Raw genomic sequence first — 45,112 nt, 5'->3', positions numbered from 1 at the left:
GGCTGTCCCAGGTCACGAGTGACCTGACCGTCCAGAGGCAGCGCCGCAGTGCGGCCCGCGATCATCAGAGCGTGGCAAGCCTCAACGAGGTGATCGCGCTTCTGGTGCGCCAGAGCCGCACCCTCGAAGGCGAGATTGCCTCGATGATCGATGACGATCCGCTCTGGGCCTGCCTCAACCAGGCCTTTCGCTCGATCAAGGGCGTGGCCAACCGTACCGTTGCCCGGCTGATGGCCGAATTGCCTGAGATCGGCCGGATCTCCAACAAGGCGATCGCCAAGCTGGCCGGCCTTGCGCCGATTGCCAACGACAGCGGCAAACGCAGCGGACATCGGCCGGTGCGCGGCGGGCGCTCCGGACCACGCGCCATTCTGTTCCTGGTTGGCGCCATCGCAGCCCGACACAATCCGCATCTGGCGGCATTCCAGCAAAGGTTGCAAAGCCAGGGCAAACCGAAAATGGTCATCCGCATCGCGCTCGCCCGAAAACTCCTGGTCATTCTCAATGCCATCATCAGGGACGGACGACCATGGCAAAACGCTTGACAAATAAGACAGTCGCTCTCCCCGCTGGGGAGAAGAGGGAGATGACCAAGTCTCGATCCGACCTCAACCCTCTCCTAAACAGCAAGAAACGGACACCCATCTGATTTGATCACCCGCGTCGGTTTGAAGCGGCTCGGCAGGCCGCAGCGTCGATTGTTTCTATATCCTAGCCGCTGGCGAAGGCGTATGGCTGAACAATCCACACCAGCATCCCGGTTGCCCGTGCCCCGCTTCACCCCGATGATCCTTGCGGTCGCCCTGTTCATGGAACAGATGGATTCGACCGTCATAGCCACCAGCCTGCCGGCGATCGCGGCCGATATCGGCACCTCGCCGATTGCGCTGAAGCTCGCCGTCACCAGCTATCTCGTGGCGCTGGCGATCTTCATCCCGATCAGCGGCTGGATGTCGGATCGGTTCGGCGCGCGTAACATCTTCCGTTTGGCGATCTTCGTTTTCATGATCGGCTCGGTCGCCTGCGCCTTTTCAAACTCGATCGCGGCCTTCGTCGTCGCGCGGCTGATCCAGGGCGCCGGCGGCTCGATGATGACGCCGGTCAGCCGCCTGCTGCTGGTCAGGGGAACGCCGCGCCACGAACTCGTCGATGCCATGGCCTGGCTGACCATTCCCGCGCTGATCGGCCCGATGATGGGCCCGCCGATCGGCGGTTTCCTCACCACCTATCTCAGCTGGCACTGGATCTTCTGGATCAACGTGCCGATCGGCGTGCTCGGCATCATCCTCGTCACGCGTTTCCTGCCGGCGGTCGGGCGGCGCAGCCCGCGGCCGATGGATTTTCCGGGCTTCTTCCTCTGCGGCATCGGCTTTTCCGGCTTCGTCTTCGGCCTGTCGGTGATCAGCCTGCCGGCCGTGCCCGTGATCTACGGGTATGTCACGGTGGCTATTGGCATCCTTGCCGGCCTCCTCTATCTCCTCCATGCCCGCCGCGCGCCCTATCCGCTTCTCGATCCGAAGATGTTCCGCTACCCGATGTTCCGAGCAGCGATCCTCGGCGCCTCGAATTTCCGCATGGGGCTCGGCGCTCTGCCTTTCCTGATGCCGCTGATGCTGCAGCTCGGCTTCGGCCTGACGCCGCTGCAATCAGGCTCGGTCACTTTCGTCAGCGCGCTCGGCTCCATGGGCTCGAAATTCGCCGCTTCGCGCACCTTCAATGCCTTCGGCTTCCGCACCGTGATATCGATCACCACCTTGCTGGCGGCGATCTTCCTCGGCATCAACGGCCTCTTTACCGTCGAAACGCCGCTGTATTTGATCATGGCCTGTCTGCTGATCGGCGGCCTGTTCCGCTCGATGGCCTTCTCGGGCGTCAACGCCATGGCCTTCGGCGATGTCGATGACGCCGACAGCAGCCAGGCAACCGCAATCAACGCCGTTGCCCAGCGGATCTCCATGGCCATGGGTGTGGCGATTGCCGGAGGCATCCTCGAAATTTCGAGCAGCTTCCACGGCGGCAGGCTGCTGGTATCGGATTTCCACATCGCCTTTTTCAGCGTCTCGGCGATTTCGGCGCTGGCCTGCATCACCTTCCTGCGCCTGCCGCGCGATGCCGGCGCCGAACTGACGACGCGCCGCCGCAAACGCCGCCAGCCCGAGCCCGAGCCCGAAGAGGCAATCGCGGAAAACAGCTGAGCAAGCCAAATCCCCGGCGGGCGCAATGGCGGATACGTGTGCTCCGGCATCCCTTTCCACTTTATGATTTATTCACACATCAAAGACACACTGCGTTTGCGCGTTTTGGGTTGCTATCAGACATGGGCATGAGTGCTCGTGATGTGACCGTCAGCGGCGATGCCCGTGTTGATACGCCGGTCGGGAACATCGCCGACCGAGCCGCAATTCCAGGCCCCGCGGAATGTTCCAATTTTTGAAAACGATGCCTCTGACAGCCAAGCTGGCGGCGATTATCGTTGCCGTCAATCTTTGCGGCATTTCCGCCTTCGCCACCTACACCTGGATGTACGAAACCAAGGCGTTAATCGACGGCGCCAAGGCAAACTGGTCCAAGGATGCGGAGCAGTTTGCGTCGCTGGCCGCGGGCGGCGTGAAATGGGGCAAGGCCAACGCCGTGCGTGAGGCCTATTCGCTTTACCGCGGCGATCCATCACTCGATCTTGTGCAGTTTGCCGCCTTCAACGCCGAACCTTCGGCCGTCGATACCTGGACACGCGACGGCATCAGCGGCTTGCCCGCACCGGCCGATCTGGCAAAGAGCCTGAGCGCGAAGCCTGAGAAAACCACGATCGACGACAGCGGAATATCTGCCGGCGTTGTGACGATCATCGCGCCGCTTCCGTTGGATAAATCGGGCAAGGCGACCGGTTATGTCGTTACGAACTGGTCTGTCGAAAAAATCGCTGCCGAAGTCAGGCAGAAGGTTCTGATTTCGCTGCTGACGCAGTTCATGATCACCGCCATGGCCGTTGTCGCTTTCCTTCTCGCTATGCGCAGCCTCGTCGGCCGGCCGATCCGGATCATCAGCGAACGGATCAGCGCCTTGCAGAAAGGCGATCTGGCCTCTCCCGTCACCTACAGGGAAAATGGCGATGAGATCGGGTTCCTGGCACGTGCCTTGGAAGTCTTCCGTAACGAGGCAATTGCCAAGGTCGAGAGAGAGCAAGCCGCTGCCGAGCAGAGCGCCTCGTTCGATGTCGAACGGGCACGCAACGCATCGTTGACGGAAGAGGCCAACAACGCTCAGCGGCTGGTCATGAACGCGCTCGCCAATGAATTGGAAAAGCTTGCCGCCGGTGACTTCTCGATACACTTGGCCGATCTCGGCCCCGAATTCGATAAACTGCGGCAGGATTTCAACCGCATGGTCGAAGCGGTCGCGGCAGCACTGACCGAGATCAAGACCGCTTCCGTTGCGGTTGAAGGTGGGTCAAGCGAAATAGCCTTCTCCGCCGATCAGCTCGCCAAGCGAACCGAGCAACAGGCCGCAGCCTTGGAACAGACCGCCGCGGCACTGGATGAGGTGACCACCACGGTCAGAGCATCGTCGCAACGGGCCGAAAATGCCGGGAAGCTTGTCGAGGAGACAAAGCGCAGCGCTCATGTCTCAGCGACCGTGGTTCGTGACGCGATCGGAGCGATGGACCGGATTCAGACCTCGTCGAGCCAGATCGGCCGGATCATCGGCGTCATCGATGAAATCGCCTTCCAGACGAACCTGCTGGCGCTGAATGCCGGCGTCGAGGCGGCGCGCGCCGGCGAAGCCGGCAAAGGGTTTGCGGTCGTGGCGCAGGAAGTGCGGGAACTCGCCCAACGGTCTGCCAATGCGGCAAAGGAAATCAAGAACCTCATCAATGTCTCCGGTCAGGAGGTTGCAGCAGGCGTCGGGCTGGTGAATGAAACCGGCGATGCCCTGTTGAAGATCGAGGAGCAGATCAACCGCATCAGCGACAGTATCGCTTCCATCGTTCAGTCCTATCGCGAACAGGCGACGGGTCTGCAGGAAATCAACGGCGCGATCAACCAGATGGATCAGGCGACACAGCAGAACGCGGCGATGGTCGAGGAAACCAACGCGGCCTGCCAGGAGCTGCTGACCCAGGGACGCCTTCTGCAGGACTCAGCCGGCAGGTTCACTGTTGGCACCTCTGCCGCCAGCCCGCCCAAAACCGCTCAGCCGAGCATTCGTCAATCTCGCCCCGAGCTCAGGGCCCCCGAGCCCAGGGCCTTTGTGCAGCGGCACGCAGGAAATGCCGCCGTCGCCGCTGCTCCCGGTGCCTGGGAAGAGTTCTGACCTCACCTTCGTTCAATGCGCTTTTATTCCACAGCATCCCATAATCAGGAAGGGAACAGTTATGAAGAAAGTCGTCTCCGCATTTCTTTTGGCCTGCACCGCAATTGCAGCGTCGACCGGCGTATCCATGGCGCTGGATGCGAAGCTCGCCCCGATCTCCGACTACGTGACGAGTGACGTAAAGCCCTGGCTGAACGATCCGGTCGTCATCGAGGCTATCAAGGCGCAGAACGCCGCAAACGCCAGTTTGGGCCAGGGCGATATCGACGCCCTCGACAAGAAGTGGCGCGCCGAGGTCGATGGCTCAGACCATTCGATGATCGACGGCGTGCTCGGCAATGCGCTGTCAAAATTCCTTCAGGAGAAGAAGGCTGCTTCAAACGGCAAGATTGCCGAGGTCTTCGTCATGGATGCAAAGGGGCTGAATGTCGGTCAAAGCGATCCCACGTCGGATTACTGGCAGGGTGACGAGGGCAAGTTCCAGAAGTCCTTCGGAGCCGGCAAGGACGCTGTTTTCGTCGACGATATCGAAAAGGACGAATCGACCCAGGCACTGCAGTCGCAGGCAAGCGTCACGATTTCCGACGACAAGGGAACGCCGATCGGCGCCATCACCGTCGGCGTGAACGTTGACGCCCTATGATCTCGGGATCTGCATTTAATTTGTCACCGTAATCCAGACCCAACAACGCCCAGCAGCATGCGCTGTTGGGCGATTGTTTAAGCCTCCTGCAGCGGCAATTGTGCCACAGCTGAGCGCCCGGCTTTTGCGCCGCAAATTCTGCGTGACAACGCACGGCCGCGACGCTACATACGCCTTATGTCGACCACTTCGATCTACGCCTCGCGATTTTATTGGTACCGCTGCTCCCAGCGGACGCGGGTCCATGCGTAACTGAAATCGACGCAACGACAACCCGAACAGCCGCTAGTCTACCTGGCGGCTTTTTTTGTTCCGCACGGTATGACCAAACAGGAGCCTTGCCGTGTCTGATACCATTGATGATCTGCGAATCCTCGAGATCACCCCACTGACCAAACCCGCCGATATCATCGCCGAAATCCACCGCAATGCCGCCGTCACGGCAACCGTGACCAGCAATCGTGATGCGATCCATAAGATTCTACATGGCGACGACGATCGCCTGATTGTCGTGATCGGCCCCTGCTCGATCCACGACCCCATTGCCGCCCGGGAATATGCCGCGCGGCTGGAGGAGCAGCGACGGCGCTTCACCGGCGATCTCGAGATCGTCATGCGCGTCTATTTCGAAAAACCCCGCACCACCGTCGGCTGGAAGGGCCTGATCAACGACCCGCATCTCGACGGCAGCTACCGCATCGAGGAAGGGCTGAGGATCGCCAGACGACTGTTGCTCGATATCAATGCGACAGGGCTTCCCGCCGGCGTCGAATTCCTCGACACGATCACGCCGCAATACATTGCCGACCTAGTCAGCTGGGGCGCGATCGGCGCGCGCACGACCGAAAGCCAGATCCACCGGCAGCTTGCCTCCGGCCTTTCCTGTCCGATCGGTTTCAAGAACGGCACCGACGGCGGCGCACGTGTGGCGCTCGACGCCATCCTTGCCGCTTCGCAGCCGCATCACTTCCCTGCCGTCACCAAGGACGGACAGGCTGGCATCGCCTCGACGACCGGCAATGAGGACTGCCACATCATTCTGCGCGGCGGCAAACAGCCGAACTACGAAGCGACCGATGTCGAAGCGGTCACGGCCGAGGCCGTCAAGCTCGGCCTGACCCCGCGCATCCTCATCGACGCCAGCCATGCCAATAGCGGCAAGGATCCGATGAACCAGCCGCGCGTCGTCAGATCCGTGGCCGCGCAGATCGCCGCCGGAAACCGCCACATCAAGGGCATGATGATCGAGAGCAACCTCGTCGCCGGCCGCCAGGATCTCGTTCCCGGCAAGCCGCTGGTCTACGGCCAGTCCATCACCGATGGCTGCATCGACTGGGATATGTCGGTGACGACGCTGGAAGACCTGGCGCAATCCGCCCGCGTCCGGCGCAAGGCCGCTGTTTAAGCTTCCGGAAAATAACGCACATAGGCGAACTCTTCGCCATCAGGAGACCAGCAGGGCACGTTGATCGTGCCCTGCCCGCCGAAGAGCTCGAACAGCGTCTTCAGATTGCCGCCATCCATGTCCATCAACCGCAGCCGCACGTCGAGATCCCGTGGGTGATCGAATACCGAGGGGTCGTAGGACAGGATCAACACCTTGTCATTCTTAGGCGACGGATGGGCGAACCAGTTGCCCTGATTGTCCGAGGTCACCTGCTCCAGCCCGGTGCCGTCGGGATGGATGCGCCAGATCTGCATCAGCCCGGTGCGGCTGGAGTTGAAGTAGATCCATTGCCCGTCGGCGGAATAATCCGGTCCGTCATTGCGGCCCTCGCCATGCGTCAGTCGCGTCTCGGCGCCGCCTTCGACCGAGATCGTATAGATGTCGAAGAGGTCGTCGCGGATGCCGCAATAGGCGAGTTCGCGGCCATCAGGCGACCAGCCGTGCCAGTAGGACGGCGCGTTCTGGGTGACGAGCCGCGGCGCGCCGCCCCCGATCGGCAGGACATAGATCGTCGACTTGCCGAATTCGGTCTTGTCGGAAATGACGATCTCAGTGCCGTCGGGCGAGATGCCGTGATCATTGTTGCAGTTGACGGCAAAGCCGGTATCGAGCTTGGTGACTTCACCGCGACCGAGCGGCAGCCGGTAGAGCCGCCCGTCGCCGTTCAGCAGCAGGTAGGAACCGTCAGGCGAGAAGTTCGGAGCCTCCACCAGTCTGTCCGTCTGCCAGACTTCGCGAGCCCTGCCCGTCCTGACATTATAGATCTCGACCGAGCTGCGCATGCTTCCTCCCCCGCATTTCTATAACAACTGCGCCAGCGATCTCGATCGCGCTAGCGATCCCGGAACCGGTTGGTGATGGGATACCGCCGGTCGCGTCCGAAATTCTTCTTGGTGATCTTCACGCCCGGCGCCGATTGCCGGCGCTTATATTCGGCGAGATAGAGCAGGTGCTCGATGCGATGGACGGTCGCCACGTCATGGCCGCGCGCGACGATCTCCTCGACCGCCATCTCCTTCTCCACCAGGCATTCGAGAATATCGTCGAGGGCGGGATAAGGCGGCAGCGAATCCTGGTCCTTCTGGTCGGGACGCAGTTCGGCCGAGGGCGCCTTGTCGATGATATTTTTCGGGATCACCTCGCCTGACGGCCCCAGCGCACCCGGCGGCACATTCTCGTTGCGCCAGCGGGCCAACGCATAGACCTGCATCTTGTAGAGGTCCTTGATCGGATTGAAGCCGCCGTTCATGTCGCCGTAGAGCGTGGCGTAACCGACCGACATTTCCGACTTGTTGCCCGTCGTCACCACCATTGAGCCGAACTTGTTGGAGATCGCCATCAGGATGACGCCGCGCGCCCGGCTCTGCAGGTTTTCCTCGGTGATACCACTGTTCGTTCCCGCGAAGAGATCAGACAGCGCGCTGCTGAAGCCCGTCACCGGTTGCTCGATCGGCACGATGTCGTAGCGGCAGCCGAGCGCCTTGGCGCAATCGGCCGCATCCTTCAAAGAATCTTCCGATGTGTAGCGGTAGGGCAGCATGACGGTGCGCACCCGCTCCTCGCCCAGCGCATCGACGGCGATTGCCGTGCAGATCGCCGAGTCGATGCCGCCGGAAAGGCCGAGCACCACCGTCTTGAAGCCGTTCTTGTTGACGTAGTCGCGAAAGCCGAGCAGGCAGGCGCGGTAGTCGGCTTCCTCGCCTTCGGGAATATGGGCCATCGGTCCTTCGGCGCAGTGCCAGCCAGACCCACCGCGCTTCCACGTCGTCACCGCCAGCGCCGTCTCGAACTGGCTCATCTGGAAGGCGAGCGATTTGTCGGCATTGAAAGCGAAGCTGGCGCCGTCGAAGACCAGTTCGTCCTGGCCGCCGAGTTGTGCGGCATAGACCAGCGGCAGACCGGTCTCGATCACCTGCTTCAGCACCACCTGATGGCGGATATCGACCTTGCCACGATAATAGGGCGAGCCGTTCGGCGACAGTAGAATCTCGGCCCCGCTTTCGGCCAACGTCTCACAGACGCCAAGATCGCCCCAGATGTCTTCGCAGATCGGAATGCCGATGCGCACGCCGCGGAAATTCACCGGACCCGGCATGGAGCCCTGGTCGAAGACACGCTTCTCGTCGAATTCGCCATAGTTTGGCAGATCGATCTTGTCGCGCACCGCAATCACCTTGCCGCCGTCGAGCACGGCGACGGAATTATAGCGCCCCGTTTCGTCCTGCCGGGGAAAACCGATGACGACACCCGGCCCGCCATCGGCGGTATCGGCAGCCAGGCTCTCCACCGCTTTCCAGCAGGCGCGAATGAAGGCCGGCTTCAATACCAGATCTTCAGGCGGATAACCGGAAATGAAAAGTTCGGTCAGGACGAGCAGATGCGCGCCTTCCCGAGCCGCATCGGCGCGCGCTTCGCGTGCCTTGGCGAGATTGCCGGCGACATCGCCGACTGTCGGATTGAGCTGACCGATGGCGATGCGGAAGATATCAGAAAGAGCGTTTTCCTGTGTCATGTCATTTATTTAGCCTGCACCTTCCGGGACCGCAACATGTCCGCAGCAAAAGCCGCACCTTGCTGTGACGAAATTTTTGTGAACGGACGCGCCGCGACCTCGCGGCATAGACACGCATTGCAATTTGCCGGCGGACCGGAATACTGGCGCGCAAATCAACAGCGTCGATAACGGGCACCGGAAACAGGCCATGTCTAATCTTTCGAACTTCATGCACCATCATTTCGACAAGCCGGCCGACGAACTCGGCGATATCGAAAAACGCGTGCTGGCGAAGGCGCACGAGCGCAAGGTCATCTCGACCGATGTCAACGCCGCTCTTTCCGCCGAGGCCTCGTTCGGCGAGCGCATCGCCGACAGCATCGCCCGCATCGGCGGTTCCTGGTCGTTCATCATCGCCTTCTTCGTTTTCCTCCTCGCCTGGACGGTGATCAACACCATCATTCTGGTGAGCGGTGCCTTCGACCCCTATCCCTTCGTCTTCCTGAACCTGATCCTGTCGATGCTCGCCGCCATCCAGGCGCCGATCATCATGATGTCGCAGAACCGCCAGGCCGAGCGCGACCGCTTCGAGGCCGCCAAAGACTACGAAGTCAATCTCAAGGCCGAACTCGAAGTGCTCTCCCTGCACCAGAAGATCGATATGCGCGTGCTGACCGAATTGACGGCGTTGCGCGAGGACGTGGCGCGTCTCACCGCCGAGCTTTCCGCTAAGGGTTAATGCATGTCGCCCGGAAGTGCAGCGGTTCCGGGACAACGACATGCATAAAACAAAGGGCTAAAGTGCGTCGCATGCATCAAATGTGATGCGACGCGCTTTAGACAGGGTTCACCGCATATTGCGGCAGGCCATCCGATATCTCGTAGAAATCGCCCTTGTCGGCGCAATAAATGTGATGGCCGAAGGCCAGGCCGCTCGGCTCGTCGAAGGACCCGGCCAAAACCGAAATCTCCAGCGATTGGTCGCCCTGCCAGAACAGCGCGGAGCCGCAAGTCGAACAGAACCCGCGCTGCGCTTGTTCGCTCGACCGGTACCAGCGGACCGCTTCCGTGTCTTCCACCGAAAGAGCCGCCCGCGGCACGTTGACGGCCGCATAGTAAAACCCCGTCTGCCGGCGGCATTGCGAGCAATGACAGCCAACAACAGGTCCGGGCTTCGCCGCAATTGAAAATCGCACGGCGCCGCAAAGACAGCCGCCTGTATGTCGTTCAGTCATGGTCATCCCCTGTTCCTAAGAGACGTTGCCGCCGATCTTGTCCGGCGTCAAATCCGGTTTTCTGAATGAGCCATCAGGAATCTTGAAAGCCGCCTGGCCTTGTGCGCTCTCGGCTGACGCGTTACCGCTGTTGCATCTCGACAACATCCGCCAACCTCATCCCGTCCCGGCATTGAATCGGCCGCTATTGTCGGCGATACTCAAGGTCAAATTTCATTTAATCCCCGGGAGACTGACATGAGAACGACCCTGTCCAAACAGAAAGGAAACATGGCCCACAAGGACATTTTGCCTCATGAACATTCGGTTCTCCCGCGCGAGGAAAAGCTCGCGACGCCATAACGGCTTCCCCAAATTTTTCCAGAACGATCCCGCCGACCGCGGCCGACGCTGGTCGCGCATGCGAAAATTCGTTTCCTACTATCGCCCGCACCTGCCTTTGCTGCTGGCGGATCTGTTGTGCGCCATGCTCGTCGCCGGCACGGCGCTCGCCCTGCCGCTCTGCGCCAATGTCGTCACCAGCCGGCTTCTGGTTCTGCCCGATGCCCCGCAGGCCTTCGCTCAAATCCTCGGCATGGGCGGCGTCATGCTGGCCGTTCTGGCGGTCCAGATCGCCGCGATCTTCTTCGTCGATTATCGCGGCCATGTGATGGGGGCTCGCATTGAGGCGACGGTCCGGCAGGAACTCTTCGAGCACTGCCAGAAACTCTCGTTCAGCTTCTACGACCGCCAGCGCACCGGCCAGCTGATGAGCCGCATCACCAATGACAGCCTGTGGCTGGGCGAACTCTTTCACCACGGTCCCGAGGATCTTTCCATCGCCCTGCTGAAATTTGGCGGCGCCATGCTGGTGCTGTTCTACATCGATCCGCCATTGGCAGGCCTCATCCTGCTGCTCACCCCTGTGGCGTTGGTTTATGCGCTGTATTTCAACCGGCGCATGAACCGCGCGCTCGAAGCCAGCAAGCACCAGATCGCCGCGGTTAACGAGCGCGTCGAGGATGCTCTGGCCGGCATCCGTGTCGTCCAGTCCTTCGCCAACGAGGCGCTGGAACGGGAGCGTTTCGCCGAGCAGAACCGACGCTTCCTTGAAAGCCGCGCCGACGGCTACCGCAGCGAGGCGTGGTTTTCGGTCGGCACCGAAACCTTCGCCCAGCTCGTCACCATATTGGTGATCATCGTCGGCGGCCTGCGTATCCTGGCAGCGGAACTGACCGTCCCGGATATGCTCACCTTCCTGCTTTGCGTTGCCGTGCTGGTCGATCCGGTGCAGCGGCTGGCCAATTTCGTGCGCCTCTGGCAGGAGGGCTACACCGGCTTCATCAGAGCCATGGAGATCCTGGAGATCGATCCCGATATCATCGACCGGCCGGCCGCTCATCCGATGCCGGCGCCAAGGGGCGAGATCAGTTTCTCCGACGTCGCCTTCGGCTACGAGGCCGATGGCCCGCGCGTGCTCGAGCGGCTGTCGCTCACCATCGCTCCCGGGGAGTTCGTTGCCCTGGTCGGTCCTTCCGGGGTCGGCAAGAGCACGCTTTGTGCGCTGATACCACGCTTCTACGATGTTGAGGCCGGGGCGATCCGCATCGATGGCACCGATATCCGCGACGTGACGCTGGCCTCGCTGCGGCGCCATGTGGGCGTGGTGCAGCAGGACGTCTATCTTTTTGCCGGCACCGTGGCGGAAAACCTGCGCTATGGCAGGCCCGGCGCCGGCGATGCCGAGCTGGAGGCAGCCGCCCGCGCCGCCAACGCGCACGATTTCATCATGGCCCTGCCCCAGGGTTATGACACCGATATCGGCCAGCGCGGCGTCAAACTCTCGGGCGGCCAGCGTCAGCGCATCACCATCGCCCGGGCCTTCCTCAAGAATCCGGAGATCCTGATCTTCGACGAAGCAACCAGCGCGCTCGACAACGAAAGCGAACGGGCGGTGCAGCAGGCGTTGCTCAGCCTGGCAAATGGCCGAACCACCCTGGTCATCGCCCATCGTCTCTCGACCGTCCGCCATGCCGACAGAATCCTGGTGCTGACGGCCGACGGCATCGTCGAACAGGGCACCCATGACGCGCTCATGGCGAAAGACGGCGTCTACGCCAACTTGCATAGCGTTCAGGCCAGCATCTGATCGCCTGCTCCATCCTGAGACAAAAAAACCCGGCATCAAGCCGGGTTTTTCCGCATCCGTCTGGGGCTGCTATCAGCCGTTGACGACCATGCGCTTCTCGTCGCGACCGCCCTTCATGCGCTCGGCAAGCAGGAAGGCGAGCTCCAGCGCCTGGTCGGAGTTGAGGCGCGGGTCGCAATGCGTGTGGTAGCGATCCTGCAGGTCGTCGGCGGTAACGGCGCGGGCGCCGCCGGTGCATTCCGTCACGTCCTTGCCGGTCATCTCGATATGGATGCCGCCTGGATGCGTGCCTTCGGCGCGGTGGATCTGGAAGAAGCTTTCGACTTCCGACAGGATCCGCTCGAAGGGACGGGTCTTGTAGTTGTTGAGCGTGATCGTGTTGCCGTGCATCGGGTCGCAGGACCAGACAACCTTGCGGCCTTCACGCTCGACGGCACGAATAAGGCGCGGCAGGTTCTCTGCGACCTTGTCGTGGCCGAAGCGGCAGATCAGTGTCAGGCGCCCGGCTTCGTTGGCCGGGTTCAAGATGTCGATCAGCTGCAGCAGATCGTCGGCCTGCAGCGACGGGCCGCATTTCAGGCCGATCGGGTTCTTGATGCCGCGGCAATATTCGACATGCGCATGATCGACCTGGCGCGTGCGGTCGCCGATCCAGATCATGTGGCCTGAGGTGGCATACCAGTCGCCCGAAGTGGAATCGACGCGGGTCAACGCCTCTTCGTAGCCGAGCAGCAGCGCCTCATGGCTGGTGAAGAAATCGGTTTCCCGCAATGCCGGCTGGTTTTCCGAGGTGATGCCGATCGCCTTCATGAAATCCATGGTTTCGCTGATGCGGTCGGCCAGCTTGCGGTAGCGCTCGCCTTGCGGGCTGTCCTTGACGAAGCCCAGCATCCACTGGTGCACGTTTTCGAGATTGGCGTAACCGCCCATCGCGAAGGCGCGCAGAAGGTTCAGCGTCGCGGCCGACTGCCGGTAGGCCATCGCCTGACGTTCCGGGTTCGGAATGCGCGACTCCTCGGTGAACTCGATGCCGTTGATGATGTCGCCGCGATAAGCCGGCAGCGTCACGTCGCCCTGCTTCTCGACATTCGACGAACGCGGCTTGGCGAACTGGCCGGCGATGCGACCGACTTTAACGACCGGCAGCTGCGCGCCAAAAGTCAGCACGACCGCCATCTGCAGGAAGGCGCGGAAAAAGTCGCGGATATTGTCGGCGCCGTGTTCGGCGAAGCTCTCGGCACAGTCGCCGCCCTGCAGCAGGAAGCCATTGCCTTCGGCGACATTGGCAAGGTGCTTCTTCAGACGGCGCGCTTCGCCGGCGAAGACGAGGGGCGGATAGCTGGCGAGCTGAGCTTCCGTTGCAGCCAAAGCGGCTGCGTCGGGATAATCGGGAACCTGCAGGATCGGTTTTTGCCGCCAACTGCTCGGGGTCCAGTTCTCTGCCATCTCACTCACCTCACTCACACCCATCTCTGGGATGCCCGTATCTTTGATTGCGGCGGCTTATAGACCTTTAGATCGGGCTTGCAAAGACCAATCGCCCAAAGCTCGAATGCCGTACCGGCGCCATCGGGCAGAGCTCGCATATAGGTGGCAGAAATCTCGGATTCCATCGTTAAACCGGCATATACCATGTCAATTTCCCGATATTTTAGACTTCCAATGTAGAACCACGGATGATTTCAACATTGGGGACATGGCATGGCGATCCTTCCGCTCAGCTTCATATCGGATCGTTCGGGCAATTTCGGCATCATGACGGCGTTGCTGATGGTGCCGCTCCTCGGTACGGCAGGCATGGCGGTGGATTTCGGCCACGCGCTCAGCCTGAGGACGCAGCTTTACGCGGCAGCCGATGCCGCCGCCGTCGGCTCGATCGCCGAAAAATCCGGCGCAGTCGCAGCCGCCATGACGATGAGCGGCAACGGCACGATCTCGCTCGGCAAGACCGATGCCCGCAGCATCTTCATGTCTCAGATGTCCGGGGAGCTGGCCGACGTTCAGGTCGATCTCGGCATCGACGTCACCAAAGCCGCCAACAAACTGAACTCGCAAGTCTCTTTCAGCGCGACCGTGCCGACGACCTTTATGCGTGTTCTGGGGAAGGATTCGATCACAATCTCGGGCACGGCGACGGCCGAATATCAGACCGCCTCCTTCATGGATTTCTACATCCTGCTCGACAACACTCCTTCGATGGGCGTCGGCGCCACCGCGACCGACGTGGCGACGATGGAAAAGAACACCAGCGATACCTGCGCCTTCGCCTGCCACGAAACCCAGAACAACAACAACTACTACAATCTCGCCAAAAAGCTCGGCGTCAGCATGCGCATCGACGTCGTGCGCCAGGCGACCAAGGAGCTGACGCTGACCGCGAAGTCCACGCGTGTTTCCGATAATCAGTTCCGCATGGGCGTCTATACCTTCGGCACCAAGGCTGAGGATGCCAATCTGACCACTATATCCGACCCGACGGACGATCTCGATAAAGTACGCAGCTATACCGACGCCGTCGATCTGATGACCATCCCGTATCAGGGTTATAACAACGACCAGCAGACGAGCTTCGACAGCGCGCTAACACAGATGAAAACCATCATCACCACCCCCGGCGACGGCGGCACCGCTACCACCCCGCAAAAGATCCTGTTCTTCGTCTCGGACGGCGTCGGCGACAGTGCAAAACCGAAAGGCTGCACCAAGAAACTGACCGGCGACCGCTGCCAGGAGCCGATCGATACTTCTTTCTGCCAACCGCTGAAGGACAAGGGCATCAGGATCGCGGTGCTCTACACCACTTATCTGCCGCTGCCGAAAAACAACTGGTACAATACGTGGATCAAGCCCTTCCAGAGCGAAATCCCGACGAAAATGCAGGCATGCGCCTCGCCCGGCCTCTATTTCGAGGTGACGCCGACCGACGGTATCGCCGATGCGATGAAGGCGCTCTTCCTCAAGGTCATACGCGCGCCGCGCATCACCAGCTGAGGATACCGCTGCTTAGATTCTTTTGCCGTCTCGGATCCGGTAGCTTGGCGCATACATGGTGACCAGCTCCTCGGCCGCTGTCGGATGCAGCGCCATCGTCCGGTCGAAATCGTCCTTGGTGCAGCCGGCCTTCAGCGTGATGCCGAGCAGCTGCGCCATCTCGCCGGCATCGTGGCCGAGAATATGGGCGCCCACCACCTTGCCGCTCGCGGCATCGACGATCAGCTTCATGATCATCCGCTCGGCCCGCCCGGAAAGCGTCGCCTTCAGCGGCCGGAATTGGGCGCGGTAGACTTCGAGCTCGCAGTAACGCTTGCCCGCCTCCTCTTCCGAGAGCCCGACGGTGCCGATCTCCGGCTGCGAGAAGACGGCGGTCGGGATCAGCTCGTAATCCGGCCGGGTTGGATTGTTCTTGTATTCGGTCTCGATGAAGCACATCGCCTCGTGGATCGCTGCCGGCGTCAGCTGTACCCGATTGGTGACATCGCCGAGCGCATAAATGTTTTCGACATTGGTGCGGGAATAATCGTCGACGATAATGGCGCCACGCTCATCGACGGCGACGCCCGCAGCCTCGAGGCCGAGACCTTCGGTGTTCGGATCGCGCCCGAGCGCCAGCATGACAACGCCGGCCTGCAGCGTGCCGCTGTTCAGCGTTTCCAGAACGAGGCAGTCATCGCCCTTCGAAACCTTTTGCAGCGTGTCGTGGCAAAGGATGCGGATGCCCTTGGCGACCATCGCCTCGTGCAGCCCGCGCCGCAGATCCTCGTCGAAGCGCGACAGGATCTCGGCGCCGCGATAGATCAGCGTCGTCTCGACGCCGAGGCCATGAAAGATATTGGCGAACTCGACGGCGATATAGCCACCGCCTGATATCACGATCGATTTCGGCAGCTCTTCGAGATGAAAAGCCTCGTTGGAGGAAATGCATAATTCGTGGCCGGGAAGGGCTGCATGCGGGTTCGGCCGTCCGCCGGTGGCGATCACGATCGTCTTTGCCGTCACCGTCTGACCCGTCTTCGTGAGCCGCACAGTATGAGCATCGACGAGTTCGGCGCGCGTTTCGAGGATCTCGGCATTGGCGCCTGCGAGCCCCTTCTTGTAGAGGCCTTCCAGCCGGGCGATCTCGGCATCCTTGGCGGCTACTAGCTTCTTCCAGTCGAAGCTGCTTTCGCCGACCGTCCAGCCGAAACCCGCCGCATCCTCGAAATGCTCGTGGAACTGCGAGGCATAGACGAAAAGCTTCTTCGGCACGCAACCGCGGATGACGCAGGTGCCGCCATAGCGGTACTCTTCGGCGATCGCCACCTTTTTGCCGAGCGAGGCGGCGACACGCGCACCGCGCACGCCTCCGGAACCACCGCCGATGACGAAGAGGTCGTAGTCGTAGGAAGACATGAGGAGCTCCGGAAGGGAATCGCAGGAAGGATGTTGCTGATATAGGGGCGATCGCCCTGAAAACAAAAGCCCGCTCCTGCATCATCCCGTACGCATCGCCGAATCTTCCCGGCAAACGGTTGACCCGGTCGCCTGAGGCTGGCAGGGCAATCCAGGGATAGAAAACGATGCCGGAGCAAAAGATGGATCAAACTCTCTTCGCCAATCTGTGCAAGGCTGGCAAATTCAAGGAAGCGCTCGGCCTCGCGACTGAGGGTCACGAGGACGAAAAATATACGCCGAGCCGCTTCTCGATCGACAAGAAGACGAGACTGCCGATCTTCTATCGCGGCAACAAGCGCGTGGAACCGGATGAGGAAGGTGTGTGGCAACTTGCAAAGAACCCGAACCCCTGATGCATGTCACCAGGAGGTGTGCAGCGGTCCCAGGAAACGACATGCATAAAAGCGAAGAGCTAGCTTCCCCGCATGTTCGATGCATAGTGATTGCTGCTGTCAGCGGGTGATCCCGAAATCCGTCGGCATTTTCTCAAGCTGGGCTGCTTCCGTCTCGACGCCCGCAACCGACGACCCCGCAGGCCCGCGGCTGAAACGTTCGATCATTATCGAGATGGCGGTATCGGGTCCTGCGATCAAAGCGACGACGGCCCCGTCCCTTTCATTGCGAACCCAGCCCGTCAAACCGAGCCGTACCGCCTCATTGCGCGTCCACATGCGAAAGCCGACACCCTGGACCTTGCCTGATATCCGCACTCGGACAGCGTTGTAACGATCGGGTATATCTGCAGTCACCTGAAGCCTCGCCGGCGGCATTTGCCGCATCATAACAAAAAAGCCCGGACGATGCCGGGCTTTCGCAATTTGATGGTGGAGGCCTTACTGCTGGGTAGCCGGAGCGGGAGCGGGAGCGGCAGCCGGAGCAGCCGGGCTTTCGGTTGCCGGCGGCGGCGCCTTGATGACCTTGGAAAGCTCGGTATTGCTCTGCTTTTCCAGGTCGCGGGAAATGCCCTGCGCCCAGATGTCGGCAGCCTTCGCCGTCTCGCGAGAGGCGACCGGGCCGTCGCGCAGCAGCTTCTTGCCGACGTCGGAATTATAGAAGTCGGCGATCGCCTTCAGTTCCGCGGCGGTGAAGGTCTTGGCATAGGTGAGTGCCGCCTCCTTCTCGAGATCGCCGCGGCGCGGCGCCAGCGCTAGCGCCTGCGCGTCGACCGTCGACGAAATGATGTCCTGGTAGTTTGGCGAATCCTGGATCAGGCCGGCCTTCAGGCGCTCGGCGAGACCGGGCAGGATGTTGTCGAACTGGGCAGTGGCGCCGATGGCGTCGATCGCGGCGCGAGACGCCTTCAGCTGGTCCTCGGAGACCTCCTGCGCCTTGACGGCGGAGCCGAAGGCAAGCCCGGAAAGAACGACGGTCGCAGCGGCGAGACGGCCAAGACCTGCAATGTTCATCATGAGTGTATGCTCCTGTTATCTGTTTGTCTGCAGTGTTCGCACACCCGCAGGACCGGCAATGATCGCAAGTGCCGCCATATTGATAAAGAGCCCGTGTTCGACGACGCCGGGTATGGAATTCAGCTCGCTCGAAAGCGCCTCTGCATCAGGAATGCGGCCAAAAGATGCATCGATAATGTGATGACCGCCATCCGTGGTAAACTCTCCGTCACCGGACTGGCGCAAAGCCAGTTCACCGGAAAGACCGAGCCGGGCCGCGACCTTCTCGATCGCGATCCGTGTCGAGACGAGCCCGAACGGATTGACTTCGATCGGCAGCGCGAAGGCGCCGAGCATATCGACCAGCTTGCTCTCGTCTGCAATGACGATCATTCGTTCGGAGGCGGCCGCGACGATCTTTTCGCGCAGCAGCGCACCGCCGCCGCCCTTGATCAGCCGGAGCCCAGCATCGAGTTCGTCGGCGCCATCGATCGTCAGATCGAGTGCCGGCAGCTCGTCCAGCGATTTCAGCGGCACACCGAGTTCGACGCAAAGCCGCGCCGTTCTTTCAGACGTAGGAACGCCTTCGACCCTGAAGCCGCCAGCGACCTTCTCGGCCAACAGGCGAACGAATTCTTCCGCCGTGCTGCCGGTGCCAATCCCGAGACGCATCCCGCTTTCGACATGGGCGAGTGCGGCCGCGGCGGCCTTGATCTTCATTTCGCGGGCATCCATGCGCCGCCAGCTCCAATTATTGCGTTGGATGTGCTGTTTACACGGCTCGCCTGGCAAACGAAAGTCAAAATCATCACGGAAAATGAAAAGCCGAAACAGATGCCTGCGGCCTCCCCCGGCGATCTTCAGGCCGTTGCTTTCCGCTGCATGATCGCCTACCTCAGAGGCGATCCATCGTCCTCAGGGGCGATCCCTCGTCCCCAGGGGACGATCCGTCATTCCCAGAGGCGATCTGTCGTTCGCGGAGGCGGCTCGTCACCTCAAAGGACGATCCATCGCTTAAAGAGGCAAGCCCTTGATCCCCTCCTCCGTCCGCCCGGCGCTCGTCGTCTTCGATCTCGATGGCACCCTTCTCGACACCCATACGGACTTGGTCGAGAGCCTGAACCATACGATTGCGGCCCTTAGCCTCGAACCGGTCAGCTATGACGACCTCACCCATCTCGTCGGCCACGGCGCCCGCGTGATGATCGAACGCGCCTGCCGGCTGCGCGGCCATCCGCTTACTCAGGAAGCCCTGCCGCCCCTGGTCGAGCGTTTCATCGCCCATTATGCCGGCAACATGCCCGGCCGCACCGAGCCCTATCCCGGCCTGGTCGCCGCGATGGATCGGCTAAAATCACAGGGTTACCGCCTCGCCGTCTGCACCAACAAGATGGAAAGCCTGGCGCTCGGCCTGCTGGACAAGCTCGATCTCGCCAGCTATTTCGCCGCCATCACCGGCGGCGACACCTTCGACGTGCGCAAGCCCGACGCCCGCCACCTCACAGGCACCATCGAACGCGCCGGCGGCGACCGGTCCCGCACCGTGATGATCGGCGACAGCATCAACGACATCGCCGTCGCCAGGAATGCCGGCGTCCCGTCGATCGCCGTGCCCTTTGGTTATTCCGACGTGCCAGTCTCAAGCCTCGATCCGGATGTGATCATCACCCATTACGATGAGCTGACCCCGGAACTGGTGGAGAGGCTGTTGCGGGAGTTTGCAGCGAAGGTCGCCGTCTGAGGCTCTCGCCCAGTTCTGATCCTTCCTTTGCCGGCGTACCGTGTGAGCCGCCCTCTCCTTCGTATTTCCTACCTTGGACTAAGCCCAGAACGAAGGCGTTCGAATCCCGCACAAAAACAAAACGGGCGGCCCAAAGACCGCCCGCTCCGTAATCTAATAAAATCAGCGTCAGATCTGCGCCCCACGCGCCTTGGTCGTCGCGTCGAATGCCTTGTCGACATAGCCGTCGCGGCCATAAACGTCGTCGAAATATTCCACCACGCCGTCCTTGTTCGGCCAGGCTGTGAAATAGGACACGTAAACGGGAATCCTCTGCGGCACCTTGACCGCATGGTTCTGCCCCGTGGCGATCTGCTTGGCAACGTCGTCGACCGTCGTTCCGAGCACTGCAGCTGCCATCGCACGCGGATCGGCAAGGCGCACGCAACCGTGGCTCAGCGCCCGCATGTCGCGCTTGAAGAAGCTCTTCGACGGCGTGTCGTGCATATAGATCGCGTGGCTGTTCGGGAACAGGATCTTCAGTTCGCCGAGCGCATTGTCACTGCTTGGCGGCTGGCGCACCGAGACGTTGTCGGTCGAGCCGTACCAGTCGACGCTCGACGAGGCGACCGCGTGGCCGTTCACCTCAACCTCATAACCGAGCTGGTCGAGATAGTTCGGATCCGAGCGCAGCTTCGGCAACATCTCGTTGATGATGATCGACTGCGGCACGCCCCAGAAAGGGTTGAACTCCACCGTCTCGATCTCGTCGTCGAAGAAATAGGTCTGGTTGTTCTTGCCGCCGACCACAACGCGCATCGACAGCTGTTCCTTGCCGCCATTGTGGTAATAGACCATGAAGGCCGGCTGGTTGATCATCACGTAACGGGAACCGAGATCTTCGGGCAGCCAGCGCGCCTGTTCCATGGCGACGACGAGCTTGTCGATCTTCGAGGCATTGCTATCGCCGCCGGTCATGGCGCGCACCGTAGCCTGGCCGATGACGCCATCGGCCTTCAGTCCGCGCTCCTTCTGGAAATCCTCGACCAGCGAGACGATCTCAGGCAAATAGTCGCTGCTGCCTGCGTAAGCAGCAAGCGTTGCCGCGTGATCGGTCCTCAGCGTTTCGGAACCGTGCTTGCCGATCGCCTTGACGATATTGGCGATCTCGGGCGAGCTTTCGCCGGGCTTCAGCAGCGTATCGAGCGAAACGACGATCCGCTCCTCATTGCCGCCGTCGGCTGCGCGAAGCTTGGCGAGTTCCGCCTTCAACGCCTGGAACTGTGGACTATCGGGTGAGCGGTTGGCGATGTAAGCGCCGACATCGGGGCTCATGCGGGCAAGCTTCAGCACCGGCGCCAGATTGACCACCTTGCGCTGGAAGTCGTGATAGCCGGAGATCTTGTTCGGATCGATGCGACCGCGCGCGGTGTCCTGCACGAAGGCCAGCACCTTGGCGGAGAGTTCGAGCTCGAATTGCGTCAGCGCCCGATCGCGGAAGGCTGGATCGGGATTGGCCGGGTCGATATCAGGCGTCTGGATGGCGTAATCTGCCGGGTCGAGGCCGACGGAGGCCGCATCGGCAAGCACCAGCATCGCCGACTTGGCACCATCGTTGATCTGATTGCCATCGACCCAGACGAGCGGGTTGCGGCTATCGCCATAATAGGCTTCGAGCGCCTTTGCGACGTCGGCATTGGCACGCACCTTGGCCTGCGCCAGGAAACGGCGCTGCACGGCGGGTTCGGCGCTGGCATCGCCGCTCGCCGATACATCGGCGACCGCGCCGGTGACGACAGGATCGGCAAACTTGCCGGTATCGACCAACTGCAGCGTTTCGGTTTTATAGGTGTAGTAACGCGGGCCGCTCACCTTCGGCAACGGCGCTTCCGGATCAAGCCCGCCGAGCGAGCCGCCGACGGCGCCGCGCGGCACCGGACGGCCAGGCGCCTGATCCATGAAGATGGTGCTCTGGTTCCGCTGCCTGTCGCCGCGCAGCATCTCCATCAATGTATAAGCATGCGCAGGTGCGGCATTCATAACCGCTACGCCGCAGGAAATTGCCAATGCGGATGCCGCGCTTTTCAAAACGAACGTCATATATCTTCCAGTCCCGGTGTCATGCTGTTCTTGTCACGAGCGCAAGGCTCAATATCTTATCCCGCGAAACTCATGCAGCGTAAGGCCTCATTGATCAGAAACCGGCCTGCGCCGCCAGCGCCGGCGGACTCAATTTTGTGTGACGGAGATCCTGCACGGCGCCGCGCAGAAGTTCACACAAAATTATGAAATTATTAGTTAATTTTTTACCCAATTTTTGCCGCCAGACCAATGTGGCGAAAACGCCCAGACGCATAAAATTTCGAAAGTGGCCTAAAAGGCACGCCGCACAAGCCTCGCAAACATGACTTCCGACTTCAATATTTCGCATGGCGTCCGGTTTTCTTGTCGAACGTTCCCACCTATAAGACCTGATCTTTCGAAGACGACCGAAAACAGCATTTAAAGGGAAGGCAAGGCTGATGACCGCAACCCGTACCGAAACCGATACTTTTGGGCCCATCGACGTTGCCGCCGACCGATATTGGGGCGCCCAGGCCGAGCGTTCGCTCGGCAATTTCAAGATCGGCTGGGAAAAGCAGCCGCTGTCGATCGTGCGTGCGCTCGGCATCGTCAAGCAGGCGGCGGCCCGCGCCAACATGTCGCTCGGCCAGCTTGATCCTGGCCTCGGACAGGCCATCGTCGATGCCGCCCAGGAAGTGGTCGAGGGCAAACTCGACGACCATTTTCCGCTGGTCGTCTGGCAGACCGGTTCAGGCACGCAGTCCAACATGAATGCCAATGAAGTGATCTCCAATCGTGCTATAGAAATGCTCGGCGGCGTCATGGGTTCCAAGAAGCCGGTGCATCCGAACGATCACGTCAATATGAGCCAGTCGTCGAACGACACCTACCCGACGGCGATGCACATCGCCTGCGCCGAACGGATCGCCCATCACCTGCTGCCGTCCCTGAAGCACCTCCATGCCGCCCTCGACATGAAGGTCACCGAATTCAGCCACATCATCAAGATCGGCCGCACCCACACCCAGGATGCGACGCCGCTGACGCTCGGCCAGGAATTTTCGGGTTATGCCGCCCAGGTCGGCTCCGCCATCAAGCGTATCGAAATGACACTGCCTGGCCTCTGCGAACTCGCCCAGGGTGGGACGGCCGTCGGTACCGGCCTCAATGCGCCGGTGGGCTTCGCCGAAAAGGTCGCCGAAGAGATCGCCGCCATAACAGCCATGCCCTTCGTCACCGCGCCGAACAAGTTCGAGGCGCTCGCCTCGCATGACGGCATGGTCTTTTCCCATGGCGCCATCAATGCGGCCGCTGCCGCCCTCTTCAAGATCGCCAACGATATCCGCCTGCTCGGCTCCGGCCCGCGCGCCGGTCTCGGCGAACTGGCGCTGCCGGAAAACGAGCCAGGCTCCTCGATCATGCCCGGCAAGGTCAACCCGACCCAGTGCGAGGCGCTGACGCAGGTCTGCATCCACATCTTCGGCAATCACGCCGCGCTGACCTTTGCCGACAGCCAGGGTCATTTCGAGCTCAATGTCTACAATCCGATGATGGCCTATAACTTCCTGCAATCGGCGCAGCTGCTGGCGGATGCCGCCATCTCGTTCACCGACAATTGTGTCGTCGGCATCGAGGCGCGCGAGGACAACATCAAGGCCGGCCTCGAACGCTCGCTGATGCTGGTGACCGCGCTTGCCCCGAAGATCGGTTACGACGCAGCCGCCAAGATCGCCAAGACCGCCCACAAAAATGGCACGACGCTGAAGGAAGAAGCCCTCGCCAGCGGCCTGGTCTCGGCAAAAGACTACGATACGATCGTCCGCCCTGAAACAATGATCGGCCCAAAGTAGTAACGCCATGAAGCTTCAGCCTTCTCCCCCGCTTGCGGCGGAGAAGGCGATCGGTTGCGATCAGACCAACAGCGAAAAATTGTCCATCACGACCGAATTGCCCATGAAATCGAAACTGATTTCATCGATGTCTTCAATCTCGACCAGAAGATCGGGATCGGCGACCTCAAGTTCCTGCTGATAGACGATCTGGCCGTCGTTCATCGCCGTCAGCGTCAGATGAAAGGGCGAGGCCGACAATTCGGCAATCGAAACGCCCTGAAAGGTGAAGTCGCCGCCATCGACCATTTTCAGGGTCACCGGCGCCGAACCCGGCGATAGAACCGTATCGCTGAAACCGTCCTCGGTGATGGCGTCGACGCCCGGCACCGTGTCATAGACAATACCGTTCAGGAGCGTCAGGTCGTGACTGCCGTTCACGGAAAGCGCGAAGCCCCGGTAATTCGGCAGAGAAAAGTCATCCGCGCGCGATGTGACACCCAGGTCGTCGAAATCCAGGACTTCATGATACTTGTCCTCTTCATTGACGCCGTCGATCGCCAGCGTCAGAACCCCGACATCCGTTCCCCCCACGCCATCGGAGATCTTGTAGCGGATCTCTTCGATCAACTGGTCGTGCACCCGCAAGTTCTTCACCACGTCGAGCGAGTAATCCAGCTCGTAGGTGAAGTGACCATCGGGCCGCACGGTGAAGGTCCCATAATCGCCATTGATGATCGTTTCCTGTGTCAGTCCCTGTTTCGCATCGACCCTGACACCGTCGAAAGAGCGAAGATAGGTGGTCGATCCCTCGGGATCGCTGTCATTGGACAGCAAATCCCCTCTGATCCAGTCGTGCTCGAAGAAAATGAGAAGATCGTCGTTAGCAGTCGGTTTTGCGTTCGTCATCGGAAGCCCCCGCAAGTTAACGTCGCGGGAATATGAACCGGCCTCCGGCGAAAGGCAACCTGAAGTCGTCTTTCCCGTCGAATGCGGATTTCCCGGCTCGCCTATCCAGATTGCATTTGCAGCGCCGCGGATTTAGACCGGTTCCAATTTAGCGACCCACGCCCACCAGAAAGGTCACTTCGATGGCTGACGATCTCTTCCCGCTCGGCAAGGATACCACCCCCTACCGCAAGATCAGCGGCGACCATGTCTCGGTCGACAGCTTTAAGGGCCAGGAAATATTGACCGTCGAGCCGGAAGCCATCCGCCTGCTTGCCGAAACCGCCTTCGCCGATATCAACCATCTGTTGCGCCCCGGCCACCTGAAGCAGCTCGCCTCGATCCTCGATGACCCCGAGGCGACCGACAATGACCGCTTCGTCGCCTACGACCTTTTGAAGAACGCCAATATTGCCGCCGGCGGCGTGCTGCCGATGTGCCAGGATACCGGCACGGCAATCATCATGGGCAAGAAGGGCCGCAGGGTCTGGACCGAGGGCGGGGATATCGCGGCACTCGCCCGCGGCGTCATGGATGCCTATGAGAAGAAGAACCTGCGTTATTCGCAGCTCGCGCCGGTCAAGATGTTCGAGGAGAAGAACACCAAGAACAACCTGCCGGCACAGATCGACATCTACGAGGAAGGCACCGACGCCTACGAATTCCTCTTCGTCGCCAAGGGCGGCGGCTCGGCCAACAAGACCTTCCTCTACCAGGGCACACCCTCGCTCTTGACGCACGACCGGATGATCGACTTCCTCAAGGAGAAGATCCTGACGTTAGGGACGGCAGCCTGTCCGCCTTACCATCTGGCCATCGTCATCGGCGGCACTTCGGCCGAGATGAACCTGAAAACCGTCAAGCTCGCCTCGACCCGCTATCTCGACGAGCTGCCGACCGAAGGCTCCGAGAGCGGCCACGCCTTCCGCGATCTCGAGATGGAAAAGGAAATCCACCGACTGACGCAGCAGATGGGTGTCGGCGCCCAGTTCGGCGGCAAGTATTTCTGTCATGACGTGCGTGTCATCCGCCTGCCCCGCCACGGCGCCTCGCTGCCGATCGGCCTCGGCGTCTCCTGTTCCGCCGACCGTCAGGCCAAGGGCCGCATCACCCGCGACGGCATCTTCGTCGAGCAGCTCGAAACCGATCCGTCGAAATACATGCCCGAGATCGACGAAGCGAAACTGTCGGAATCGACCGTCCGTATCGATCTCAACCGGCCGATGGCGGAAGTGCTGGCCGAACTCTCCAGGCATCCCGTCAAGGCGCGCCTGTCGCTGTCGGGCACGATCATTGTCGCCCGCGACCTTGCCCATGCCAAGATCCGCGAGCGGCTGGAGAAAGGCGAAGGCATGCCCGAATACCTGAAAAACCACCCGGTCTATTATGCCGGCCCGGCCAAGACGCCTGTCGGTTACGCCTCCGGCTCCTTCGGCCCGACGACGGCCGGGCGCATGGACAGTTACGTCGACCAGTTCCAGTCCTTCGGCGGATCGATGGTGATGCTTGCCAAGGGCAACCGCTCGCGCGCCGTGCGCGAGGCCTGCAAGAAACATGGCGGCTTTTATCTCGGATCGATCGGCGGCCCCGCCGCCCGTCTTGCTCAGGACTGCATCCGCAAGGTCGAAGTCTACGAATATCCCGAACTCGGCATGGAAGCGGTCTGGAAGATCGAAGTCGAAGACTTTCCGGCCTTCATCGTCATCGACGACAAGGGCAATGACTTCTTCCAGGAATTGAACCTGGGGTGACGCTCTCGGATGCGGGACGGGCAGCCATCGGGGCCCGTCCCGTTCTTGAATGTGCGGGCTGCGGCAAAGTCCGCCGCCAGCAAACAGCCTTGGAAATATCATTCCAACCCATTTCCAATGAAATACCGGGCTGCCGAACAACTATCGATATGATGAATACGTGCGAAATGCAGAGAAGAACTGCAAGTTTTCAGATATCGCTCCCGTCTAGCGAGCATCCGCTTTCTCACCAAAGCTAGATATTTTCTTTGAGAATCATGGGGCTACTTGAAGTATTGGCCAGTCATGGACTTATCGTATGTAATCTTTGGTATATATCGCTTTAATCTTTTCCCAAGAAATTTAAGCTACCAAATAGATTATTGCCTTCGAATATATGAGGAGTTCGCCGGATGAACACGGCTGTCGCGCCCAAGGTGCAGGTTCCCGACGTAGCGGGCCAGATCACCTATGCCATGCGCTCGATGGGCGTTGCGCCAATACCGCGCAACTACGAACTCTTCTACGAAGCCTATATCGGCTCCAACCCCGCGCTCACCCGGGACCTTGCAGCCCTCGGCGGCCAGGCGACGCAGGCCGAGCTCGACGAGCTAGGCGCGCAGTATTTCACCAGCAGCCCGGCCCGCGTCTTCGACGACGCCCATACCCGCATTTCAGGCGAACTCGATGGACTGCTGCGGGTTCTGAGACAGGAGCAAAACTCGCTGGAAAGCTATACAAGGCTACTCGGCGAGACCCATAAGCGCATCACCTCCAAAAGCAATGCCAGCGTCGAACTGATCGAAAACGCCATCGAACTTTTGAGCCAGGCGACCGGCGACACCATGGCGCACGGCGAACGCACCGTCGGCGACGTCGTCCAGCGCTCGCAGGAGATGGATCAGGTCCGCAAGGAACTCGATGAATATAAACGCATCGCCAATACCGATTCGTTGACGCGCCTTTCCAACCGCCGCGCCTTCGACGAGCGCCTCGCCGCCGTCTTCAACAATCCCGGCATGCGGCCGGTGACGGCCCTGCTGCTGGCCGATATCGACAACTTCAAGAAGATCAACGACACCTACGGCCATCCCGTCGGCGACAAGATTCTCGCCACCGTCGCCTCCGTCATCCGCAGCAATGTCCGGCGTGATGTCTTTGTTGCCCGCGCCGGCGGCGAGGAGTTCGCGCTGATCATCGACGGCAACACGCCCGAAGAGATCACGGCGATCGCCGAGCGCATCCGCCGCACGCTGGAAACCACCCCGTTCAAGAATTCCCGCACGCGGGTCAATTACGGCCCGATCACCGTCTCGATCGGCATCTGCATGGCCTCCAGCGCCGAAGATGCCGGCGAACTCTACAGCAAGACCGACATCGCCCTTTACGGCGCCAAGAATGCCGGCCGCAACTGCACCATCCTCTATCAGGACGGCATGCAGAAGGATTTCACCAAGAGCTGGCTGATCTACAAGAGCTGACGGCAAGTCCGCGCCACTGGCACGCTGTCACCCCACAGGTGACGGCGGTTTTACCACATCGTCTTCGCCGCGCGTCCCGGCCATTCCCGGTCGTAGGTTTCCTGGTCGAAATCACCGACCGCGGCCTTCAGCATCTGGCCGGGTGTCGGCAGGCCCGCCGGATCGGCGAAATGTTGGCCATTCCAGAGTTCGGCCCGCATCACGGCGCGGGCGCATTGGAAATAGACCTCGTCGATCGAAATCACCACGACGGTGCGGGGATGTTTGCCATCCATCTCGAAACTCGAAAGCACTGCTTCGTCGTCCGAGACGACGCCGCGGCCGTTGATGCGCATCGTCGTGTTCGAGCCGGGGATCAGGAACATCAGCGCCAGCCGGGGATCGCGCACGATATTGGAGAGCGAGTCGACGCGGTTGTTGCCGCGCCAGTCCGGCAGATGCAGCGTCTCGTCGTCGACGACGCGCACCACGCCGCCGAGATCGCCGCGCGGCGAACAGTCGAGCCCTTCCGGCCCGACGGTGGCAAGCGCTGCGAACGGCGAAAGCGCGATCATCTGCCGATAGAGCGGCGTCAACCGCTTCGTCACCTTGTCGACCGACGCCTGCGAAAGCCCGGCGCCGTAGATCGTGTTGAGCTCTTCGATGCTGCTGATGATTTTCATGAGGCGTCCCGCCGCGCTTGATATCGGGACGGACGCTACAGCGCCGCACGCTTTACCGGAAGCTCAAAAAACGGAATGATCTCAGCAGCGTTTTTGATGCCTTCGTCGGCCATGTCCTCCTCGCCTTGGACAGCTCCGAGAAACGCAGCGATTGCGGCAAGAACCGGAGCGGCGGCGAGGATGCGCCGGTGCCCGAAACCGTTCGCCCAGAACAGCCGGACGCCCTCGCCGGCTGCCTGATAGCGCCGGGCATGGGCCGGCGGCACCTCCTTGTCGTCCTCGGCATGGATGACGAGCACCGGCCGGCCGATCGCACTCGCCGCATCGCCAGCATCGAAATCCTCAAGTCTCCGTCCGGTGACGCGATGAACCTCATTCTCCAGCGCCGCTTGCGCGGCCGGGCGAAGGCCGATCATCCGGCCGAAATCGGTAAACAGCCAGGCCATTTCGCTTGGCGCACCGATCAGCACCAGCCGCTCAGCCGTGACAGGAGCGACATCGGGCAGCAGACCCGCCACCGATACCACCAGCGCCGCGCCGCCGAAGGAATGGCCGATGACCGCATCGAAGGCGCCGAAGCGTGCCTCGATCGCGGCAATCGCCTTGACCGCAAGCCCCATGTGCAGGAAGCGCCGGCTGGCACGTCCGTGGCCGGGAAAATCGAGGGCCACCACCTCCGCGCCCGTTGCCGAAAGCATCGAAACGAGCTCGGCCATGTATTCGGTGCTCGAGCCCCAGCCATGCGTCACCAGATAGCGCTTGCGTCTTCCTCTCGCCCCGCCGTTCAGCCGATAGGCATGCGTTTTCGCCCCGCCGGCAAGTCTGAGGGTGAAACGTTCGGCGCCGTCAAGCCGGGCCGCGCCCGCCGCATGCGCCGCCTTGGCTTTTGCTCCCTTCGGCCGCGGCGACGGCGTCCTGCAGAACAGCAGGAACGCCGCCCTGCCCGCCAGATCCGGCGAAACCGCCTGTAGCAGGGAGAACCCGAGGCGGGTGACCTTGCGCGCAAAATTTGCCATAGTGAGAATCCAAAAGACTGTTCAACACTGAACAATAAAGTACAACGATGAACAAAAATCAATCCCTTCCCTGGGATCATCCGCGTTTTCGCAGCTGGATCGCGGTGGCGCGCGCCTGCCAGCTGATGCAGCAATCGCTGACCCGCTCGCTGGCCAATCTCGACATCAAGCCGCCGCACCTCGACATCCTGGTCAATCTCTATCGTTTCGAAGCCATCTCGCAGCAGGAGCTGGCCCGCAAGCTGCTGGTCGGCCGCTCCAACATGAGCATGCTCCTGCCACAGATGGAAAAGCGCGGCTTGATCGAACGACGCGGCGATGCGCGCGACAAACGCGTGCTGCGCCTCTATCTCACACCGGAGGGCCGCACGTTGACCGAGGCGGCGATGGTGATCCAGACCGATCTGATCGAACGCTCGCTTTCGCAAGAGCCGATCGAGCAATGCATGGCGACCACCACCTCGATGGAGCGCATCATCACCGTGCTTCTCAGCGATCTCAGCGACGAGGATTGATGGTCAATGCAGCGTCGGCGCTGCCGCCGTGCCGGTCAGCGAGCGGTATTCCCAGGCGGCGACGATAATCAGCACCAGCGTCGCCAGAATGCCCATCAGATAGATCTCGATGAAGGGTGCAGCGAAGGCCAGCAGGATCAGCAACACCAGGCCGGCCAGATGCGACAGCGGCAGCTGCCCGCTGGTGGCCCCCTTGAACCAGAGATTGCCGATCAGGAACAGGCCGGAGCCGCCGAGCACCGCCGCAGTGATGCCGAGATCGCCGGTCTCGTGCGGATGCGAGAACATGAATTCGACTGCCACCGCATGGACGATGATGCCGGCCAGGATCGGGATATGCCCATAGGTGAAGGCGAGCCGCGCCAAGGCCCCCGGCGTCGCCTCATGCTCGATGCGGTGGGCGGCGCGCCCGTGGCCGAAGCGGAAATAAAGCCACCACATGGTGACGGTGCCGATGAAACCGGTGACGAAGACGATGCCGGTCAATCCCGAAAACGGCAGCTCGGAAAAGGTGCGGCCGGAAACCAGGATTGCTTCGCCGAGGCAGATTATGACGAAGAGCGCGCAGCGCTCGGCCATATGGGCGCCGGAAACGTCCCAGTCGCCCGCCGTCGAGCGGCCGAGGCCAGGCACGGCAAAGCCCGCGGCCGGACCGGCATATTCGATTGCCAGCGCGATCACCCAGGCGATCAGCCGCGCCTCGTGATCGAGCAGCCCGCCGGCAATCCAGAAGACGGCGGCGACCACGAGCCAGGTGGTGATGCGGATGAAATTCAGCGTATTGGCGCGGTCGACGCGTGTCATCGCATAGGTGGTAAACAGCGAGCGCCCGACCTGCATCGCCACATAGGCACCGGCGAACAGCAGCCCCTTGTCGCCGAAGGCCTCGGGGATAGAAGCTGACAGCAGCAGCCCGAGCATCATCAGCGCCACCAGCATGCCGCGCACCGGCGTCTTGTCGGGGTCGAGCCAGTTGGTCACCCAGGCGGTGAATATCCACACCCACCAGACGGCAAAGGTCATCAGCGCCGCCTCGGCGGCACCGAGCGGCGTATAATGGGCGGCGAGCGCATGCGAAAGCTGCGAGATCGAAAAGACGAAGACCAGATCGAAGAACAGTTCGAGGAAGGTCACCTTGCTGCCGCTGGCGCTGCCCTTGGCGCGCAGCCAGTTCCTTCCGTTCGTCTTCGCCATGTATCCCCCGATACCCATTATTTCAGCGCGGCTTTTGCGCCGTATCGCGGTCCAAGCCCTTTTCCCTGAGCTCGTCCTCATAGGCCGAAAACAGCTCAGCACCTCGTTGGCCGAGCTCGCGCAGATAGGTCCAGGTGTAGATGCCAGTGTCATGCATGTCGTCGAAACCGATCCGGACGGCGTAATTGCCGGTCGGCATCATCGAGATGATCGCGACATTGCGCTTGCCCGGCACCGTCACCTTTTGCCCCGGCCCGTGGCCCTGCACCTCGGCAGACGGCGACAGCACGCGCAACAGCTCTGCCGACAGGTCGAAACTCTGGCCGTCGTCGAAGGTTATCGCCAGCCTCTGACGATCTTTCGAAACGCGGAGTTCGCTCGGCCAGATATCGCTCATCTCTATCACCCTCTTTCCCCTGGAGAAGTAGGCGTTCGCCTTTTTCGAGGCAAGAGCAAATTAACGTGTGCGAAATCCGTTTCCCTTGACGGCGCAATCACATATGCACAAATAGAAAGATATCGCTTGAAAACAGGCAGGCATCCCGTCTGGCGTGCTTCAGATCCCGTTGCGGAGGAATTGGTGAATACGAGAGTAGGAACGATAGGCAACGCATCGCCGCTGGTGGCGGATGCACATCCGATGATCGACCCCTTCGGGCGGGCGGTCACCTATCTCCGCGTCTCCGTCACCGACCGCTGCGATTTCCGCTGCACCTATTGCATGTCGGAAAATATGACCTTCCTGCCGAAGAAGGACCTGTTGACGCTGGAGGAGCTCGACCGGCTCTGTTCCGCCTTCATCGACAAGGGCGTGACGAAGATCAGGCTGACCGGCGGCGAGCCGCTGGTGCGCAAGAACATCATGTATCTGGTCCGCCAGCTCGGTGAGAAGATCGGCTCCGGCCTCGACGAGCTGACGCTGACGACCAACGGATCGCAGCTGGCCCGCCATGCCGAAGAGCTTTATGATTGCGGCGTGCGCCGCATCAACGTCTCACTCGACACGCTCAACCCCGACAAATTCCGCAAGATCACCCGCTGGGGCGATTTCGACAAGGTCATGGAAGGCGTCGATGCGGCGGAGAAAGCCGGGTTGAAGATCAAGCTCAACGCCGTGGCGCTGAAGGATTTCAACGACGCCGAGATGCCCGATCTCCTGCGTTTCGCCCATGGCCGCGGCATGGACCTGACCGTCATCGAAACCATGCCGATGGGCGAAATCGAAGAAGACCGGACCGACCAATACCTGCCGCTCTCCAAACTGCGTGCCGATCTCGAAGACCAGTTCACCCTGACCGACATCGACTACCAGACCGGCGGCCCGGCGCGTTACGTCAGGGTCGCCGAAACCGGCGGCCGCCTCGGCTTCATCACCCCGATGACCCATAATTTCTGCGAGAGCTGCAACCGCGTCCGCCTCACCTGCACCGGCACGCTCTATATGTGCCTCGGCCAGAACGACGCCGCCGATCTTCGTTCGGCCCTGCGCGCCAGCAAAGACGACGCCCTCCTCCGCACCGCCATCGACGAGGCCATCACCCGCAAGCCCAAAGGCCACGACTTCATCATCGACCGCACGCACAATCGTCCGGCGGTAGCCAGGCATATGAGTGTTACGGGGGGGTGAGGCCCGGTTCCCGCGAAGCGGGGAGCGATCGATCCAGTGAATCGATCGCAGGGCCGAACGCCCTGAGCCATGCGAAGGGCCGGGATACGGTGCGGCATGTCCCTTCTCCCCAGCGGGGAGAAGATGCCGGCAGGCAGATGAGGGGGTGAGCGGCAAAGCCGCGAATGCACTGAGCGGAAGCGAAGGGCAATATGAACGGCATGCCGTGCGGCCCCCTCATCCGACCCTGCGGGCCACCTTCTCTCCGCCGGGGAGAAGGGAGATCACATCACCCAGGCTTACGCGCACAAATCGCAAACCGCTCCTGCACCATACGCTCAAGCCCGCGCAGAAACGGCATCTTGCGCGCCTGCGCCCAATGAATGTCGCTAAGCTTGCGATCGACGACGATATCGACGAAGCCGGCCTTGCGCAGAAGATCGACCACCGCTTCCGCCGGCATTTCATGGGAAAAATGCACGCGTGAGCGGATCTTCTGATGCCGCGCCATCATTTCCGGCGACATGTGGCTTGCCGCAGGCCTGCCGGAGATTTTCGTCCAGAGCTTCTGCAGGCCCTTGACCCAGGTTTCCCGACCCATGTTGCCGTCGACGATCAGCACCTTGCCGCCCGGCTTCAGCACCGCGAACCATTCTGCGAAGGCCGACGCCGGGTCCACCAGCGTCCAGATGAGATGCCGGTTGGTGATGACGTCGTAGCTACCCCGTGGCTCCATCGTGTTTTCGGCGTCGCCGGAAACGAAGCGGATATCGGTGCCGCGCTTCTTCGCCTTGGCGCGTGCCTGCGCCAGCATCGCATCCGACCAGTCGAGCCCGGTGACCGCAAAGCCGACATCATGCATCAGATGCGAAATGACAGCGGTGCCGCAGGCAAGATCGAGCGCTGCCCGCCCCTGCCCGTCGCCGAGATGTTTTCGGATCAGCCGCTGCCAGCCCTTCCGCTCGCCTTCCGAAAAGATTTCATGGCCGACGCTCTGGTCGAAGGTTTCAGCCCTTTCCGACCAGAAATCGCGGATTTCATCGCGGATCGAGTAGTTTGTATTCATCGAATTCACCTTGAGTGCCCCGGCAGTGCATCAGTTTGGAAATGCTCTAAAACATATAACTTGATTCACAAAGTCATATTTCTTATGGCTGCGGACATTATTCAGACGTCAGGGGAATTTCCAGATGAATTTCGTGAAAATGCTCGCAGTCTCCGCAGCTGCGATTGCCGGCCTAATGCCGCTATCGGCCTGGGCGCAGTCCTTCACCATCAAGGATGTCGCTGGCCGCGAAGTCAGCTTCGACAAGCCGGTCGAGCGGGTGATCCTCGGCGAAGGCCGCATGCTCTACGCCGTCGCGCCGATCGAGAAGGAAGATCCCTTTGCCAAGATCGTCGGCTGGCGCAACGACCTCTGGACCACCGACAAGGACGGCTTCAACGCCTATGTCGAAAAATTCCCCAAAGGCAAAGACCTGCCCTTCCTCGGCAATCTCACCGACGGCACGCTGCAGACCGAGACGGTGGTCAAGCTTCATCCGGATGTGCTGCTGCTCCCGATCGGCAACAAGACGGCAGCGGACGAGGTGAAACTCGAAGAGATGCTCGCCGGCATCGGCGTCAAGATCGTCTATATCGATTTTCGCGAGCACATCCTCGCCAACACCGAACCGAGCCTGAAGATCCTCGGCCAGCTCTTCGGCCATGAGGACCGCGCCGAAGCCGTCGCCAGCTTCTGGAAAGAGCAGATGGCACGCGTCACCGACAGGCTGAAAGCGGCCAATCCGCCGAAGCCGAACGTGTTCATGTATCGCGCCGCGGGCTTGGTCGAGTGCTGCGGTACCTTCGGTCCCGATAATTTCGGCCTGATGGTCGATTGGGCCGGCGGCCACAATCTCGGCTCCGATTTCCTGCCGGGTTATACCGGCTCGATCAATGCCGAGCAGGTCGTCGCCTCCAATCCCGATGTCGTCGTCGTCACCGGCTCCAACTGGAGCCAGACCAAGAATGCCAAGGACTTTGTTAATGTCGGCCCGAACGCCGCTTCCACCTTCGGCGACAGTCGCAAGGCGCTGAACACGCTGATGGAAAACCCGGCCTTCACCGGCTCCAGGGCGGTTGCCGGCGGCAATGTCCATGCGATCTGGCACCAATTTTATACCAGCCCCTACCAGTTCGTCGCCGTCCAGCAGCTGGCGAAGTGGTTCCACCCGAATCTCTTTGCCGATCTCGATCCGGATGCCACCTTCAAGGAATTCCACGAAAAATTCCTGCCGGTCGCCTATCAGCCGGGTTACTGGGTCGACGCCAAGGCGGCTGAGTAACCCGCGATGGCCGAGGTCGCCGCCATATCGATCGAAGCCGAAGCCGGGAGAGAGCGCTACCGCGCCCTTGCCCGGCGCAAGCTTTTGATCCTGGCCGCCATGACGGCGGCGCTCTGCCTGTCCTTTGCCGTCGATCTCGCCTGGGGCCCGGCCCGCTACAGCCTGGGTGAGGTCGTCGCCGCCCTCCTCGACCCGTCTTCCGTTTCCGATCAGGTGCGGGCCGTCGTCTGGAATATCCGCATGCCGGTCGCCGTCATGGCCATCGTCGTCGGCGCCTCGCTTTCGGTCGCCGGCGCGCAGATGCAGACGATCCTCGCCAATCCGCTCGCCAGCCCCTTCACACTCGGCATCTCGGCAGCGGCAAGCTTTGGCGCCGCGCTTGCAATCGTCACCAGCGTTCCGCTTCTGCCTGTGGCAGCCGGCCTGCTGGTGCCCGTCAATGCCTTCATCTTGGCGCTGATCGCCACGCTCTTTATCCATTTCGTCTCGCAGGCCCGCGGCGTCTCGGTGCAGACGGTGGTGCTGCTCGGCATCGCCCTGGTCTTCACCTTCAACGCGGCTCTCGCCTTCCTGCAATATCTCGCCTCCGAACAGGCGCTGTCTGCAGTCGTCTTTTGGACGATGGGCAGCCTCACCAAGGCCACCTGGCCGAAAATCTGGGTGACACTTGCCGTGCTGCTGCTGGCCCTGCCGCTCTTTGCCCGCAACGCCTGGGCGCTGACGGCGATCCGCCTCGGCGAGGACAAGGCCGCAAGCTTCGGCGTCAATGTCCGCCGCATCCGGCTGGAAACCATGCTGGTTGTCTCGCTGCTTGCCGCCGTACCCGTCAGCTTTGTTGGCACCATCGGTTTCGTCGGCCTCGTCGGGCCGCATATCGCCCGTATGATTCTCGGCGAGGATCAGCGCTTCTTCCTGCCGGGCTCGATCCTCTCCGGCGCGCTGCTCCTGTCGCTGACCTCGATCGTCTCGAAGTCGATCATCCCCGGCGTCGTCTTCCCGATCGGCATCATCACCGCGCTGGTCGGCGTGCCCTTCTTCTTCTCGCTCATCCTCTCGAACAGGAGCCGGTCGTGGTAGCGCTTCAATTGCAGTCGGTCGGCGCCTATCACGGCCGCAACCTCTTCGTCGAAGACGTCACGACGCCGGTGATGAAATCGGGCGAGTTGATTGCGGTGATCGGCCCGAACGCCGCCGGCAAATCCACCCTCTTCAAGCGCATCACCGGCCTGCTCAAGGGGCCGGGTCACGTCGTCGTCGAAGGCTCGAAGACGAAAAATGCCATCAGCTACATGCCGCAGGATACCTCGGCCAATGCCGTGCTGACCGTCTACGAATCCATTCTGCTCGCCCGCAAGCAGGGCGAGTCCTGGGCCGTCGGCGACGGCGACCTGCGCTTCATCGACGAGATCATGGCAGCCCTCGATATCAGCGCCCTGGCCTTCCGCGATCTCGGCGCGCTCTCCGGCGGCCAGCGCCAGCTCGTCTCGATCGCCCAGGCGCTAGTGCGTGAGCCCGAAATCATGCTGATGGACGAGCCCACAAGCGCGCTCGACCTCCACCGCCAGGTCGAGGTCCTCGACTTCATGCGCCGCCGGGCCCGTGCTAAAGGCATGATCGTCCTGGTCGCCATCCACGACCTCAACCAGGCGCTCCGCTTCGCCGACAAAGTCCTCGTCATCGCCAATGGCCGCATGCGTGCCTGCGGCACCCCAAGCGACGTCGTCACCGCCGAGATGCTGCGGGAGATTTATAAGGTCGAGGCCCGGGTGGAAAAATGCTCGCTGGACCACGACCATGTGATCGTTGATGGGAAGGCTCATTGAGCTTAGCCAAAATCGGCCGGCCTCAGTCGATCAATCGCTGCGCGGTAAACTTGTCCGTGACAAGCATGTCGATCACCCCCACGCGGAGTGCGCCTGCGATAGCGTCCGTCTTTTTGGACCCGCCGGCGAGTGCAATCACCCGGTCCACGCGTTCAAGCTCCTCGAGCGGAAGTCCAATGACCCGGTCGTCCAGCGGCGTCTTGACCGGCTTGCCATTCTTGTCGAAGAAGCGAAGCGAGATGTCGCCGACGGCTCCCGCTTCCGCGAGATCAGACAGTTCGCGCGATGAAAAGATGTTGCCGGACCGCGCGAGAAGTTCGGACGGTTCGACGGCTCCGATTCCGACGATCGCCAGCGTGATGCTGCCGAACAGGTCCATCGTCTCCCGGACGTACGGATCGGCCTGCATAAGAAGTTTTGCCTCTTTGGACGTCGTAACGCCCTGCACGGCAAGCAGTTTCGGCTCAGCGCCGGTCAGCCGGGCAAGCCGCGTGGTAAGCTGCGTCGCATGCGTCTGTACGGAAGGATCGCCCATGCCGCCAAGGGTTTGGACGACGAACTTCGCCTGAGCGCTCTTCTGCGGATGAATGTTCTCCACCATCTTGAAGATGGTCTGGCTCCAACTCGAAACGCCGATGATCTCCCCCGGCGCAAGCGTCACCTCCAGGAGGTGGGCCGCCGCCTCTCCGATACGGGCCATGATGGCGCCGTCCCGGTCTTCCGTGCACTCCACGACGATCGCCTCCGGCAGATCATATTTCTCGCGAAGCGCGCGCTCAAGCTCGCTGTAGGTGCCGACGGGGGGAGTGACGCTGGTTCGCACGATATCTTCAGCCTCGGCACGCTTGAGCATGCGCGACACCGTCGCCTGCGACAGGCGAAGGTGCTGTGCGATCTCCGCCTGTCGCCGTCCCTCCAAGTGGTACATCTGGGCGACCCTTGATATGAGGCGGAGTTCGTTGAGGCGAGTCATCGCTAATCCCAGTGTGAATTTTTATTCATCATTAGCGGTTGTATCGCGTGACGTCGAGCGGGCAAGTGCATCATTCCATGTATCCAGAAGCACCGCGCGATCCACCGGTTCCGGGTCAATGATCTGCGAGCTCCGAGGCAGCTCTGCGATAACATTAAGATCGCTCCACAAACCAAGTGAGAGACCTGCGAGATAGGCGGCCCCCAAAGCCGACGCCTCGGGTGCTTCGCATTGGATCACGGGATGTTCGATGAGGTTGGAGACACACTGCATCAGGAAACGGTTCTGGCTCGGGCCGCCATCGACATAGAGCGCTCCGAGTTCGCCGCCGCTTTGTGCTCGCATGGCGGCGATCACGTCGTGCACCTGGAAGGCGATCGAATCGGTGACCGACCGCGCCATTTGCGCACGGGTCGTATTGAAATTGATCTGGGAAAACAGGGCACGGGCGTCGGAGTTCCAATAGGGTGCGCCCAGTCCCACGAATGCGGGCACGAAACCCGGTCCGCCGGGTTCGGCGCTCGCCGCAAGTTCGACAAGGGCTGCCACATCGGAAAGGCCGAGAATATCAGCCATCCAAGGCAGGCTGGCGGCGCAAACGAGAATATTGCCTTCGAAAGCGAAAGTCGGCTTTCCCCCGAGACGCCAGGCGACGGTCGTTGTGACGCCGTTGCGTGGCGGAATAAATCGCGCAAGCGTCGTCATGATGGAAGAGCCGGTTCCAAAGGTTACCTTGCCATCACCCGGCTTGAAGGCGCCATGACCGAACAGCGCCGCATGGCTGTCTCCGATCGCGGCCATGATCGGCGTTCCATCCGGCACGCCTGGCAAGCCTTGCGTCCTGCCGAAGTCGGCAGAGCTGTCGAGCACCTCGGGCAGCAGCGCGATATCGACGCCGAAAATCTCGCCGAGTTCCTCGCTCCATCTCTGCTCCTTCAGATCGAACAACTGGCTCCTGGCGGCATTGGAAGCATCGCAGACATGCCGGCGCCCGCCCGTCAGGCAGTGGACCAGCCAGCTGTCGACTGTTCCCAGCCGGACCGACCGCCCGGCTGGCATACGGTCGAGCAGCCATCGGAATTTCGAACCCGGAAACATCGGATCGAGTGGCAGGCCTGTCAGCGTCTGCACACGGTCAAGGCGGCCTTCGGCAATCAGACGTTCGCAATCCTGTGCCGTTCGACGGCACTGCCAGCTGACCACCGGTCCAAGCGCCTCTCCCGTTTCGGCGTCCCAGGCAGTGACAGACTCGCGCTGGTTGGAAATCGCCACGGCCGCGATAGCCACGTCGGGGGTGGCCTTCAGGCAGGCGTCGATCGCCTCGCAAACGGATGCGTAGAGCCGGCGTGGGTCCTGTTCGACCCAGCCTGGTTTCGGATAGGTGATGCCGACCGGCGCCGAACCCCTGCCGACAATGTCTCCCTTTTCGGAAACGAGAACGGCCTTTGAATTGGTCGTGCCCTGGTCGATTGCCAGAATTGCCCGCATTCTTTCCTCCCCGGATCAGACGGCAGCCGGGGTGAAAATGCGCCCCGGCCGGTCCACGCGATCCTAATTACTTGCGCCTGATCAGCGACTGTGCGGCGTCGGCGATTGCCGACGGCGCCATCCCGAATTCGTCGAGCAGGAACTCTGCCGAACCGGTTGGAGCGTAGACGCCGGGAACGCCAAGACGTTTCATCGGCACTGGAGCATTGTCGACCACCACTTCGGCGACCGCGGAGCCGAGCCCGCCGAAGATCGAATGCTCTTCGGCCGTGACGATCGCTCCGGTTTCCCTAGCCGCAGCGATGATGGCGTCCTCGTCGATCGGACGAACCGTTGCTAGGTTGAGCACTCTGGCATTTATGCCGCGTTCTGCGAGGATCTCAGCGGCCTTCAAAATTCGATGGGTCAAAGTGCCGTTGGCGATAAGGGTGACGTCGGAACCCTGGCGAAGCAGGTTTGCCTTGCCAAGTTCGAACTTGTGACCCTCCGGAAGTAGATCCGGCACACCGACGCGAGACAGACGCAGGAAACAGGGCCCGTTATAGGCCGCGGCCCACTCGACCGCAGCAGCTGTTTCGATGCGGTCACAAGGCGCAATGACCGGAAGATTGGGCAGAACCCGCGTCCAGGCGAAGTCTTCGATCGAGTGATGGGTCGGACCGAGTTCGCCATATGCCATCCCGGAAGAAATGCCGACCAGCTTGACGTTGGCATTCGAATACGAAATATCCGCCTTGATCTGCTCCAGCGACCGTCCCGTTAGAAACGGCGCGGCGGCGCACACGAACGGAAGGCGCCCGCCATTGGCGAGGCCTGCTGCAACACCCACCATGTTCTGCTCGGCGATACCGACATTGACGAGGCGCTCTCCAAACCTAGCCTTGAAGCCGCCGAGCTTGGAGGAACCGACGGAGTCGTTGCAGACAGCAACGATCGTTTCGTTTTCGGCTGCCAGCCGTTCAAGCGTGGAGGCGAATGCGTCGCGGCAATCGTAGAGCTTGGCTGCGTTTATGGGCGCGTTCATGCCAGTGCCTCCGACAATTCTGCCACTGCGATGTCGTATTGTTCCTTGCTCGGTACCTTGTGGTGCCAGTCGACTCGGTCTTGCATGAACGAGATTCCATGCCCCTTGTTGGTGTGAGCAACGATGCAATGCGGTCTCGATCCCCGGTGTTCGAGGGCCGAAACGACTTCGCACATCGTGTTCCCGTTGATCTCGGTGACCTCCCAATCGAAAGCTTCAAGCTTCGGACGAAGCGGGGCGAGATCGTTGGTTTCCGAAAGCGCGGCGCCCTGCTGGAACCTGTTGTGGTCGATGACCAGCGTCAAGTTATCGAGCTTGAACTGCGCGGCCGCCATGATCGCTTCCCAGTTGGAGCCCTCCTGCATCTCACCGTCGCCGGTGACGACATAGGTGTGATATCTAGCGCCCGAGAGCTTGGCGGCTTTCGCCATTCCGACTGCGACGGGAAGACCGTGGCCGAGCGGCCCGGTATTGGTTTCGACGCCAGGAACCTTGTTGCAGTTTGGATGCCCGTTCAGCCTCGAATGCGGCTTCAAAAAGGTCGAAATCTCCTCCTCCCGGATGAAGCCGCGTTTTGCGAGCGTCACATACAGAGCGCATGCCGTATGTCCCTTCGAAAGAACGAACCTGTCGCGGTCGGGGTGCTTCGGCTGATCGGGCCATACATTCAGCACACGAAAATAGAGGGCCGTCAAAATGTCGATGACCGACATTTCCCCACCGATATGGCCGGCGCCCGCTTCGAAGACCGCCTGGAGATCGCGCAATCGGATCTCGCGAGCGACCCGCTCGAGTTCTGTCGTATTCATGGGTTCCTCTCATGCATAAATATTCATTCATCAATATTTTTGCACAAGAAGCCGATTAGTCAAGCCCTTTAAGCGGCACACCGGCGAATGGAAGTCCAGAAATCCTGTTGACAGCCAGAAAGCAACTTGTTAATGAATTTTCCAGCATCAGTGAATATTTATTCTAAAGACGAACTAGCTGTCGGCCTGGGCATAGGGAGGAACAATGGTGGCGCTCGATATCAATGAAAACGGGCTTTCGTCCGGCGCCTGGTTGAGCAAGCTCAAGGGAGCCACCGGCCCGCTCGTCGGGCTGCTCGCGCTTTGCGTCTTTCTGAGCGTCAGCACCGACACGTTTCTTTCGGTTCGAAACGGCCTCAACATTCTCGATCAGATCACGGTCCTCGGCATCATGGCCGTCGGAATGACCTTTGTCATTCTGATCGGCGGCATCGACCTCTCCGTCGGCTCGGCCCTCGCTCTTGCGATGATGGTCATGGGCTGGACTGCAAATGTCGCCGGCCTGCCGCTGCCGGTTGCGATCGCTTTTGCTCTGGTCGCATCGGGGGTTTCGGGGCTGATCGTCGGACTTCTCGTGACGCAGTTCAGGGTTCCGGCCTTTATTGCCACTCTTGCGATGATGTCCGCGGCTCGCGGCGTCGCCAATATGATCACGGACGGCCAGCAGATCGTCGGATTCCCCGACTGGTTCATGATGCTGGCAATCGACCGCCATTTCGGCGTGCTGACCGCCACCGTGTTTCTCATGCTTGCGGTGGTTCTTGCGGCGTGGCTTTTCCTGCACTTCCGCTCCGAAGGTCGCATGCTCTACGCGGTAGGAGGAAATCCGGAAGTCGCGCGCCTTGCGGGCATCAACGTCCCGCTCGTCACGATTGGCGTCTACGTCGTAAGTTCAGTCCTTGCGGGCCTCGCAGGCATCGTACTCGCCGCCAGGCTGGATTCAGTCCAGCCGTCCAGTGGTCTGGGCTATGAGTTGGACACCATCGCTGCGGTCGTCATCGGCGGGACTTCGCTCTCCGGCGGCGCGGGCGGTATCGGGGGAACATTGATCGGTGTTCTTATCATCGGCGTCCTTCGCAACGGCCTCAATCTTCTCAACGTCTCGCCGTTCCTGCAGCAGGTGATCATCGGCATCGTCATCGTACTCGCGGTCGGCGCGGAGACTATTCGTCGGCGTCGCGCCTGACGAAACGGGGTCCGCCGCGTCGGCGGGCCGGACATTCCGCGCCAAGGGTTTGGGGCGGATCAATACCCCGAGGGGGAGGACATACCCGAGGGTTCCATCAAACAACGGAGGAAATACAATGAAAATTGCGCGCACCATGCTCGCGTCTGCTGCACTGCTCGGCCTCACGCTCAGCCCCGTACACGCAGCGGAACTGAAGAAGCTCGGCTTGGCCGTTGCCAACCTTCAGGCAAACTTCTTCAACCAGATCAAGCAATCGGTCGAAGCCGAAGCCAAGAAGCGCGGCATCGAAGTCATCACGGTCGACGCAAAGGGCGATGGGCCGACACAGGTCAATCAGATCCAGGACCTCCTGACCCAGAAAATCGACGCGCTGATCTACATTCCGGCAGGTGCGGCCGCTGCGACCGTTCCGGTCAAACTCGCAAAGAGCGCTGGTATTCCGGTCGTGAACGTTGACCGCAACGCCGAGGGAGCACCCGGCGATACCTTCCTTGCAACGGATTCCGTCGCGTCTGCCAAGGCGGTGTGCGACTACATCCTGAAGGAAGCCGGCGGCAAGGGGAAGATGGTCATCATCCACGGCCAGAAGGGCACGACGCCGGAAGTCGATCGTTCGAAGGGCTGCGCTGAATCTCTCAAGTCATATCCGGACGTCAAGGTTGTCGCCGAGCAGTTCTCGAACATCTGGAGCCAGGACGAAGGATTCCAGATCATGCAGAATATGCTGCAGGCAAATCCGGACGTTTCCATCGTGTTCGCCCAAGCCGACGGCCTCGCCCTTGGCGCCGCACAGGCGATCAAGGTCGCCAATCCTTCCCAGAAGATCGTGGTTGGCGGCTTCGATGGTGACACCGCAGCTCTCGAAGCGCTCAGCAAGGGCGTCTTCAACGTAACTGCGACCCAGCAGACGCAGAAGATGGGCCGCGACGCGGTTGAAAACGCCGCCAAGCTTGTTGCTGGAGAGAAGGTGCCGCCGGTCCAACTTTTGGATGCCACCCTGACAACCAAGGAAAACGTCGCAGGCTTCATCGCCAACCATCCGTAATGAAGTCGAGGTCTTGAGGAGGTGTGCCGTGACTGATCCAGTTCTTTCCCTGAGGGGCATATCCAAGTGGTATGGGCCGCTCCAGGTTCTGAAGAATGTCAGCTTGGACGTTTATCCGGGCGAAGTGGTAGCACTTCTCGGTGAAAACGGAGCCGGCAAGTCGACGCTATCCGGCATTATCGCCGGGTCACGCACGCCGTCCGAAGGATCAATGACCTGGCTGGGGCAGTCTTATGCCCCAGCCTCCCCGAGGGAGGCGATCGACAAGGGCCTTGTCCTCATCCATCAGGAGCTGCAGCTGCTGCCGCAGCTATCGATCGCGGAAAACGTCTTCATCGGGCGCTGGCCGATGAAGAACGGCGTCGTCGACCGTGCCCAAATGGTTCGCCGCGCTCAGGAACAGCTCGCTCGCCTGAACCTTCACATACCCGCCACCCGGAAGGTCGCCGGCCTTTCCACCGCAAATCAACAGCTCATCGAGATCGCCAAGGCGTTGGCTCTCAATGCAAAGCTCCTGATCCTGGACGAACCGACCGCGGCCCTTGGCGGCGCGGAGACGGAAGCTCTTTTCGAACAGGTTAGAAAGCTTCGGTCAGAGGGTGTCGGCATCGTCTACATTTCCCACCGCATGGAAGAGATCAAGCGAATAACCGACCGGGTCGTCGTTCTTCGCGATGGCGAGCGCGTGCAGGAATTCTCCGACAGCGCGACACCGGTGCGAACGATCGTCGAGAGCATGGTCGGACGCCCGCTTGACCGCTTGTTCCCAACGCTGCCGGTGCCGACAGACCATCCCGTACTCCAGGTGTCGGGGCTGAGCTCGCCGGACAACTCATTCCGCGACGTTACCTTCGATGTGCGCGCCGGGGAAATTCTCGGAATCGCCGGACTGGTCGGTGCGGGCCGCACGGAACTTGTCCGCGCGATTTCAGGCGCGGACCCGATCAGTGCAGGTTCGATCAAGCTGGAAGGCGAAGAACTCAGGCTGCGCGATCCGGCGGACGCGATCGCCAAGGGCATCGTGATGGTCCCGGAAGACCGCAAGGAGCAAGGCCTGGTTGTCGGGCACCGGATCGGTGAGAACATTATCTACGCCAATCTTGACAAGCTGGGCGGGCGTTGGATTACCCCGCGCGTCAAGCGCTCGTTTGCGGAGAAGGCGGTTGCCAAGTTCGGCGTAAAGGGCCGTGCGGAGCAATATGCCTCGGACCTGTCCGGCGGCAACCAGCAGAAGGTCGTCATCGCGAAATGGCTGATGCGCGATCCTAAGGTCGTCGTACTCGACGAACCGACGAGAGGCATCGACGTCGGGGCCCGAGCGGGCATCTACGACATCATCGTCAATCTTGCCAATCGGGGCGTGGCGGTCATCGTCGTAAGCTCGGACCTCGAGGAAGTTCTCGGAGTTTCCAATCGCATTCTCGTGCTTGCCCAAGGCAAACAGGCAGGCATTCTCAACCGTGACGAGGCGAATGACGTTTCGGTCATGGAGCTAGCCACCATCTGAACAGACAGAGAAAGGAAGAGCGGTGTCCGACATCACTCTGAACGCCCCGAAGCTTTTCGATCTCAGCGGCCAGGTTGCCATCGTT

Annotated in this window: 42 protein-coding genes (1 of these 42 cut by a window edge); 22 read left to right on the top strand and 20 right to left on the bottom strand. The window is 61.1% G+C overall.

Annotated elements, in window-relative coordinates; all coding sequences use genetic code 11:
* The 5 genes from HJB83_RS24050 to HJB83_RS24030 form a co-directional block, all read left to right on the top strand.
* Window positions 1-545, top strand: a 545-nt coding sequence (locus tag HJB83_RS24050; protein ID WP_221132914.1) for a transposase, incomplete at its 5' end; no start/stop codon positions are given.
* A gap of 240 nt (window positions 546-785) precedes the next feature.
* A complete protein-coding gene (locus HJB83_RS24045; RefSeq protein ID WP_405049004.1) occupies window positions 786-2,195 on the top strand; it encodes an MFS transporter in 1,410 nt (469 codons plus the stop codon).
* Between the two features lie 223 nt (window positions 2,196-2,418).
* Window positions 2,419-4,311 carry a HAMP domain-containing methyl-accepting chemotaxis protein gene (locus HJB83_RS24040; RefSeq protein WP_221159667.1) on the top strand — a complete coding sequence of 631 codons (1,893 nt, stop codon included), beginning with the start codon at window positions 2,419-2,421 and terminating at the stop codon, window positions 4,309-4,311.
* 61 nt (window positions 4,312-4,372) lie between these two features.
* Window positions 4,373-4,954 (top strand): hypothetical protein, encoded by a 582-nt coding sequence (locus HJB83_RS24035; protein WP_207580687.1) that lies wholly within the window; start codon window positions 4,373-4,375, stop codon window positions 4,952-4,954.
* 343 nt (window positions 4,955-5,297) lie between these two features.
* On the top strand, window positions 5,298-6,359 hold the full coding sequence (locus tag HJB83_RS24030; RefSeq protein WP_207580688.1) for a 3-deoxy-7-phosphoheptulonate synthase: 1,062 nt from the start codon (window positions 5,298-5,300) through the stop codon (window positions 6,357-6,359).
* Here the strand turns inward: HJB83_RS24030 and HJB83_RS24025 are convergent.
* Both HJB83_RS24025 and HJB83_RS24020 read right to left on the bottom strand, forming a co-directional pair.
* The gene (locus tag HJB83_RS24025; protein ID WP_221117121.1) at window positions 6,356-7,183 is read right to left on the bottom strand and encodes a hypothetical protein; all 828 of its coding nucleotides are present in this window, start codon (window positions 7,181-7,183) and stop codon (window positions 6,356-6,358) included. The two genes, HJB83_RS24030 and HJB83_RS24025, sit on opposite strands and share 4 nt — an antisense overlap.
* A 50-nt stretch (window positions 7,184-7,233) precedes the next feature.
* Window positions 7,234-8,913, bottom strand: a complete 1,680-nt coding sequence (locus HJB83_RS24020; protein ID WP_207580690.1) for an NAD+ synthase — start codon at window positions 8,911-8,913, stop codon at window positions 7,234-7,236.
* Window positions 8,914-9,103: 190 nt separating this feature from the next.
* On the opposite strand from HJB83_RS24020, the gene HJB83_RS24015 reads away from it, so the two are divergent.
* Window positions 9,104-9,634: a DUF1003 domain-containing protein gene (locus HJB83_RS24015; RefSeq protein ID WP_207580691.1), complete on the top strand. Its 531-nt coding sequence runs from the start codon at window positions 9,104-9,106 to the stop codon at window positions 9,632-9,634.
* 97 nt (window positions 9,635-9,731) lie between these two features.
* Here the strand turns inward: HJB83_RS24015 and HJB83_RS24010 are convergent, their stop codons facing one another.
* A complete protein-coding gene (locus HJB83_RS24010) occupies window positions 9,732-10,130 on the bottom strand; it encodes a GFA family protein (RefSeq protein ID WP_207580692.1) in 399 nt (132 codons plus the stop codon).
* Between the two features lie 295 nt (window positions 10,131-10,425).
* Here HJB83_RS24010 and HJB83_RS24005 point away from each other — a divergent pair, with 295 nt between their 5' ends.
* Window positions 10,426-12,258, top strand: coding sequence for an ABC transporter ATP-binding protein (locus HJB83_RS24005; protein WP_207580693.1), 1,833 nt, complete (start codon window positions 10,426-10,428; stop codon window positions 12,256-12,258).
* Between the two features lie 72 nt (window positions 12,259-12,330).
* Here the strand turns inward: HJB83_RS24005 and HJB83_RS24000 are convergent, their stop codons facing one another.
* Window positions 12,331-13,704, bottom strand: a complete 1,374-nt coding sequence (locus HJB83_RS24000) for a class II 3-deoxy-7-phosphoheptulonate synthase (RefSeq protein WP_207580694.1) — start codon at window positions 13,702-13,704, stop codon at window positions 12,331-12,333.
* Window positions 13,705-13,959: 255 nt separating this feature from the next.
* Between HJB83_RS24000 and HJB83_RS23995 the strand changes: the two genes are divergently transcribed.
* Window positions 13,960-15,249: a vWA domain-containing protein gene (locus HJB83_RS23995; protein ID WP_207580695.1), complete on the top strand. Its 1,290-nt coding sequence runs from the start codon at window positions 13,960-13,962 to the stop codon at window positions 15,247-15,249.
* 12 nt (window positions 15,250-15,261) lie between these two features.
* Here the strand turns inward: HJB83_RS23995 and gor are convergent, their stop codons facing one another.
* A complete protein-coding gene (gor, locus tag HJB83_RS23990) occupies window positions 15,262-16,647 on the bottom strand; it encodes a glutathione-disulfide reductase (RefSeq protein ID WP_207580696.1) in 1,386 nt (461 codons plus the stop codon).
* 182 nt (window positions 16,648-16,829) lie between these two features.
* On the opposite strand from gor, the gene HJB83_RS23985 reads away from it, so the two are divergent.
* Entirely contained in the window at window positions 16,830-17,042 is a 213-nt protein-coding gene (locus HJB83_RS23985; protein WP_246762667.1) for a hypothetical protein, read from the top strand.
* A gap of 99 nt (window positions 17,043-17,141) precedes the next feature.
* Here the strand turns inward: HJB83_RS23985 and HJB83_RS23980 are convergent, their stop codons facing one another.
* The 3 genes from HJB83_RS23980 to rpiA all read right to left on the bottom strand — a co-directional run bounded on the left by HJB83_RS23980 (window position 17,142) and on the right by rpiA (window position 18,812).
* Entirely contained in the window at window positions 17,142-17,459 is a 318-nt protein-coding gene (locus HJB83_RS23980; protein ID WP_221132912.1) for an acylphosphatase, read from the bottom strand.
* A 63-nt stretch (window positions 17,460-17,522) separates the two neighbouring features.
* Window positions 17,523-18,098: a DUF2059 domain-containing protein gene (locus HJB83_RS23975; RefSeq protein WP_207580699.1), complete on the bottom strand. Its 576-nt coding sequence runs from the start codon at window positions 18,096-18,098 to the stop codon at window positions 17,523-17,525.
* A 15-nt stretch (window positions 18,099-18,113) separates the two neighbouring features.
* Window positions 18,114-18,812 (bottom strand): ribose-5-phosphate isomerase RpiA, encoded by a 699-nt coding sequence (gene rpiA / locus HJB83_RS23970; RefSeq protein WP_164015129.1) that lies wholly within the window; start codon window positions 18,810-18,812, stop codon window positions 18,114-18,116.
* Window positions 18,813-19,107: 295 nt separating this feature from the next.
* On the opposite strand from rpiA, the gene HJB83_RS23965 reads away from it, so the two are divergent.
* Window positions 19,108-19,818: an HAD family hydrolase gene (locus tag HJB83_RS23965; RefSeq protein WP_207580700.1), complete on the top strand. Its 711-nt coding sequence runs from the start codon at window positions 19,108-19,110 to the stop codon at window positions 19,816-19,818.
* A 168-nt stretch (window positions 19,819-19,986) separates the two neighbouring features.
* Here the strand turns inward: HJB83_RS23965 and HJB83_RS23960 are convergent, their stop codons facing one another.
* Together HJB83_RS23960 and HJB83_RS23955 are read right to left on the bottom strand one after the other, a co-directional pair.
* Entirely contained in the window at window positions 19,987-21,897 is a 1,911-nt protein-coding gene (locus HJB83_RS23960; protein ID WP_221132911.1) for a murein L,D-transpeptidase, read from the bottom strand.
* A gap of 94 nt (window positions 21,898-21,991) precedes the next feature.
* Complete coding sequence (locus HJB83_RS23955; protein WP_207584404.1) at window positions 21,992-22,228, bottom strand: hypothetical protein; 237 nt, start codon at window positions 22,226-22,228, stop codon at window positions 21,992-21,994.
* A 91-nt stretch (window positions 22,229-22,319) separates the two neighbouring features.
* On the opposite strand from HJB83_RS23955, the gene fumC reads away from it, so the two are divergent.
* Window positions 22,320-23,711: a class II fumarate hydratase gene (gene fumC / locus HJB83_RS23950; RefSeq protein WP_221117127.1), complete on the top strand. Its 1,392-nt coding sequence runs from the start codon at window positions 22,320-22,322 to the stop codon at window positions 23,709-23,711.
* A gap of 60 nt (window positions 23,712-23,771) precedes the next feature.
* Here fumC and HJB83_RS23945 read toward each other — a convergent pair whose 3' ends face one another.
* Window positions 23,772-24,599 (bottom strand): Ig-like domain-containing protein, encoded by an 828-nt coding sequence (locus HJB83_RS23945; RefSeq protein ID WP_221132910.1) that lies wholly within the window; start codon window positions 24,597-24,599, stop codon window positions 23,772-23,774.
* A gap of 182 nt (window positions 24,600-24,781) precedes the next feature.
* Between HJB83_RS23945 and HJB83_RS23940 the strand changes: the two genes are divergently transcribed.
* Both HJB83_RS23940 and HJB83_RS23935 read left to right on the top strand, forming a co-directional pair.
* The gene (locus HJB83_RS23940; RefSeq protein ID WP_221117129.1) at window positions 24,782-26,389 is read left to right on the top strand and encodes a fumarate hydratase; all 1,608 of its coding nucleotides are present in this window, start codon (window positions 24,782-24,784) and stop codon (window positions 26,387-26,389) included.
* 392 nt (window positions 26,390-26,781) lie between these two features.
* The gene (locus tag HJB83_RS23935) at window positions 26,782-27,849 is read left to right on the top strand and encodes a GGDEF domain-containing protein (protein WP_221132909.1); all 1,068 of its coding nucleotides are present in this window, start codon (window positions 26,782-26,784) and stop codon (window positions 27,847-27,849) included.
* Window positions 27,850-27,899: 50 nt separating this feature from the next.
* On the opposite strand, the gene HJB83_RS23930 is transcribed toward HJB83_RS23935, so the two are convergent.
* Complete coding sequence (locus HJB83_RS23930) at window positions 27,900-28,511, bottom strand: pyridoxamine 5'-phosphate oxidase family protein (protein ID WP_221132908.1); 612 nt, start codon at window positions 28,509-28,511, stop codon at window positions 27,900-27,902.
* 35 nt (window positions 28,512-28,546) lie between these two features.
* Window positions 28,547-29,527: an alpha/beta hydrolase gene (locus HJB83_RS23925; RefSeq protein ID WP_221132907.1), complete on the bottom strand. Its 981-nt coding sequence runs from the start codon at window positions 29,525-29,527 to the stop codon at window positions 28,547-28,549.
* A 47-nt stretch (window positions 29,528-29,574) separates the two neighbouring features.
* Here HJB83_RS23925 and HJB83_RS23920 point away from each other — a divergent pair, with 47 nt between their 5' ends.
* Entirely contained in the window at window positions 29,575-30,042 is a 468-nt protein-coding gene (locus HJB83_RS23920) for a MarR family winged helix-turn-helix transcriptional regulator (protein WP_221117131.1), read from the top strand.
* 3 nt (window positions 30,043-30,045) lie between these two features.
* Here the strand turns inward: HJB83_RS23920 and HJB83_RS23915 are convergent, their stop codons facing one another.
* Window positions 30,046-31,236: a low temperature requirement protein A gene (locus HJB83_RS23915; RefSeq protein WP_221132906.1), complete on the bottom strand. Its 1,191-nt coding sequence runs from the start codon at window positions 31,234-31,236 to the stop codon at window positions 30,046-30,048.
* 22 nt (window positions 31,237-31,258) lie between these two features.
* Window positions 31,259-31,633 carry a gamma-butyrobetaine hydroxylase-like domain-containing protein gene (locus tag HJB83_RS23910; RefSeq protein WP_221117133.1) on the bottom strand — a complete coding sequence of 125 codons (375 nt, stop codon included), beginning with the start codon at window positions 31,631-31,633 and terminating at the stop codon, window positions 31,259-31,261.
* Window positions 31,634-31,816: 183 nt separating this feature from the next.
* Between HJB83_RS23910 and moaA the strand changes: the two genes are divergently transcribed.
* On the top strand, window positions 31,817-32,863 hold the full coding sequence (gene moaA, locus HJB83_RS23905) for a GTP 3',8-cyclase MoaA (RefSeq protein ID WP_221132905.1): 1,047 nt from the start codon (window positions 31,817-31,819) through the stop codon (window positions 32,861-32,863).
* A 268-nt stretch (window positions 32,864-33,131) separates the two neighbouring features.
* Here moaA and HJB83_RS23900 read toward each other — a convergent pair whose 3' ends face one another.
* The gene (locus tag HJB83_RS23900; RefSeq protein ID WP_221132904.1) at window positions 33,132-33,908 is read right to left on the bottom strand and encodes a class I SAM-dependent methyltransferase; all 777 of its coding nucleotides are present in this window, start codon (window positions 33,906-33,908) and stop codon (window positions 33,132-33,134) included.
* Between the two features lie 124 nt (window positions 33,909-34,032).
* Here HJB83_RS23900 and HJB83_RS23895 point away from each other — a divergent pair, with 124 nt between their 5' ends.
* Genes HJB83_RS23895 through HJB83_RS23885 form a run of 3 tightly spaced genes read left to right on the top strand, consistent with a single transcriptional unit; the run spans window position 34,033 to window position 36,992 of the window.
* Complete coding sequence (locus tag HJB83_RS23895; RefSeq protein ID WP_221132903.1) at window positions 34,033-35,169, top strand: ABC transporter substrate-binding protein; 1,137 nt, start codon at window positions 34,033-34,035, stop codon at window positions 35,167-35,169.
* A 6-nt stretch (window positions 35,170-35,175) separates the two neighbouring features.
* Window positions 35,176-36,246 carry an iron ABC transporter permease gene (locus HJB83_RS23890; RefSeq protein WP_221132902.1) on the top strand — a complete coding sequence of 357 codons (1,071 nt, stop codon included), beginning with the start codon at window positions 35,176-35,178 and terminating at the stop codon, window positions 36,244-36,246.
* Entirely contained in the window at window positions 36,240-36,992 is a 753-nt protein-coding gene (locus HJB83_RS23885; RefSeq protein WP_207580714.1) for an ABC transporter ATP-binding protein, read from the top strand. Before HJB83_RS23890 ends, HJB83_RS23885 begins: the two co-directional genes overlap by 7 nt.
* Before the next feature lie 22 nt (window positions 36,993-37,014).
* Here the strand turns inward: HJB83_RS23885 and HJB83_RS23880 are convergent, their stop codons facing one another.
* The 4 genes from HJB83_RS23880 to HJB83_RS23865 form a co-directional block, all read right to left on the bottom strand.
* Window positions 37,015-37,965 (bottom strand): sugar-binding transcriptional regulator, encoded by a 951-nt coding sequence (locus HJB83_RS23880; protein WP_221159666.1) that lies wholly within the window; start codon window positions 37,963-37,965, stop codon window positions 37,015-37,017.
* Between the two features lie 21 nt (window positions 37,966-37,986).
* Window positions 37,987-39,453, bottom strand: coding sequence for an FGGY family carbohydrate kinase (locus HJB83_RS23875; protein WP_207580716.1), 1,467 nt, complete (start codon window positions 39,451-39,453; stop codon window positions 37,987-37,989).
* A gap of 67 nt (window positions 39,454-39,520) precedes the next feature.
* On the bottom strand, window positions 39,521-40,477 hold the full coding sequence (locus HJB83_RS23870; RefSeq protein WP_207580717.1) for a transketolase family protein: 957 nt from the start codon (window positions 40,475-40,477) through the stop codon (window positions 39,521-39,523).
* Window positions 40,474-41,286, bottom strand: coding sequence for a transketolase (locus HJB83_RS23865; protein ID WP_221132901.1), 813 nt, complete (start codon window positions 41,284-41,286; stop codon window positions 40,474-40,476). The genes HJB83_RS23870 and HJB83_RS23865 overlap by 4 nt, the downstream gene beginning before the upstream one ends.
* Before the next feature lie 205 nt (window positions 41,287-41,491).
* Between HJB83_RS23865 and HJB83_RS23860 the strand changes: the two genes are divergently transcribed.
* The 4 genes from HJB83_RS23860 to HJB83_RS23845 all read left to right on the top strand — a co-directional run.
* Complete coding sequence (locus HJB83_RS23860; RefSeq protein WP_207580719.1) at window positions 41,492-42,472, top strand: ABC transporter permease; 981 nt, start codon at window positions 41,492-41,494, stop codon at window positions 42,470-42,472.
* A 118-nt stretch (window positions 42,473-42,590) separates the two neighbouring features.
* The gene (locus tag HJB83_RS23855) at window positions 42,591-43,520 is read left to right on the top strand and encodes a sugar ABC transporter substrate-binding protein (protein ID WP_207580720.1); all 930 of its coding nucleotides are present in this window, start codon (window positions 42,591-42,593) and stop codon (window positions 43,518-43,520) included.
* Window positions 43,521-43,548: 28 nt separating this feature from the next.
* Window positions 43,549-45,027, top strand: coding sequence for a sugar ABC transporter ATP-binding protein (locus HJB83_RS23850; protein ID WP_207580721.1), 1,479 nt, complete (start codon window positions 43,549-43,551; stop codon window positions 45,025-45,027).
* Window positions 45,028-45,049: 22 nt separating this feature from the next.
* Window positions 45,050-45,112 carry the 5' portion of an SDR family oxidoreductase gene (locus tag HJB83_RS23845; protein WP_207580722.1) on the top strand. It continues 726 nt past the right edge of the window, so only the first 63 of its 789 coding nucleotides appear in the window; the start codon lies at window positions 45,050-45,052; its stop codon lies beyond the right edge, outside the window.

It is taken from the genome of Rhizobium sp. NZLR11 (genome assembly GCF_019685115.1).
Classification (GTDB): domain Bacteria; phylum Pseudomonadota; class Alphaproteobacteria; order Rhizobiales; family Rhizobiaceae; genus Rhizobium.
This window is presented reverse-complemented; position numbering and strand designations above follow the sequence as displayed.

Coding starts and splice junctions, on each gene's coding strand:
- HJB83_RS24045 (WP_405049004.1), top strand. CDS start 786: ATGATCCTTGCGGTCGCCCTGTTCATGGAACAGATGGATTCGACCGTC.
- HJB83_RS24040 (WP_221159667.1), top strand. CDS start 2,419: ATGTTCCAATTTTTGAAAACGATGCCTCTGACAGCCAAGCTGGCGGCG.
- HJB83_RS24035 (WP_207580687.1), top strand. CDS start 4,373: ATGAAGAAAGTCGTCTCCGCATTTCTTTTGGCCTGCACCGCAATTGCA.
- HJB83_RS24025 (WP_221117121.1), bottom strand. CDS start 7,183: ATGCGCAGCTCGGTCGAGATCTATAATGTCAGGACGGGCAGGGCTCGC.
- HJB83_RS24020 (WP_207580690.1), bottom strand. CDS start 8,913: ATGACACAGGAAAACGCTCTTTCTGATATCTTCCGCATCGCCATCGGT.
- HJB83_RS24015 (WP_207580691.1), top strand. CDS start 9,104: ATGTCTAATCTTTCGAACTTCATGCACCATCATTTCGACAAGCCGGCC.
- HJB83_RS24010 (WP_207580692.1), bottom strand. CDS start 10,130: ATGACTGAACGACATACAGGCGGCTGTCTTTGCGGCGCCGTGCGATTT.
- HJB83_RS24005 (WP_207580693.1), top strand. CDS start 10,426: ATGAACATTCGGTTCTCCCGCGCGAGGAAAAGCTCGCGACGCCATAAC.
- HJB83_RS24000 (WP_207580694.1), bottom strand. CDS start 13,704: ATGGCAGAGAACTGGACCCCGAGCAGTTGGCGGCAAAAACCGATCCTG.
- HJB83_RS23995 (WP_207580695.1), top strand. CDS start 13,960: ATGGCGATCCTTCCGCTCAGCTTCATATCGGATCGTTCGGGCAATTTC.
- gor (WP_207580696.1), bottom strand. CDS start 16,647: ATGTCTTCCTACGACTACGACCTCTTCGTCATCGGCGGTGGTTCCGGA.
- HJB83_RS23985 (WP_246762667.1), top strand. CDS start 16,830: ATGGATCAAACTCTCTTCGCCAATCTGTGCAAGGCTGGCAAATTCAAG.
- HJB83_RS23980 (WP_221132912.1), bottom strand. CDS start 17,459: ATGCCGCCGGCGAGGCTTCAGGTGACTGCAGATATACCCGATCGTTAC.
- HJB83_RS23975 (WP_207580699.1), bottom strand. CDS start 18,098: ATGATGAACATTGCAGGTCTTGGCCGTCTCGCCGCTGCGACCGTCGTT.
- rpiA (WP_164015129.1), bottom strand. CDS start 18,812: ATGGATGCCCGCGAAATGAAGATCAAGGCCGCCGCGGCCGCACTCGCC.
- HJB83_RS23960 (WP_221132911.1), bottom strand. CDS start 21,897: ATGACGTTCGTTTTGAAAAGCGCGGCATCCGCATTGGCAATTTCCTGC.
- HJB83_RS23955 (WP_207584404.1), bottom strand. CDS start 22,228: ATGCGAAATATTGAAGTCGGAAGTCATGTTTGCGAGGCTTGTGCGGCG.
- fumC (WP_221117127.1), top strand. CDS start 22,320: ATGACCGCAACCCGTACCGAAACCGATACTTTTGGGCCCATCGACGTT.
- HJB83_RS23945 (WP_221132910.1), bottom strand. CDS start 24,599: ATGACGAACGCAAAACCGACTGCTAACGACGATCTTCTCATTTTCTTC.
- HJB83_RS23940 (WP_221117129.1), top strand. CDS start 24,782: ATGGCTGACGATCTCTTCCCGCTCGGCAAGGATACCACCCCCTACCGC.
- HJB83_RS23935 (WP_221132909.1), top strand. CDS start 26,782: ATGAACACGGCTGTCGCGCCCAAGGTGCAGGTTCCCGACGTAGCGGGC.
- HJB83_RS23930 (WP_221132908.1), bottom strand. CDS start 28,511: ATGAAAATCATCAGCAGCATCGAAGAGCTCAACACGATCTACGGCGCC.
- HJB83_RS23925 (WP_221132907.1), bottom strand. CDS start 29,527: ATGGCAAATTTTGCGCGCAAGGTCACCCGCCTCGGGTTCTCCCTGCTA.
- HJB83_RS23920 (WP_221117131.1), top strand. CDS start 29,575: ATGAACAAAAATCAATCCCTTCCCTGGGATCATCCGCGTTTTCGCAGC.
- HJB83_RS23915 (WP_221132906.1), bottom strand. CDS start 31,236: ATGGCGAAGACGAACGGAAGGAACTGGCTGCGCGCCAAGGGCAGCGCC.
- HJB83_RS23910 (WP_221117133.1), bottom strand. CDS start 31,633: ATGAGCGATATCTGGCCGAGCGAACTCCGCGTTTCGAAAGATCGTCAG.
- HJB83_RS23900 (WP_221132904.1), bottom strand. CDS start 33,908: ATGAATACAAACTACTCGATCCGCGATGAAATCCGCGATTTCTGGTCG.
- HJB83_RS23895 (WP_221132903.1), top strand. CDS start 34,033: ATGAATTTCGTGAAAATGCTCGCAGTCTCCGCAGCTGCGATTGCCGGC.
- HJB83_RS23890 (WP_221132902.1), top strand. CDS start 35,176: ATGGCCGAGGTCGCCGCCATATCGATCGAAGCCGAAGCCGGGAGAGAG.
- HJB83_RS23880 (WP_221159666.1), bottom strand. CDS start 37,965: ATGACTCGCCTCAACGAACTCCGCCTCATATCAAGGGTCGCCCAGATG.
- HJB83_RS23875 (WP_207580716.1), bottom strand. CDS start 39,453: ATGCGGGCAATTCTGGCAATCGACCAGGGCACGACCAATTCAAAGGCC.
- HJB83_RS23870 (WP_207580717.1), bottom strand. CDS start 40,477: ATGAACGCGCCCATAAACGCAGCCAAGCTCTACGATTGCCGCGACGCA.
- HJB83_RS23865 (WP_221132901.1), bottom strand. CDS start 41,286: ATGAATACGACAGAACTCGAGCGGGTCGCTCGCGAGATCCGATTGCGC.
- HJB83_RS23860 (WP_207580719.1), top strand. CDS start 41,492: ATGGTGGCGCTCGATATCAATGAAAACGGGCTTTCGTCCGGCGCCTGG.
- HJB83_RS23855 (WP_207580720.1), top strand. CDS start 42,591: ATGAAAATTGCGCGCACCATGCTCGCGTCTGCTGCACTGCTCGGCCTC.